Below are 57,671 nucleotides of genomic sequence, written 5' to 3' on the forward strand. Positions count from 1 at the left end.
ATTTTCTACCACAACGATACGATCGGCATTGCGGATCGTGGCAAGTCGGTGGGCGATAACCAGCGTGGTGCGTCCCTGCGCAAGTTCGGCCAGAGATAGCTGGATTTCCCGCTCTGTCTTGGTGTCCAGAGCCGATGTCGCTTCGTCCAAAATCAGAATTGGCGGGTTTTTCAGGAACATTCGCGCAATGGCAAGCCTCTGTTTTTGCCCGCCGGAAAGCTTGACTCCGCGTTCGCCGACAATCGTTTCATAGCCAGCAGGAAGCAATGCAATCATCTCATCAAGCCGGGCACGCCGGGCAGCTTCAGCAATTTGTTCGTCTGTTGCGTTGAGACGGCCATAGGCAATGTTCTCCCGTATGGTCCCGCCGAACAGAAACACATCCTGCTGAACGACGCCGATCTGGCTACGCAGCGAGGCCAATGTCATGTCGCGAATATCGATGCCGTCAATCGTTATGCTGCCGGAGTTTACTTCATAAAAGCGCGGCAGCAGCGAGCAAAGCGTGGTTTTTCCGGCACCTGATGAGCCAACAAACGCGACCGTTTCACCGGCCTTGATGGTCAGGTCAATCTCATGCAGCGCATCGCGCTCCGGTGAATATCGGAACGTTACGTTTTTATAAGCGATATTGCCCTTCAGATTGGAAACGGTCAGGGCATTGACGCGGTCGGCTATGTCCGGCTCCGTATCGAGAAGCTCCGTGTAGCGGCGGAACCCTGCAATACCCTTGGGATAGGATTCAATGACCGAGTTTATCTTTTCGATCGGGCGCACAAAAACAGCAACCAGCAGGAGAAAGCTGACAAAACCACCATTTGTCATCTGCCCGGTGATGACAAGGTAGCTTCCGGCGATCATGACAATGACCTGTATCAGCCGCATGCTCATATAGTTCAGTGACGTGCTTGCAGCCATAATCCAATAAGCGGCAAGCTTGGTCTCGCGATAGCGTGCATTGTCGCGGGCGAAAAGAGAGCGTTCATGCTCTTCATTGGCGAATGCCTGAACGACGCGCATACCACCGACATTCTCTTCGATACGCACGTTGAAATCACCGACGCGGCTATAGAGATTTTGCCAGTTCCTGGTCATGCGGCCACCATATTGACCAGCGCCCCAAACAACGATCGGCACCACGATCAGTGTCAGAATTGCCAATAGAGGATTGACATAGACCATCAGCCAGAAGGCACCGATGAAGGTCATGATCGCAATGAAGAGGTCCTCAGGACCATGATGGGCGACCTCGCCGATTTCCTCTAGATCCTTCGTTACGCGCCCGACGAGATGACCGGTCTTATGGTTGTCGTAGAAGCGGAAGGACAGTTTTTGCAGGTGGTCAAAGCTTTTGCGGCGCATTTCGGTTTCAATATTGATGCCGAGCTTGTGCCCCCAATAAACGACGACCGCGTTCAGGCCCGTGTTAAACAGATAGACCGCCAGCAGACCGAAAGACGCCAGAAGGATAAGTGTCCAGTTCTGGCTGGGCAGCAAAACATCAATGAAGCTGCGCACGGCCATGGGAAAGCCGAGTTCCAGCAAGCCCGATATGATTGCGCAGGAAAAATCCAGCGCAAACAGTCCCTTGTAAGGGGCATAATAGGCAAAGAAACGTTTGATCATTTTATACGCGCGAGCACTGTGGGAGAAGCGATTGTGCCTGGAAAGGCACGGGCAGGAGTTAGCACATGTTTGCCTTTTGCCCAATAGAATCGACGAATACAGCGATAATAATGGTCGGCTTTTACAAGCGCTTGAACAGAACTGCCGCGACTTGAACGGAAATGGTGCGGATAGGCCGGAAAGTTTTGCTTAGACCACTAGTTCAAATTGCTGACACGACAGCGATATGCCGTCAGGCCTATAATTTAAGTGCAGCACCGCCCGGCCTTCCCAGTGCCACCAAAAGGCCGGACGGAGGGGGCTTGGGGAAACCGATGAACGTCCAACGATACGACATGCTTGATGGACTGAGAGGCGTTGCTGCCCTCCTTGTCGTTGGATTCCATCTGTCGCAATTCGGCATGATTCCGGCTATCGTACCGAGAGGCTATCTTGCCGTGGATTTCTTCTTTGTGCTCAGCGGGTTTGTTGTTGCCCACGCCTATGAAAGAGACCTCCGGACTCATTTGTCACTTGGGTCATTCATCATAAAACGCGTGATCAGACTCTATCCGCTGGCGCTGCTTGGTGCTGGCATGGGCCTGGTGGTCCTTTTGCTGAAATGGCTGTTTTTTCCCGGAAAAGTTGAATCTCTGGAGGTCCTGCTGGCGTCCGGAATGCTCAATCTTGCAATGGTTCCGTCTTTCCTCAGTGCAACAGCAACATCTCACGATCTTTTCCCCGGAAATGGTCCGCTCTGGTCGCTTTTTTTCGAGTTGCTTATCAATCTATTATGGGCGGTCTGTGGCATTTGGCTCCGTACCAGCACCCTGATCCTGATCATCGTAGTCAGTCTGGTTTTGCTTGCGGTTTTCGTGAACCGATATCACACGCTCAATATTGGATATGACACCGCAACCTTCTGGGGCGGTCTGGCCCGGGTATGTTTCGGCTTTCCCTTGGGTGTGGTCATATATCGTGAGCAGCACCGCCTGAGTGCAAATGCGCGGCATTGGAGCATGTTTACCCTTTCGGCCGCACTGGTTTTTGTGCTTGCAATTCCAGTTGCCGTATCAGAGCGAAATTTCCCTTGGCTGGACTTGGTTTTTATCAGCCTGTGTCTGCCTGCCATCGTCCTTGGAGGCACCGGGCAAACAAACACCATGCGTTTCGGCTCCCTGCTCGGCAGTTTGTCCTATCCAATTTATGTTTTGCATTTTCCTATTGTCTTGATGATGTCAGGTCTTAGCCAATCATTGCTTTCAGGCTGGAATACGCACATTATCGCCAGCATGAGCTTCGTCATGATCCTGGCTTTTTCCTGGATGGCCTTGCGTCTTTATGATGAACCCATGCGAAGAATGCTCACATCTTTGACGCGCAAGGGTGATGGCAAATTCTACAAACCCTTCCCGGCACCGGAACCTGTAAGCGGAGCAACTCAACCAGACGGAGGGCAGATCGATGTTCGGCTTTAACGTCAGAGATCCGGAGCGGGATCGCGAGAGTGATACAGCCCGATTCAAACGCATTATTACGACGCTGACGGCTGTCCGAAATGAATTGGAACTGGAGAAGCTCGGCCTCAACAAGCGTTTTGCCGAAGCATCTGCGGATGCGGCACTGACGCTTGAAGCAATGACAGATATTGCCGAACCGGAATCCTATGAGGGTCGCCTGGAAAATCTGACGAGCGTTATGAAAGCCTATGAAAAGCGGGTTGCGTTTCTTGAAAGCCAGTTGACTTTTGTTGAAGGCATTTTGGGAAAAACCTCATCTTTTCACGACGAATTATAGTAACGCAAATAACTATCTGCTTGGCAGAGAAGACACTAACTTTCAGGCACTTGTGTCTATGTAGCAATAGTTTGGCAGATTCTTTGACTTTTCTTTCAAAAATCCATCAACCCTCTTGCACAATGTCATTATTTTGCGGATAGTCGAGACTTAAAACGAATTTATCTTATGAAAAACGAACCCGGAACGGACATTCCGTACTGTCGGTCTCTTTGCAAGTATTTCAGAGGCAGTATTAATACAAATTTATTATAGTTTTACCTTTATATCTATCTATAGATATGGGGTGGACTTGGTTAAAATTGTGACTGATAGCCTATGCAGATCGTATATCGGGAAGAAAACAGTTAGATAAATCCGGGGCTTATTCGGAATGAAGATTGCAGTTTTTGGAGAGGCAACTGTAAGTCTGGGCGGACAACTTGTTCCCCGTGTCCCTGCCAATTTTCTTCGCATTATTGTTTACCTTCTGCTGGAAAACCCCAACCATTCCGTTTCTCGTGGCAAGCTGTCACAAGTTCTTTGGTCCGAGACGGACCAATCCCACGCTTCCATGAATCTGCGGCAAAGTCTGGCGCGTATCCGCAAATTTCAGGAGCAATATGGCTTAAGTCTTATACAGGGCGATGCTACTTATGTTTACCTGAACCTGTCGCAGGTGAGGGCCGATCTTCTGCGGATCGATCTTCTTGAGTATATGGAGCTAATGCAGAAGGGCGATATTGAGTCCTTGCTGCCGATGATCGAGCTTTATGCCGGCGATCTTCTGGCGCAGAACGAGCCGCAAGCTTCTGATTTTGATGAATGGCTGGACGTCAAGCGCGTAAAGATTCGCGATGATCTGACCGCGATGCTGCTTTTGATGATTGATCAGCCCATAGGCGTAAGTATCGATGAAAAGCGGCAATGCGCCCGTAAGCTGATCGAAATTGACCCCTATCAGGAGGTTGGTTATCGCGCATTGATGCAAACAGCATCGCAGCTTGGGCTGATTGCCAAGGTGGAGCGGACATTCCGGGAATGCACGAAAAAGCTCCGCGATGATCTTGATGTCGAGCCGGAAGAGCAAACGATTGAGCTCTATCAGCAATTGCTGCCGAAACTTTCCCCGGCAACAACAAGAGGGCTCATTATCACGCAGTCAGCACAACCTGTTGCAATCCGGACCGAAATACAGACACCGCACGCGATCCGCGCCGTATCTCAGCTGCAACAGGCCAAACAAGCGGGCCTGCCGCGGGTTATGGTTCTCTATTTGCCGCATAATGCATCCGACCCGATGGAGCAGCTTGCCGCATCGCTGGTAGATGATATCACGATCGGCCTATGCCGTTTGCGCACGCTTTCAGTTGTCGCGCCCTATACGTCCAAGCGCGTGGTAACAGAATCCCCGATTGACAGTTTTGACGGTCTCAAGACGCAATTCGGTGTCAGCTATGCCGTCGACAGCAAGATTGTGCGCCGCGACGGGTTTTGCTTCCTTTCAGTGAAACTCATTGACACCGAAACGCAGGAGATCGTCTGGGCGGAGAAAACAAAGTTTGATTATGTCCTGCCGGAACAGCAATACCGCCAGCTTTCCATCCGCATCATTCTTTCTGTCGTCTCTGTAATCGAGAAGTCGGAACTTGACCGCTACAACAAGCTCGATCAGGATCCAAATGCCTATTATTGGTACCTCATGGCCAAGCGCGACATCGATAAATTCGACCTGTCCACGCTGCGCCATGCTCGGCAATCTTTCAAGAATGCCCTGATAGCGTCGCCTGACTTTGTTCCTGCGCTTAGCGGGATAGCAAGAACCATGCAAAAGGAATGGCTGATGCTGGCGCGCAGTGAAAAAGATATTTTGCTTGAAGGGGAGAAAATTGCCAAGCGGGCGACTCCCAATGATCCAGACGATGAACGGCCATTACGCGAACTTGGTACGATCAGCATGTATTTGGGTAAATTCGAGGAAAGTTTGGAGTATTTTGATCAAGGCGAGTCCATCAATCCCCAACATGCTGACTTGTTGGCTGATTATGCGGACGCTTTGACCCATTATGGTTGGCTCGATCAGGCATTGGAGAAAATCCAGCAGGCAATCGCCCATAATCCCCTCGCGCCTGATTATTATTATTGGGTAGGGGGTGGGGCACTCCACAATATGGGGCGCCATTCGGAGGCTGTAGATACTCTCGAGCAGATGCAGAACCCGCGAGCTGCGGCCAGATTGCTGGCAGCTTGCTATGCAATGCAGGGCGAAAAAGAAAAAGCCGGCGAATATAAAAAGCAAGCGATGGAAGATAATCCAACATTTCGGATAGATGATTGGATTAAAGGCCTTGGAGTGCGCTTGCCGGAACAGCGTCAAAGATATGAAAATGCGCTGCGCGAGGCAGGTTTTCAATAGTTAGACAAACAATGCAAACGGGGTAAATGTTGATGGCGAAATACTTCATTATTGGGGAAACGGATGCCAAGGAGCTTTGGTTGGTTGATTTGGACAACCGTTCGGTGGAGCCACTGACAGATATCACTCTTGCCAAGTCACAAGCGGCTGATGCGGGTTTTGTTGAAATCCTTGATAAGGCAAGGGCGAGCGGCATTACTACTTTAAAAGGGATAAGTATCGCGATCGCGACGAACAGTCGATCTGAAGCTATTTCTCAATCATTCATTGTTGATCCGACGTCTCATGAAAAGTAAGTAGACGGGTATTAAGCAAATCTTCTTCTTGATCTATTAAAGAATCGTCATACGCTTGCCATGTGGGCTCTCCTTCATAGAAAGGCTAATCGCATGGCAAGGTTTTACATTGTAGATCAACCGGAAGTTGATAAATTATGGCTTGTAAACGCTGACACACACAGCGTTGAATGTCTTGATCGGGATATTCTTCGATCACTCGGATCCGCTGGGCATGAATTTCTTTCGAGTATCAGCGACATGGCGGGCAATGAGAATGTGTCTCTCGAAACTCGAAGTGATCCGTCAGACAGAGCTTTTTCGTTCGACGGGAGAAGTAATCCATCTGATCGAGCATTCTCGTTTGACGGGAGAGGTGATCCATCGGATCGTGCCTTCTCGTTTGATGGGAGAAGCGATCCGTCTGATCGTGCTTTCTCGTTTGATAGTAGAAGCGATTTGTCAGATCGAGCATTTTCTTTTGGTCCAGAGAAAAGCACGGCCGTACCAGTCTGATAAAATAGTCGCCGATCTGCCCGTGATTATCAGAAGGAGTTTCTTATGAAGTCACGGGCCGGGATTTCGGTTTATGAAAGGCTTGCGGCGGATGAAGCCAAGCTTCGCTCCGCCGCAAGCAATAATGATCCGTCTTCCACCAGATTGCATGATGCGGATGTGACCGTGAGCCGGCTGCGTCCACATTTCTCGCAGCTGGGCATTGTTCGAATGGCGGAAGTGACCGGCCTCGACCGCATCGGTATTCCGGTGTGGATGGCGGTACGCCCAAATAGCCGTACATTGGCGGTCAGCCAAGGCAAAGGTATCACGGCACCACATGCGCGTGCTTCCGCTGTTATGGAAGCCGCAGAAATCGCTATTGCCGAAGACATTCCCGCCACGTCAATCACAGCAACGAAAGCTGCCCTGCAAGACAGCGGACATATTGTTTTTGACGGGCGCATGCTTCTCATGCGCGGTGCTGATGAGCCCGGAAATGACGAGCCGATCGAATGGTTGGAAGGCTTTGATCTCCTCAAGCAACTCCCGGTCTACGTGCCGCGCGAGGTCGTCTCGCTTGACTTCACGTCGCAGCGGCAGAACTGGCACTATAGCCAATCCACCGATGGGCTGGCGTCCGGAAACTGCCTGCTGGAAGCGGTTATCCATGGACTTTGCGAACGGGTGGAGCGTGATGCAACGGAGCTATGGCGGTTTCAGCGTGACGCTGGTGTCCAGGCGCGATGCGTCGATCCGCGCGTGTTCTCCGACAGCAATATTGATTGGCTCGCCGAACGCATTGCCAGTGCAGGTTTTGTGCTGAGGCTCTTCGATACGAGCTCGGATATTGCGCTGCCGGTTTTCATGGCGACCATCAGTCCGGCAACACAGCACGGCACCTATCTGCATTTCGATCTCGCAGCGGGATATGGCTGCCATCTTTCTCCGCGCGTAGCCGCCATGCGCGCGATCACCGAGGCGGCGCAGACCCGTATCACCAATATTTCGGGTGCCCGGGACGATTTCGATCCATCGGAATATGCGCAGCGGCTTGCGCCGGACCTTGCCGTCTATATCCACGCGCAACCTGGAAGTGATTTCCATTTCGAAGACCCATCGCCGGTCGCGCGGGCAAGTCTGGAAACCTATCTCAACCCACTTCGCCAGCGCGGCATTAGAAGCGTGGTTGCTGTTCCGCTTGGCGGAGAAGAATATGGATTTTCCGTCTGCCGGGTGCTGGTCAATGAGTTGGAAAGCCCGGCAGGTATTCGCAAACATCGCTTCGGCGGGAGGGCTCTCAATGCAATGCTCCGCCAGTAAAGCAACGCCATGAAGATTCTTTTTGCAGGCCCGAGTCTTTCGGGAACCAAGTTCGTGCCGTTGCGCAGCGGAGAGGATGTGCTGCTGCCGGATCATGAATTGACTTGCCGTGGGCCGGCCAAATGCGGTGACATTACCCATGCCGTGGATCAGGGATTTCGCACGATCGGGCTTGTCGATGGACGCTTTGAGGACGTTGCAGCCGTCTGGCACAAGGAAATTCTCTATGCCTTGTCAAAAGGCGCAGTGATTTACGGCGCTGCCAGCATGGGCGCTTTGCGTGCCGCCGAATGCTATCCATTCGGCATGATCGGCATTGGGGAAGTGTTCGAGCGTTATGCTTTTGGCGGGCTGGAAGACGATGCGGCTGTTGCGCAGGTTCATGCGCCAGCCGAGTTTGGCTATATCGCATTCAGCGAGGCAATGGTCACTATTGATGCCACTTTGGAAAGGGCCAAAGCCGCCGGAGCCATCAATCCGGATGAAATGTATTATATTCGCTCAGCAGCGAATGCGATATTCTTCAAGGAGCGCAGCTGGCGACGGGTTTTTGACAAGATTTCAACCGAAATTGCCGATGGTGAAGCCCGCATAAGACCGCATATCTGCAACATCAAGCGACTTGACGCCACATTGTTGCTGGAAACCATGCTGGAGCAACGCCAGCCGAAGGAAATGGGCGCGCCTGACGATCATTTTCAAGATTGGACCTTCAATGAAACCAGCCAATGGCTCAAACTGAAGGTCTAGTTTCCTCTACTCCTTAAGTTTCGAGCCTAACCGAATTCAGTACAATCTTATTGGTTAGCGCAGATTTTGTAAAAATTTCCGGAAAAAGCCCTTTGAGTCACGCTTGCGTAACGGGCAGAGATTTAGCTTCATATGTGTGGTCGCAAGTTTTAAACGCATGAAAAACAAGATCAAAAAAATCAAGCGTGTGTGGGAGCAAGCGGGCAGTCAGTGGGGGACCTACGCCGGAATTCTAAAGTGAATTGAATGTAGAATTTCGGCGTAGCACTGTTCTTATCCGTCCTGAAGAATCCAACCCAATAATCAAGATCCGGGCATGACGCGCGCGCTCTCGTGCGCGTACGCCATGTCATGGACGAGGGGCAGTATTGTGAAAGTAGCTATCGTTCATTATTGGCTTTTATCGATGCGCGGTGGCGAAAAAGTCCTCGAAGCACTGAGTGAGCTTTACCCCGAGGCAGATATTTTCACGCTGGTCTATGATCCCGACGCGATCAAGGGCCGGTTGAAAAACCACAAAATCACAACGTCCTTCCTGCAAAAAATACCGGGTTCAAAGAAACATTATCAGATGTTGCTGCCTCTAATGCCGCTGGCGTTGGAAAGCATGGATCTGACCAGCTATGATTTGATCATCTCAAGCGAATCCGGGCCGGCAAAGGGGATTATCCCCAAGCCCGATGCGCTGCATATTTGCTATTGCCACTCGCCGATGCGCTACATCTGGGATCATTATTTTTTCTACCGTGCCAGCGCGGGCTTCGTGAAACGATTGTTCATGCCGGTAATAGCATCCTGGCTGCGGCAGTGGGATGTTTCGACCAGTGCACGCGTTGATTGCTTTGTCGCAAATTCGCGCCACATAGCCAATCGCGTGCAGAGATATTACCGGCGGGACGCGGTTGTTATACATCCGCCTGTCTCAGTGAGTGAATTTGCAATATCCGAAACGGTGGATGACTTCTACCTTTGTGCCGGGCAATTGGTAGGCTACAAGCGCGTTGATCTTGCGGTTGAAGCATTCACCAGAATGAACAAGAAGCTTGTCGTGATTGGGACAGGCGAAGAGATGGCCAGCCTCAAGAGCAAGGCGGGGCCAACGGTGACATTCCTGAATCACCAGCCATTCGCATCATTGAAGAGCCATATGGCACGGTGCAAGGCTCTGATTTTTCCTGGCGAAGAAGATTTTGGTATCGTGCCGGTTGAAGTAATGGCAAGCGGCCGCCCGGTTCTCGCCTATGGCAAAGGCGGGGCGGTTGACACCGTGGTCAATGGCCTGTCAGGCATGCTGTTTTCAGAACAATCCGTGGAAGCATTGATTGATTGTGTCGAGCAGTTCGAGCTGGTGGAAAAGAGCTTCGTGCCTGCCCGAATTCGCGCGCATTCGCTGCGTTTCAGCAAGGAAACATTCAAGGATAAAATGAGCCAGCTCATTCGCAAGGAATTTGAGCACCGGAATGCGCAACAAACCATGGACATGATTTCGCAGACACAAGGAACATCCGACGCGAGAGGGCGCTCGGGCGCTCTTGTCCTTGCCCTGAAGGCTCCGGCACAGACCAGCACAAATTCGCTGCGGCCAAGCTGAAGGATATCGCAGCTATGTTGGAACGCGTCGTGATCATCAATGATGAAGCTGTGGCCAGCGGCGGCGCGGCGGCTTTGGCTCTGCTGTCAGCACGCCTGCTGCATGAGGCCGGAATACCCGTTACTTTCCTGACAGGCGATACTGGCGCCGGCTTTCCATTGCAGGGCAATCATAATGTGGAAATTGACGGGTTGGGAAGCCAGCCGCTGCTGAAATTGCCGGTTCACAGGCGGATCATGGATGGCGCCTATAACAAGGCCGCTTATGAGGCGATCACGCGTTACATTGCGCAAAAGGACACGCCTGGCACGGTCTATCATGTCCATGCATGGGCCCAGATACTCTCACCCTCGATATTTTCAGCGCTTAAACCGGTCTATAGCCGCCTGATAATATCGGCGCACGATTTTACTTTGGTGTGTCCCAACGGGAGCTATGCTAATTTCAAGACAAATAGCGTGTGTTCCCTAACACCGCTAAGCGGACAATGTCTGGCTTCAAACTGCGACAAGCGACGCTATGCCGACAAGCTGTGGCGTTTTGCGCGGTCGTGGTTGCGCACACGGCTTCTGGACATGTCCAAATCCAATTGCACGATTGCGTCCATTCATCCAATGATGAATCCATGGCTCGAAAGAGGCGGAATTCCCTCATCGCGCATCAGAACGGTGCTTAATCCGGTCAAGCCATTTGCAAAAAAGCGCATCCCTGCCGAAGAGAATAGTGACATATTCTTTATAGGGCGGCTCGAGTTTGAAAAGGGCGTCGATATTGCTGCTGAAGCCGCGCGGACGGTAGGACGGCGGCTGCGCGTCATTGGAGATGGAGCTTTTCGCGAGGAGTTGCTCCAGCGCTATCCGGAGGTAATCTGCGAGGGCTGGAAAACTCATGACGAGATCAGTGCCCTTTTACAGGAAGCGCGGTTTGTGGTTATGCCGAGCAGACTTCCCGAACCCTTTGGCCTGGTTGCTCATGAAAGCCTTCAAAGCGGAATTCCAATCGTCGCCTTCAAGTCTGCATTCATCGCCAATGAAGCGCAGGAGCTCGGATGCGGCATAGTTGCCGAAGCGTCTGACGCTGAAAGCCTGGCAGCAGCCTTTGCAGAACTCGACAGCGATGACCGGGTTCAGCACATGAGCAAGACCGCATTTGCTCTTTCTCCAGGCTTGGCCAATACGCCGCAAAGTTGGTGTAATGAACTGATCGCCCTTTATGGCGAATGTCTGGCCGGTGAAAAATTGCCGGATACTGCACCGGCGCTTGATTCCTCCGCCGGAATGCACCCTTCTTACCAAGCGATCTGATCATCAAGCCTTTAAGGACGCCTACTTCGATTGTTCGGGGTTAGGCGCGCTATCCATTTATTCATACTTTTTGGTTAAAGTTGTAATTGATTTAGGAGAGGTCTAAATCTGCCGGGCTATCTTTGGTCCAAATTCAAGGTTAGAATTGACCTCAGTGTAAAAATGCATCGTTAAGAGATAGATGAAAAATACTTCTGAAAATCTTGAGACCACAACCCAACGACCCTCGAAGTCATTCTTTGACCTCGTTGAGGAGAAGTATCTTATTCGTTGGGCTGCATTCTTTCTTTGCGTGGTTTTCTGGCTCGTCATTTGGCGGATGACTTAAAGCGATTTATCGCTCGTTTAACTCATCATCACCTGCCGCAAGCCACTCCCGCAAAATAGCTACAGACATTGGTCCGAGATTGGGAATGAGATTCAATTCCAGCGTGGATGCCCATTGTCTGTCCGGCTCCCAATCAGGAGGCATGTCCCATGGTGCTCCGCCATACTCGACCCACAATGCGTTAGCGATCCGCGTATGGACCGTTTTGGAAGGACAAAACGTTTGAAGAAGATGGGGCATGAGTAACCCAGATAAGAGTTGCATCCGTATCACACCGATCACTATGTTCGTCAGAGCCGTTTGAAGTGCATTGCCCTAACTCTCTGTTGCTACGCAATTCCCGATGGAAAGCCCGTTTCAGCTTTTCCTGGAGCAAGTTTCAATATTCAGCAGCTGCCTTTCGCAAATAGCACCACCGACGCCGTGCGGACCATGATTTTCAGATCTACCCAGATAGAGCGCGACTTGAAGTAGTCTGTGTCCAGCTTTACCCGCGTATCATACCCGGTATCACTGCGGCCGCTGACCTGCCACAGACCCGTTATGCCCGGCTTCATCGCGATGTAATACCGATAGGAATCGCCGTAGCGGCCGATCTCATCCATGACGATGGGACGTGGCCCGACAATACTCATTTCCCCACGCAGTACATTTATGAGTTGGGGAAGTTCGTCCAAGCTTGAAATCCGCAAAATGCGACCGACCCGATGGATTCTCGGATCAGTTTTGAGCTTTTGTGTTTCCGTCCATTCACGCAAGGATTCCGGACAGTGCGCCAGAAGCGTAACCAGACGCGCATCGGCATCTTTCGCCATGGAGCGGAACTTGAAACAAGTGAACTCTTTGCCGTTCAGGCCGATTCTGCGTTGCCTATATACGATAGGAAAGCCGTCAGTTGCTGCCAAAGTACCTATGATGCAGACTAAGACCGGAAAGAGAAATATTAGCGCGGCGGTGGCCAGTATAACGTCAAGAGTTCTCTTGATTACAATGTAGGACATCCGGTTCTTTGCCGGCATTTTTTCGGTCCGCTGTTCTATCAGCGGTTCTGTTATGTAGGACATAATCCTGACCCCAACCATTCCCATAGTTTCGGCTGCCCAGACGCGTAGCGCTGGAAATCCTCTTGAATCGCGGCAAAATCATTGCGTCCTAAAAAACCGCCCAAGCAAAGCAGTATTTTTAGTTACGAAATTTGCATTCTATACGCTGTGAGCACAGTATTGCATGTCTGGTTGCATGGTTTTATTTGTTTTATGATTCCCTGCATACAATTAAACTATAGTATAAATGTTTTGCGTCAATAATTAATAGTACTTAAAGAAATATGTTATGCCCTTAGTAATAATCATTAAAATTAGAGCTAAACGTCGTTATGGCCTAACCGGGCAGCGAGAAATATGTTGCAATGTCAAGAGGATGGTAGCACCAGACCTTGAAGCAAAGGTTATTTTGTTTTGCACAGATCTATAACAAACCGGGTTCCGAGCGTATCCAGATGGTGGCAGCCAACAATACCAGTCATGAAATCGGGTCTAACGGATTTTATGGTTTCTTCGACATAGTCTTCGGAATCGAGTCTGGTAATTTCCTGAATATTCAAACCGTAGCCGTAAATCCCATGAGAGTTACACTGCGACGGGCGTAAAACCCGATCACCTATGATATGAACGCGGCCCCCATTCCTTGCGATATCACTCCCAATAATCACGGGGTTGCGTTTGTGGGGGACAACTCTTTTCAGGTCAGGTCCATCAACGGCGAATGCATAAAGTTCGCTGGAGTGATCCATGAAAGTGTGATGATCCGAAAGGGAGGTCAGCAACCACCATTGCCCTTTGACCTTGAACATAGTCGTGTCGGCAGGGCTTTTGCCTTCAAGCGCTGTTGAATGAAGCTCCCATCTCAGGGGAAATTGTGTGCAGCGCCATATCTCCACCCGGTCTGTCTGGTGCGTTTCCGGAATCATGTAAATGTCCGGGCCGTCATTGAAGACGAATGGATAGGAAAGATGGTAACTCGTACGCAGGCAAGTTCCGAGAAATTCGACTTCTGATCCGGACAGCCGTGCGACAGATATCCAGGCGTTCATACTGTTATCCGGGAAACATTCGAAAAAGACATAGTCCTGGTTTTGCCATCGAAACAGGAAGGGATCAGCGGCCCACATTCTGTCGGCGAGCTTTAGAGGGGTAGCCTTATCGGGGGTAAAGTTTTCGATACTCCCATCCCCCATATAAACGCCCCAGCTCCTTGAGTTGAGCCCAAGAATTGATCTTGCTCGCACTGCAAGTTTTCCAATGATGTTACGGCCAAGCTGTCCCAGATAAAGGATAGAATCGCTAAGTTGAGGTGCGGCTCGCATATCTACGGAGAGCGTGGCGGGGCTTGTGGAAAACTTCCTCGTCTCTGCCAATCTGCGTAACTCACGCAGCAGCAGCAGGACAGACTTCTCCTTGATAAAGGCCCCATTGAGCGCCGCGCTATATTTGGTGTTGTAGCCGGCACTGGAAATGACGAGCGGCTCAGGCTCCGAGCCAAGGCGAGCTGACAATTGAACCACAGTCAGTGCCTTGCGATCTTTCACTTCCCAAAACCCGGTCCAGTCATGGCCGCTGGCCACTTTATCGACGAAATCGAGAGACCATTCGCCAAACTCGATCTGGTCGAGACATTGCTGCGGAAGCGGTTTTGCCGTCAATCGCACTGCCACATCAATATTTACGCCCAGCAGACCGTCGCGGCCTACACGTATGGATTCGGGTAATTTGTATTGCTGATTTCCGAAAGGTTGAGCGGGATAGCGCCGTTGTTTAACAAATACCTGCTTCTCTACCCGATCAATCAATTTTCCAACAAACGACGTGTCATGCGCCGGCACTGGACCAGTTTCGATAACAGCCTTCAAATTGAACTCAGGACAATCAAGAACACCCTTTAAAAACTTGATCTCCCAATTCTGTAATCGATCCATGGAATCAGTGATGATTCCAATACGAAGTCTCGTAGACATTCTGCCCCCTAAACCTGGTCTCATCGATCCTCGGATTGCGTTCAAATGCGCGAATTTCTCAGGATGAGCACGGCTTAGCATTGAATGTTCCACTTTCATGAGCATCCGTCCAGAATGCCTAATCCAATTGATTAGAGGGGTAATTCCTGAAACAAAACGGGCCATCTGGTATGGATGAAGCGATCGTTTTGAGCAGTCAGGTTGGTGTTCAAAGCATGTGCCGGAGGCATCACGCTGAAACAGGGTTCTCAGATAATAGCCGAGAGGCTCACGCCCAGGAAAGCTGCCGTCATGGCGTTTATGGCGATGGCTTCGCGTATCTGCGCCCAACTTGCGCAAGTGCTGGTATTCATTCTGGCAGCGCGAATGCTGTCGGCGGCTGAATTTGGTGTTTATACCCTGATCCTTGCCATAGCCATACTGCTGACCCGTGTCGCCGAAGCGGGCTCGCGGGAGTTTATAATGAGCTGCCGCGAGGATATCTCGCTGTTCAATCAGATTGCTACAATGGCTCTCGCCAGCGGTGCGGCGGCGATGGCTATCGGCCTTGCCGTTTCCGGCGTACTGGACCGTTTTTTCGAAATGAGGCTGGCGGCTGAAATTCTCGTCATCTTTTCAGTCTGGGTGGTATTTGCAACCTTTAGCGCAGTTTATGCTGGCATATTGGTTCGTCAAAGCAGATCCGAAATGCACTCGATTCTGCTCATGGTCGGCGAAGGCGTTGGGCTGGCGATCACCTTGGCTGGATTGCTTGCAGGATGGGGAATATTTGCCTTGGCCGTGGGCAAGCTCTTCATGCAAATCACCTATCTTTGCAGCGCGATGCTCATAACGCGGTGGGTTCCGCGTCTGCGGCTTCACTGGGCCATCGTAAAAGAACTCGCAGCATTCTCCCGCTATATATTGGCGACCCGTATGGTCGCCTATTTCCATACTTATGCGGTGACTTTCGCAATCGGAATATTCTTTGGCACGGCGAGCGTGGGTTACTACCGGGTGGCAGATCGTCTGGGATCGTCGTTCGCCGATATGATGGATGAACCAAGCCGGTTGATAGCCTGGGTTAGCCTGAGGCGTTCTATCCGGGAAAATCAGACCCTTCAGGAACTCAAGCGAGGTGTGGGGCGGGAAGCGACCGTGCTTTTGCCCTTCCTGCTGGCTCTGGCTGCCCCTATTTTCATTGGCCTTGCGCTTGTGTCGGAGACGCTGGTCGTTCTTCTGCTTGGCGATCAGTGGCATCCGGCGGCTCCACTGACTGCTCTCCTTGCCCTGATGTACATGCTGTATAGTCCAGGCGTATTAACCGAGCCGCTTTTGTCGCTAACGGGGCAGGTGCGACGGCTACCGCTCGTCTCGCTATGCAACATGGTCGTCGCCGTTATCTTCCTGCTTGGAGCCGTGCCCTTCGGTATAATGGGTGTCGCTATCGGCCAGGTAATGGCAGCCGCGATCACGGCAGGCGTAACGATATGGCTGCAAAGCCATTACGGCGGCGTTAGCTGGAAGCGTGTCGGGGCCAGCAGCATTATCATCGTGCCGAGCCTGATCGCGATGGTCGCGTGCATAATCTGGGTATCGCAACTCTCTCTATCGCCCGCACTAGACCTCGGACTAAAAATTCTGACGGGGGCTTTGGTCTATGTTTGCGTACTCGTCGTGCTCTACATTTCCTTTTTCAAAGTGAGCAACACTTTTACCTGGAAAAAGGTGAAAGTGCCACCAAACCCAACGTCTGAAGTCGAGGAGAGTTACTGATGCAGCCGATGACGAAAGACACGGATAATATGCCGGCCACTCGCCCGGAAATGAGCCGTCATAGCTTTCTTGGCATAGAACTCGAAATTGCTGGCGGCGTTCTGATCCCCCGGGAAGAGACCGAACTCCTGGGCCGCACGGCAATCGGCATTGTGGCAAACAGCACCTCGCCGCTGGTTATCGATATGTGCTGTGGCTCGGGCAATCTTGGGCTTGCTATCGCCAGTGCAGTTACATCAGCAAAAGTCATGAGTGCGGACCTAACCGACGAGACCGTCAATGCTGCCCGGCACAATACACAACGGTTGGGCCTATCGGATCGTGTTGAAGTCTATCAGGGCGACTTGTTTGCAGCATTTGGCGATAAATCTCCAGCCGGAAAAGTGGATCTGGTTGTGTGTAATCCTCCCTACATTTCTGCAAAGCGACTACACGAAACACTTGCGCATCTCTTGGAGGAGGAGCCACGCGAGGCCTTTGACGGTGGACCTTTCGGCATCTCTATCCTTCAAAGGCTGGTACGCGACTCTGCCGATATGTTGAGACCCGGGGGCTCTTTGGCTTTCGAGTTCGGAGAAGGGCAACATCATCAGGTCGCTCATTTGTTATCGCGCTCGGGCGCTTATGAAGAGATATCGTTTGTCGACAATGAATTAGGGATCGCCCGGGTGGCGATTGCCAGAAAAAAATAGCAGTCGGTAGGAGCCTTCTATGGACGGCGTCGCATTCAGCGAGGTTCGGAACTTGGCGCCCCAGGATATCCCTGCGGTAGCGGCGATGTTTTGGCGAATGTTCAAGCCAGCCAACACAAAAATTCCAGCATCATTAGCGGACTATCTATCGGAGCTTTATCTCGATCCCGGAAACAGCACGGGGATCATCTCACAAGTCCATATCCGGGGCGATGGCGTGCTGACGGGGTTCATTGGCGCGCTTCCATTGAAAATGGCTTTTGGAAACGCTCCCCTGCAGGCGGCAATTTGCGGCCCCTTGATGGTCGAGGATCATATTGAGGATCCGCTTGCCGGAGCACGGTTGCTTCGCGCTTTTCTCACCGGACCCCAAGACCTTTCATTAAGCGAAACAGCCAACGAAACATCGCGAATTATGTGGAGCAAGCTGCGTGGCAGGGTTTTGCCCGGATATAGCCTGGAATGGCTGCGCATTCTTCGTCCCACTGCCTTTGCTGCTGAAGCGGCGTCGCGTCGTTTCAAGTTCTTGCGGCACGGCAAGCTGCTATCGGGGCCATTCGATCTCTTCGCTCATGCAATTATGAAAACCTCCATACCGGAGAAACCCCAAGGCGTGAATGATTGCAGCATTGAGCTGGATATGTTGCCCCCGCTCATTGCGTCCTGGCTGAAAGACTACGAATTACGCCCGGATTGGGATCTGTCGACCTTGAGCGATGTTCTGGCGACGGCCAGCACGAAATCAACCTACGGCACCATGCACAGCAGAGTGGTGAAGAGCCGGACAGGCAAGCCTTTGGGTGCTTATCTGTTTCACGGCGATCGCGGGGAGACTGTCCGTGTCCTTCAAATCATTGCCGCGAAAGGGCAGGAAAGCACCGTATTGGATAGCCTCCTTTACTATGCCAATTCCATAGGTGCCGTTGCTGTACGGGCTCGTTCACAACCGCAATTGCTGGAAGCGATGATGATACGCCGCGGCCTGTTTTTTCAGCGTTCATCCACCGTGGTGCATACTGGCGACCCGCGCGTCCTGGAAGCTTTTTCAAAGGGGAATGCATTTTTCAACGGCCTTGCGGGCGAAGGCTGGAATCGACTGAATGGCGACGAGTTTGTTTGAGAATCGAGCGGAGAGAATTTCCACCGAAGTGATGTCAAATATTTATATTATTGACCTTCATGAAACCCCATATGGATTTGTTGACGTCGATTATTGAATCAATTGTTGCCTGTATTCGCAACATCTCTTCGTCATCGAGTGCTTCAACTTTTCCATATTTCAGGTTCTCGTCCATATCGACAATCCGCATCAGCTGAGTTGATGCGGTTCGGCCTGATTCATCGAACGAATATATGCAGTGGTTGTACTTGTTGCGCAGGCGTTGCTCACGCGTCATTCGGGCTGTGATCTTAAGGACTGCTGCCTTGGTTTCCGGCGTTGTAGAATGTATTTTTGCAAGGCGCTCGATGAGATCAATGCGCGCTCGTGTCGTATTCAGCGTCAAGAAAATGACAGTTGCCGCTTCCTTGTTCGTATCCAGCAGGTGGGCAATCAGGTAAATGAACAAACTCTCCGTGTTTGTCCAAGTATAGTTCAATTTGCCCACCAGCATGAGAATGTCGTCGAGCCGCGACATTGATACTACATAACCCGAGCCATTTCTGGCGAAGCTGCATAGTGGCTCATCGGCGCCTTGTACCCCCTAAAAGGGGGCTGAAAGGCCTCTTGATCCCTCGTATTGCGATATACGGCAGCGGCCTGCGTACGGTTATGCACACGCAATTTGCGGATGAGATTATGCACATGGACCTTAACAGTATGTTCTGACAGCGTCAGGCGGTCGGCAATGATCTTGTTTTGCAGACCTTCCGACAACAGCTCCAAAATTTGCTGTTCACGGATGGTCAATGTCTTGATCGGCCGGATTACGCCGTCGGATTGCTGATGAGAAGTGCCCATTGAGCGTGCGCTATTGTCATCCCGTGCTCTATCCGAAGAGCGACTGATGTGAGGCGGATAATATTCACCACCATTCAGCAGCAGCCAGATGACCGCAAGCCATATATCCAGCTTTAAATTGAAAGGTAACAAGCCTTGGATAACCTTGCCGTCGAACAGGCTGTCGAGTTCATCCAGTCCCGATACATTATCGTCAACCATCATGGTAATGGAGGCGTTGGGAAAGCGCTTCCTGCACCGCAATGCCGATTCACTGAAGCTGGAAACAAAGCCGGCGTGGATGAGGACGAGCTGAATATCGTCATCATAAGCTTCGGCCTCGGTAAATGAGCTGCACAGATGAATGTCTATATCGGTGAAATTGCGTTCCAACGACTGCACCAGTCCCTGAAAGACGACGCCCGCTTCAGCATAGATAAATATCGAACTTTTAAATCGCCCATTCCCTGGATCAGTCTTGATGTGATCCGAAAGTTTGCGTGGTATTGTTCCACTCATGATAGTCCCCTGCGCCCTTTAGTCGGAAAAGTATTTCTTCCGAGGTTTCTTTTCGATTGTTGGATTTTATCTGAATAGTTTTGTTTAAGATCGTTAATCAGGATGCCTGTAGCCCCCGCTACTTGCTCTGATTAACCAAGGATTAATAAACGTCGCGTGACGCGGTCGTGACGTGAATTGAAAAGGTGTTTCGTCTGCACGTCACTTGATTCGCGCAGGTATAAAGCAGCACCTGGGCCCCGTTTGAGGCATATGAATTCGATAATATTGTTTAGAACTTATCTGCTGGTTCAACTGATCTATTGTACTGCAAATCCATCAACGGCCTAAAACGGCGGGATTCATAAGGTTACGCCGCCCGTTTCGCGGTTCACCAATGAGCTAAATATAAGTGCTATCTTCCGGTCTGCCCGTTTGCGTCATACGGTTGTGAGGTCTTGAGTTTCCAGCGTAGCGTAAGTGAAACCAAGAAAATAAAACCAGTGTGCCAGTATTCTGAGTTGAATAGCCTGCGATATTCTATCGCGAGCTTGGGGATACTTTTGCTGTAACAACTTAACATCTGCCAGCGTGGACATCGTAGCCTCGTTAAAGAGCATAGAGGTTTTGTCTTCTCCGCAGATATTCCGGAGGAAATAATATGAATAATCGCAACAACAATCATCACCAGAATCCCGGTATAGACCCGTCAGCGTCGGCAAGTGCTGATGCTTCAGCATTCGCTGCCGCCTTGGCTCTTCAGATGCAAGGGCAGGGACAAGGTCAGGGCCAGGGGCAAGATCAGGGCCAAGGCCAGGATCAGGGACAAGGCCAGGGTCAAGGGCAGGGACAGGGGCAGGATCAAGGACAAGGTCAGGAGCAGTCATCTGTTTCGGAAAATCTCAATCTGAACGGCAATTTCAACGAGAGCTCCAGCGATAATTCCAATGCCAACAGCAACTCCAACAGTAATTCGTCGCACACGGATGTAAAAGTAAATGTTGGTGTCGATTTAGACGGCTATCTGCCGACTGATGACGACTTTGCCGATCTCGATTTGCATCACAATAGTTTTGACAACATCTTCCTCACCGAATCCGGCAACATCAACTTTGATCCCGGTAATGATGTGAACTTCTCTAACGTTCTCAATGGCGCATTTAGCGGCGGCGGCAGCGATACGGGATTTGCGCTCAGTCAAGTTGTTGATCTTGTCGATAATGACACCCTCTCCGGTGTAACCCAGACCAACAGTGGCATTGTCACCTTGACCGCGACCGGCGGTACTGCAAGCGCAGGTGATGGCATTGGTACCGATGATGGTGGCTGGGGCGGCATGGACCACAGCTTCTTCGGCGGTGGCCATGGCGGTTCGGGTGGTTCCGGCGATATTGGTGCAAGCGACGACGTATCGGGTTCAAGTGCGGCGAGCGCAGCAGCCAATCTTACATCCACGGCGTTCACCCAGGAAATTGTACTTGGTGCAAACCTGCAGCAGAATGCCTTCGAAGCGACCGTTATCAACGGTTCGTACACGCATACATCGAACGGCGACACCGACGCGGTTTGATTCAGTTAGCTGGCAATTTGCCGCTCGGAAAATGGTCTGCGCACAATGTGCGCAGGCCAATTACCGGATGAAAATACGGACAGCATAATTGGCGGGAGCCATCAAAAATGCTCGGATTTGGCGATCATATTTCAGAATCCATTGCACACTTCATGGGATACTTCAGCACGTCGGTTGAAGCGGTAAAAATGCGCCTCGAATATCGTGAATTCAAAGACGCGCCGGATGTTCCGCAATCGCACGGTGAAATATTGGCGATACAGACAGATCCGCAGATGCAATTGGCACCTGGTACATTTGTTCCCGATGGAAACTATCTACCGATGCCTTGGACAGCGAGCAGCAATGATGTTTTGCCTGGGGTGAGTATCGATCCGATTGATGTGCAATTATATGGGCACAATCTCTATCATACGGCGGTTCCAATACATTCTTCCGGCAATGGCAATGGTCAATCACTCGAACAAGGGCCATTCATCGGGCCAGAGGTTCCTGAAACATCAATGGTGCTTCAGCAGACCAGCCACATGGAAGACAATGACATTGTCATTACGGGCAATCACTCTCCAGCAAACTTGCACTGGGGCGACAATGCCGATTTGGCAACATTGTCGGTTAGCGCCTTGCTTGTTTCAAACGCATTCTCCCACGATTTGCCGGATACCGCGTCGGGCATGGCGCAGTTTTTCAGCGACCAGAGCGACAGCATGGATGTTGCGGAAGGGCTGCTAACCGGCATATCGGGTATTACCGTGGTCGCATCTCCAACCGCTGGAATTTACGTCAACGGGACCACGGTCTCGGAGGCCCCGGTTCTGGATGATTACAAGCCCGCGCAATTGGCTACTCCCAATACGCCAGCGTCTGCCACAGGCCATCAGGCACTGGTTATCAATGGGAAAGACATAGAGGGCACGGTTTCACTAGAGGCGGGCTCCAACATTCTGGTCAACGAAATCGCCCTCACCAATACCGGAACATCGGGCGCTCATTTTGCCGTTGCCGGCAATTACTACAACATCAATGCCATCGTTCAAACAAATGCCTATAGTGACATAGACGGCTTCAGCAATGGATTTGTTGGCCAACAGCAGTCGTGCGGGCCATCCACCAACGCGATGAACATCGCAGATTTTATCTCTTCCACCGGGCATGTGCAGGTTCCAGCCGCAACAGGCGAGGCTCCTGTTTTTCCGCATAACTGGCAGGTCACCGTTATGAATGGCGACCTTATGCAGATGAACTGGATATCACAATATAACTTCCTCTCAGACAATGACGCGCATGTACTCTCGTCGACAGGTTCTTACACGACGATTACGACCGGCTCCAATGGGATGCTGAACACTGCATCATTCGCCAATCTGTGTAATTCATATGATCTGGTCATCATTGGCGGGCATCTTTACAGCGGCAATCTGATCTTTCAGACGAATGTTCTTTTTGACGATGACACAATGACAACCGGAAACGGGACCGGTGCCTATGGTGGAACATTATCAACCAGTGACAATCTTTTGTGGAACTCGGCAAGCATTCAAAGCGCAGGTACAACGAACTGGGCCACTGGACTTCCAGATCATTACAAGGAAGCGATGAGTGGCCTGGCTGACGGCAACTATAAAATGCCGGATGGTTTTCGTTCCGATGCTGCACTCCAAGGCATGGCCGGTCTCAAGATGTTGTACATCTCAGGCAATGTTTACGACCTCAACTATATCAGTCAGACCAATATTCTCGGCGATTCCGATTTTGTGGCTCGTTACGAAGACGCATTGCGCGCCACTTCCCATGATACGGTTTGGGACATAAGCACAGGCTCAAATGCATTGATCAATGTCGCGACGATTGTCGATGGCGGACATGGCAATGGAACCTCTTATGCGGGTGGTGGCGTGTACTCGGACTCGATCCTGATTCAAGCAGAGATCATTGCCCAGCAACCTGGGCATGGAAGCGGTCAAGGCCAGCCACTTGCCAACGAAATTATCGCTTTTCTGGATGACGATGCATCGCCGTCACCGGATGCCGATCATACACCAATTCATCTGCCGGATACGACTCATTCGGTGGATGTGATGCAAACAGCTCTCGCCTAAAAACAAAAAGAATGCGTGGGGGGACGCGGGATAATGAAATATGATGAACAGACTGACTTGCGGGTTATCTCGCAACAGTCACGGCAAGCGATGACTGCACGCGAGCAGGATCGAATCGAGTTTGATGCATTGCTTGCGGAAATGGAGAAGTCCATTTCACAAGTTGCTGTAGCGAGGATCTTTACTGATAGGGGGGTGCGGGAGACCCAACCGCCGGCAAGTATCGGCCTTGGCGAAAAAACGACGCCTAAACCCGATCTGGGAAAGCCAACTGAACCATCCAGCCGCAATGACACCAGCCCCAAGCCCGTCATACTCGATCCTGGCCTCGGTAAGGTCATAGAGGGGGATCGCGGCGTCCCGGCGCGGAAAGAAGTCGGCCCCGGCGGTAATGCCCCCAGCAATAATAATGCAGCTGGCAATGGCGGAACTTTTCACAAGCGCGTAGCGGCGGCGAGTTTTGCCGATAGTTTCAAGAACGGTGTAAATGCCGTTCGCCGAAACCTGATCATCGCCATGGGATTCACGGTCTTCCTGAATGTGCTTGTCCTGGCTATTCCAATCTATCTGTTCCAGATATCAGACCGGGTTCTTACCAGCCGCTCAACCGACACGCTTGTCATGCTTACGGTGGTGATCATCGGTGCCGTGCTTGTGCAGGTCGTTCTTGATGCTATCCGGCGGTTCATTCTTATGCGCACAGCGGTCGAAGTTGCCGTGCAGCTTGGAGCGCCCATCTTGAGCGCCGCCGCGCGCGCATCCCTGCATGGAAATGGCAAGGATTATCAAGTGCTTGGTGATCTCCAGCAATTGCGGTCATTTCTGACGTCGGGTACTTTGCTGTCATTCTTCGATGCACCCATTTCCCCTATATTCCTGCTTGCTGTATTCCTGATACATCCGCATCTCGGCTATATCGTTATTGTCTCCTCCCTGCTGCTGATCGTCATTGCCTTCATCAATCAGCGCGCTACTGCAGCCTCGTTCGCTGAGGCGACAAGCTTCCAAAGCCGGGCAATGCTTCATCTCGACTCCATGTCGCGCAACTCGCAAATCATTAATGCCCTCGCAATGATCCCGGAGGCCGTGCGCATATGGGGCCGCGATATGGCGGGTTCCTTGAAATCGCAGGTTCGCGCGCAGGACCGGAACATCATTTTCGCAACGATTTCCAAATGTTCCCGATTGCTGACACAGGTTGCCATGTTGGGATGGGGAGCACATTTGGCCATTGACGGACAATTGACTGGCGGCATGGCGATTGCCGCCTCGATCATTGCCGGACGCGCTCTGGCACCCATCGAAGGAGCGATCGAAGGCTGGAACAGCTTCATCCAATTCCGCTCGGCCTTTGGCCGCATCCGAAACCTTCTCCAGAACTCGCCGCTGAATCTGGAACGTTTGCGATTGCCGGACCCGCAAGGCCGGCTTGATGTGGAGCGAATTCTCTATGTTCCGCCGCCCAACAAGAAAGTTATCCTGAACGGGATTTCTTTCACATTGTTGCCCGGCGAATCCATGGCTGTCATTGGCAATTCGGGCGCTGGAAAAACGACACTGGGCAAGATGCTCGTTGGGTCGATCCTGCCGACTTCGGGGAGCGTTCGTCTGGACCTTATGGATCTGCGCAATTGGGATCAGCGTCAATTCGGCGAGAATATCGGTTATTTGCCGCAAGATGTTCAGCTTTTCCCGGGCACCATCAAGGCAAATATCGCTCGAATGCGCGAAGATGTCAGTGACCAGGCCATTTTCGACGCGGCCGTGCTGGCGGATGTGCATGAACTCATCGCGACCTTTCCACAAGGCTATGAGACCGTTGTTGCGGCGGATGGCGCACCTCTTTCGGGAGGCCAAAAACAGCGCATTGCTCTGGCACGCGCATTCTTCGGCAATCCCAAGCTTGTGGTACTCGATGAACCAAATTCCAATTTGGATCAGCAGGGTGACGTCGCACTGACCAAGGCTTTGTTTCACGCAAAAAAACATAAAATAACCGTGGTCACCATTACGCAGCGTCCCGCGCTCTTGAGCTGTGTCGATAAGATCATGGTTCTGAATAATGGCACTGTTACAATGTTCGGTACGCGGGAAACCGTGATGGAAGCACTCTCCAAAAAGAGCAAACCCAAAGGACCTGTTCAGACAATTCAGGCCGGGGAAATAAAAGTGGGAGCAATGACATGACGACCGCCAATATTATGAACAGTCTCGAATGGTATGACGGTGTTCCGCGATCGATCAAACCATATAGCAAGTTTGGAATTGCCCTGGTTTTCGTTTGCTTTGGTGGCTTTGGAACATGGGCTGCAACAGCACCCTTGGCCGCCGCCGTCATCGCGCCCGGCAGTTTCGTTGCGACGGGAAAAAACAAGATCGTACAGCATTTGGAAGGCGGCATAATCAAGGAACTTTTGGTGCGTGAAGGAGATCACGTCCACGAAAACGATGACCTTGTCCGCCTTGACGAGACCTCTGCCAAGACCAACTCCCAGCAGCTGTTTTTACGCCAGGCCCGCCTGGAAGCTATCCTGGCGCGGCTGCATGCCGTCGTCAAAGGCGCCGAAAGGTATCAACCGCCCAAGATCATTCTCGATAATATGGGCAACCCGGAAATACGGGCCGTAAACGAAAGCCAAAGCGATAATTTCGATGCGGCCCATGCCAAATATGCCAATGAATTACAGATGATGGAGCGCAATATTTCCGCTCTTGAGTTCAGGCGTATCGGCCGGACGGCTCAAATCGAGGCGACACAGACTCAGGTAAGCCTGCTGAAAACCGAGTATGTATCAAAATACTCCCTTTTCAAGAAAGGTTTGATGGCGCGGTCCGAGGTCAGTGTGCTTGAGCGGGCTGTTGCCGATGGCGAAGGCAATATTGCTCGTCTGAACGCGGAAATCATGGAAGTGAACGCCCAGATCGAGAAATTCCAGAAAGAAATCATCCAGACCAAAGACACTGAGAAACAGGCAGCTCTGGATGAAATTCAAAGCGCGGAGGCCGAGCTTGACACAGTTCGCGAACAGACCCGCCAGGCCGAAAGCGTTCTTAACCGGACCCTGATCAAGGCACCGGTTTCAGGAACGATTATCCGGCTATATTACCATACGGCGGGCGGCGTTATTGAAAGCGGCAAGCCTATCGTCGAAATACTGCCAACGGGTGTTCCGCTCATCATCGAGGCGCAGATACCGCGCATGCAGATCGATGAAGTGAAAGAGGGACAGGAGGCTCATATTCGCCTCAGTGGCCTCAATCAGCGCACGACACCTATTATCAATGGGCGAGTGGATTATGTATCTGCGGATTCTATGGCCGACACCACGCCCGGCCAGAAGCAGGACATCTATATAGCCAGGGTTAGCATACCTGCTGATGAATTAAAGCGTATCCATGGATTTACCCCGACGCCGGGCATGCCGGCAGATATTCTCATTCAAACTCATGAGCGCACATTCTTTGAATATCTGGCCAAGCCGGTTATCGATAGTATGTCGCGGGCTTTCAGGGAATCCTGATCAGGAGCTGGGGATCATTTGCTTGGCACGTTGCGACTCCGATCGCGTGACTTCCTTATCGACATTTGTTTGCACCCGCCGTTTTGCCACCGGAAAGACGGCAACGGCTGCCGCGCCTGAAAGCACATAAAAGAGCATTCCCAGATCATAGACGGTGCTTACCAGAAAAGCGGCGATCAAGCTTGCCCCGAGACCCGAGCGTATGGCCCGCACGACGTGGCGTTCGACGGTGCCATTGCGGAAGACCGACCGGCGAAATAACGTCGAAAGAGTGAACACTGCGAAACACAAAAACCCAGGCAAACCGACATTGGAAAGCAGTACAAACAGATAGCTGGAAGCTCGCGCTCCACCGACCCCGACGCCCAAACCATAACTGTCGATGAAGTTTGACCAGGCCACCTCATTCCAGTGGCCACGCTCTCTGCCTGAAGCGCTATCCAGTTTGCCAAGAAGACTCTCATCCAGAAATGAGCCTATGGCTTCAACGAGGGTGGGGGACAATACGGCCACAAGCAGGATTACGGCGAGGGCGCTCAAGCCGCCCGCATATAATAGCAGAGGCTTGCGCATCTTCCCGCCCCATAATGTGGGGAGAACCGATTGGAGCGTGAGCATGAAAAGAACAAAGATCAGTCCGACATAAGCAGTGCCCGATGTTGAAAGAGCGAGCAAAATCAGAAATGCCACGGCATATAAGCCGGATGCAAACGGCCGGACATGATCGAGATAAAGACTTGCAGATATGGCAAACAGAATGAGCGTGAAGCTAGCAAAACTGGATGATTCCGGAAAGCTGGCCGAGATGCGCTTTAATCCACCCATCTCGACATTGGTCATCAATGAGTAATTGGCCGTATGGATGAAATTGAGGAAATCGATTGGTCCAGTGGCAAATGTGATGAGATCCGCCATGGCAAACAACACATTCAAGCCGCAGAGTATAAAGAATGCCGTGAGAAAATGCTGGTAAGCATCGCGCGTACGGAAATAGGCAAACGAGGCTGCAAAACATGCAATGCCGCCCAGCGCATAGACAGTTTGCGTGATGTGGGTACTGGAAAAGCTGAGCGGGTTGAGCGCAATCCGGCTAAGGCCAGCGGGCAATCTTTGCACCACCATCGTTTCGGTAATTCCCGCCATCAGTCTTGGAAAAAACAGCGTGGCGATAAGGCCATAGATGATCAGCAGTAGAAGCCAGAAGCCGGTGCTGGGATAAAGCAGGCTGCTGATTGCCGGATTTAACCCGGTGACGCGCGTGATCCGCAAAGCGAAGAATACCATGAAGGCATTGGCGACTAGAATGGAAGCTCCGCCTAATGCAGGCAGCGTCACGGCAGCGGCCGCACCAAACAATGTAAGAATAACCATGCCGTACAAGGCATAGCGATGGTGCATGAACTGTACCAGAACGCCAAACAGAATGACGCAAACACCGAAAAAATTGGTTGCCATGCTTATCCTTCGCCCGCCACGGTCACTGGCTCTGGGTTCCTGTTAGTCGGTCCTGCCCGATAATATCTTGAACGACTTTAAAGGCGGCTTTCGGCTCTCCGGCGCGCCAGCCATTCTTTTCGTCGCCGTCCAGACGAACAAGGCCCATATAGGCTTCAAAGTCCGGCGCCCAGTATGTTTCGTCCATCAATTCATAAACATGAGCCGCTTCAATCGGGTAGAGCTTACGGAGGCGCTGGAGCATTTCCATCATCGTCTTCAAACCAGCGGCCTGGGCAGCCTCGCTTTCAATGCTGCCTTTGGGATGATTGAACTCTGTTACCCAGATAGGCTTCCCATATTCGGCCAATGCCTTGAATGCCCATTCCGGATCTTGACCATAAAGATGCCAGACCGAGATATCCCAGTTGATTCCGCTCTGCTTCATACGTTGAAAGGCGCCGATATGGCCCCAACCGGCGGTGCCCATGGCGGTACGATATTTTCCACCAGCCTGCTTCATGCCAGCGTCAAGGCCATGCATGACGGCGGCGACTTTTTCCCAGCGTGGCCCGTAATAATCGAGCGGGTAGAGTCCTCCCGCAGGTCCCCAGTTGCAAGGATATTGCGTGCCGTCATCTCGCATTTCGCAAGGCTGGATGATTGCGAAATTTTCAAGTTCATTGCCCAGTTCCCATACTTTGATCTTTGCCCCCAGCATGGTCGCCGTTTCATAAGCAAGTGTTTTGGAGGTTGAATGGATTTCTTCGATTGTTGCAGCATTCAAATCTATCTTGGGGGTGAATACAGGAAGGATCTCCACATTGTTCGCTTCAGCGAGATCAACCAAGGCTTTCAACTTCGGAAGCTGTTCGGTGCTTTGGACATCGACGCGATAGGAGCGCGCCCCCAAGTTCACAAGTGATGCCACCTGTTCCTCCAATGTAACGCCATGATAAGACGCAAGCGGATGACCGTTCACACCCCAGATGAAGGCTTGCTCATCTGCTCTTGTGACCAGTGCCGTCCAGGCAAAAAATGCCGACACAACAACCACCATTGCGAGAAAAATTTTCTGCATCATGATGGTCCTTTCCGGGCTAGCCGCCTTGGAGTTCTGCTATGGGCATCACGAGTTGCGGTCCGAGGTGCAGATAGCGTGTCGCTTTGCGTTTTGCGCGAATATCACGCCAGACGCGAAGTACTTGATCCTCGCTCAGATGGGCGGATGCGGCGATGACCGCAGCGGGCAATGATTCATTCAAACCGTAAAGGCACTGGTCCATCTGGTGATAAGGTAATGCAAAATAGAATTCTTCCTGGGTCTGCGCCAATTGGTAGGTATCCGTCGTTGGCGGCCGCGACGTGATCTCCTCCGGAACGCCGAGATAGGCTGCCAGCTGGTAAACCTGTGACTTGTAGAGATGGGCGATCGGCTTTAGATCAGCAGCACCATCGCCATTTTTAACAAAGAAACCTTGATCATATTCCAACAGGTTTGGCGTGCCGATGACGGCATAGTTCATGCGATCCGCATGGTAATATTCGATCTGTTTGCGGGTCCGCTGTTTCATATTGGTTGCCGCGACAATCCCAAGATAGACGGAGCTTGGCATGCGCAGCTTTTCGGTTGTGCCGTCCGGGCGCCGCAACACAAGTGAGGAAATATTATAGCCTTCATTCGCCAATGCATTGGCAATGACGATCTTCGACGCCCATCCGGGGCCAAATTCCGGCTCGATTTGCGTGATGAAAGCGTCGCGCCGTTCGTAGCAACCCATTGCTTCAAGCGATGGGCCGATATCCTCAACGATGCTAGCCAGACCAAATGTTTCCGCCACCAATCGGCCCAGCGTCAGACTTTCAGGATCGGAGTCATTTTCAGGCATGAAAATGCATAGGACATTTTGTGCGCCAACGGCTCTTGCGGCAAGCGCAGCGCATACACTGGAATCCACACCTCCTGACAGACCTAGAACAAATCCGCGGCGGCGCAACGTGTGGCGGAGCTGATCGCGCATGGTGGCAACGATCCGCTCTGTCTCAGCCGCAGGATCAATGGTCAGCGATATGGGTGAAACAGCACTGATTTCAGGGTTTATATTGTTCATGTCAGCTCTCCTGAGGCTCGGCGGCCAATCTACGGCTCACCTTGCCAGTGTCCGTTTTGGGAAGACTCGGACGAAACTCAACGGATTTCGGAACCATGAAATCTTCAAGGTTTTTTGCGCAAAAACGGATGATTTCGCGATCGGTCAGAGCCGGGTCGCTCAGGACGACGATTGCCCGTATGGCCTGTCCCAAAACAGGGTCATCCACGCCAATCACAACGGCCTCGGCAATGCCGGGGCAAGAGTGCAGCACGGCTTCGACTTCTTTGGGAGCAACTTTTTCGCCCCGCGTCTTGATGATGTCGTCCTTACGGCCGACAAAGTAGAGATAGCCGTCGCGATCCTTCGAAAAGAGATCGCCAGTATAAAGCACTTTTTCCCACGGATTGGGGCCGGGCCGCAGCATGCGGGCGGTTGCTTCCGCATTTTCCCAGTAGCCTTGCATGACGTGAGGACCGCGAATGACAAGCTCGCCCACAACGCCCGGTTCAACGATCGTGCCGCTGTCGTCGACGATAAATGCTTCAGTGTTAGGAATTGCAATACCCACGGAGCCGGGTCGTTGGTCCAGCTGTTCCGGTGGAAGATAGGTACAGCGCTTGCATTCCGTGAGGCCATACATGGAGTACAGTCGTGCGCCCGGGAAGAGTTCGCGCAAACGCGCAATATGCGCGGGCGGCAGGGCAGCGGCGGTGTTGGTGATATAGCGCAGATCCGGCAGAAATCCGGGCTCTATGTCCCGCATCTGCAGGATCAGCGCTGCCATGGTTGGCACCAATGGAAAGCCAGTTACATGTTCACGCCGCATGACATCAAAAATTGCCTGCGGAAAGCCAAAGGACGCTTCCAGCACGAGCGTGGCTCCACTGCGTATTGTCATGAACAGCTGATAAAGCCCGTAGTCGAAAGCGAGGGGCAATACATTGAGAATTATGTCGTCTTCGCTGTTTTGCACATAGGTCGTGATCGAGGTGGCCGCCGCTTCGATATTGCGATGATTCATCATCACGCCCTTGGGACGTCCCGTCGATCCGGACGTATAGATCAGCATCGCCAGGTCGACATCAATGCCGCCATGAAGAACCGGATGCCGGGCCACTTGCAACATCTGCGTGAAGGAATGTCTTCCCGGTTGAGCAGCTTCTTCGCCGCGGCTGGCCACGATCAGCTCGCAGCCCGTATTTGACCCGATCGCTTCAACAGCAATGGGTGCCAGTTTTTCCTGTGCAATGACCATTCTGGCGCGACAGTTTTCGATAATGTAAGCCAGCTTGTCCGCTTTTGTGGAGGCGTTAATCGGACTGAAAACAGCGCCAGCCTTCAGGATCGCATAGATGGCAATCGTTGCTTCCCAGCAATTGCTCATAAATACCAGAACACGATCACCACGCATCACGCCCTGCGACCAGAGCGAAGCCGCCAGGCGATCCGACAGGTCGTCAAGTTCAGCATAACTCAGTCGCTTGTCGCCTGCGATGAGAACAGTCTTGTTGTCCAATCTTTTCGCCGTTTGACGAAGAATGTCCTCGATCCGCATGATTGGCTGCTCCTCGTTTGCTTAAGCAACCGACCGTTGAAGAATAGTCTTGCTTGCTACGTAGCTGGCTATGCTGGCGATTGAATCGAGGTTTGCCGGGACAATTTCCGAGTCATGCACACTGATCTGAAACGTGTCTTCCAGATATGTCACCAGTTCGAGGACACCGGTTGAATCGATAATATCGGTTTCAATGAGCGATGTTTTGTCATCAAGTGGATGGCTTGTGTCGCCGAAGAGATAATTTTCGACAATGAAGGCTCTGATCTGTGTTGCGAATCCCGATGTCATTTTTCTTCCCTTTCATTCTGCGGCGACAGCGTGCCGCTGTATTTGTGTTGTGAATATCTGGTGCCATAGCTGTGTTGAAAGGATTCCAACGAAGGCCGAGTTGTCGCGATATCCCACGGGATTATCGCGCGCGCATTTCCCAACCAGTTTTTCGACAGCTACCGGGTTAAACAGGCCCGTATCGGATATGGCTGCCGCACTCATGGAATCCCGAACGTAATCCGGCATTCCACCCGCCGTAAACGAACGGCTGTCAGGTGCGCGATAGGGCTGTTTCAGTCTTGCAGTGATCGTTTGCGGCACGAGGTCGCGAACGGCTCGTTTCAGAATGTGTTTTTCAGCAAGGCCCTTTAGCTTCATCCCAACTGGGATGCGTGAGGCAAACTCGACGAGGCGATGATCCAGAAATGGGAAGCGCCCCTCAAGGCCATGCGCCATGGCCATGCGATCACTCTGACAGTTCAGGATATATCCAGGCAATAGCAGCGATGTTTCCAGATACTGCGCTTGATGCAAGGGGTGCCAGCGCGTGAAATCTTTTGGAAGCCCGGAAACGAGATCGGCGGTTGCGTCATAGCCGTTCAGCGCGGTTTGCAGGTCCTGGGAGAAAAACATCTTCGTTGCCGCAGTACCCCTAAAACGTGGGCGATGCGAATATAAGGGATCACGGATATCGTCGGCACCGGCGCCAAAAAATGCCGACAGATATTCTGGAGACTGCTGCTTCAGTCCACTGAGATAGGGGTATAGTTTTCGAAACAGTTGTGGGCGGATCCGCGACGTCGGCTGTGCGGCACAGAAGCGGCGCACTTTCGCTTCGCGAAACAGATCATATCCAGCAAAGACCTCATCAGCCCCTTCGCCGGTCAAGACGACTTTGTACCCTTCACTGCTGGCAAGACGCGATAGAAGATAGAGTGGCGCTGGAGCTGTACGAAGAACAGGCCGCTCCGTATGCGCAATCACCGAGGGGAAGATGTTTGCGATGTCGTTTGTATTACAGGTTAATGCGGAGTGATCGGTGCCAAGTGCTTCGACCATCTGCATCTGGAATGCAGTCTCGTCATGTTCCGCAGATTCAAAACCGATTGAGAATGTTCGCAGGCGGTCCGGCACAATTTTGGCTGCAATTGCTGACACGGCGGAGGAATCCAATCCGCCTGAAAGATAGGATCCCACAGGCACATCAGCCCTTAGACGAATGCGCGTGGCATCGGTCAGGAGATGCAGTAATTCTTCGGCAACGTGATCTTCAGACCGTGGAGAGGCCGCACTATTGCGATCGGGGTATTGCAGTTGCCAATATGGCGCTGTCTTGAATGTCTCACCCTCAAGCAGCAGGAAATGCGCCGGCTGCAATTCAAAGATGTTCCTGAAGATCGTACGAGGCGCAATGGGTGCCCACAGCGTGAATATCTGGTCCAAAGCATATATATCGACTTCAGCTTCGATACCGGGAACGGTTAAAAGTGATTTGGCTTCCGAGGCAAAGAACATAGTGCCCTTGTGCCAAGTATAGAATAATGGCCGCACACCCATGCGATCCCGCGCAAGCATCATGCGGCGGCGCCTTTGGTCCCATATCGCAAAGGCAAAATCACCATTGAGTTTCTTGACGCAATCCGGGCCCAGCTCATCGTAAAGATGCAGGATGACTTCGGTGTCGCTTGATGTCTGGAAAACATGCCCCTGCGCAATCAAATCATCGCGCAACTCAACATAATTGAACACTTCGCCATTATAGCTGATGACGACATCACCACGAGCATTCTTCATAGGCTGCTGGCCGTCTTCCAGCCCGACGATGGAGAGCCTCATGTGCCCCAAGCCAGCTTTCTGATCGACGTAGATGCCGTTTTCGTCAGGTCCGCGATGTGCAATTGCACCAATCATCGAGCTCAACACAGACTGACCGTCCTGAAGTGAGCCTTTTGAGGCGAAGTAGCCTGCAATTCCACACATAGTTGCCCCCAAATCACTGCAACTGCGGAGTATATTCCCCGCTTGGATACAGCTATTGAAGCCTATAATATGGCCCTCAGGGGTCAATAAATAATTGGATTTAAAGGGCAGGGCAATACTAGTTACGTGTGTATCTAGGAGGGTATATTATGTTTTCCTGTGACGGGAATATTGGTAACAATGTATAATTTACAGATATGCTTATCTATCCCGCAAGCATGACTTTAAATTGTGGAAAAGTACCGTGGATACACCGAATTTATTACAATAAATCCATGATTGATTAATTGCCACCTACCCGCAGCTCCACGATAATAGTGCAAAATAATAAATTGTGGGATAGCAAATGGGCGTGAAATTTCCGTGGGCAATCAAGAGGTTTGTGCGCACAATAGCAGCAACGGCCATGGCGTTTTCATGTCTCGCTTTGCCCTTTTCCGCTTACGCCAATGGCGATTACAAGCTCGCTCCCTACACCCGGTTAAGATTGACTGTTCTTGAGTGGATTGCCTCGCGCGGAGAATATAGAGAGTGGACCGCGCTGAACGGCGAGTATGTTGTGTCAGATAGTGGAACTGTGCTTCTTCCACTCATTGGCACAATGGAGATAGCAGCCCTTGATGCCTCATCGGCGGCGACCGAAATTTCAAAGCGCATCCAGAAGGCGACGGGCTTGGTTACCATGCCGAATGTCGCCGTGCAGGTCGTGGAGTATCCTGCAATTTTCCTCGTTGGAAATGTTGAGCGGCCTGGTGAATACAGGTTCAGACCCGGCCTTACAGTTTTGCAGGCCGTTGCCTTGGCTGGCGGCAGATATCGCCCGCGAGAAGAAGCAAGGACGGTTGAACAGATTCAATATCTTGGAGAGCTGCAATCTGTCCACGGCGAAATGGTGCGGACGCTTGCTCGTGTGGCGCGCCTGAAGGCAGAGGTTGCCGGGACAACGGAGATTCAATTTCCGGACGATCTTTCTGAGTTGGCCGACGGCACGAGCATTCAATCCATCACTGCTGAAGAGCGGGCAATCTTCGATACGCAGTCGAATGGTTTGAAGCGCCAGCTTGCAAACCTTGATGAATTGCGTGCGCTTTTCGCTTCCGAAATCGAAGTTTTGCAGGAAAAAGTAGCTGGCCAGGAAAAACAGATCAAGCTGATGGATGCGGAGCTTGAGACGGTCAAGCCGCTGGTGGAGCGCGGCATCGCCACAACATCCCGCCAATCAGATTTACAGCGGATTATCACAACCTTGCAGGCTGATCGGCTTGATCAGGTTACCGCCATCATGCGTGCCCGGCAAAATATCAGCCAGGCGAGCCGCGATGCCCAAAATTTGATTAATCTCCGTCAAACCACCGCTACGACAGAGCTTCAAACAGCGCAGGCTGCGTTGGATCAGCTCAAGATAAGGCAGGACACAGCTGAAAGGCTGCTCGTTGCTGCGGGATCAATTTTGTCGGGCAAGGCAAAGCCCGGAGAAAAACAGGAGCCTGATCTCGTATTCACTATCACCAGGGCAACGACCGCCGAGCCAATCGAGATTGCAGCAAACGAGGATACCGTCCTGGTGCCTGGCGATGTTGTGCGGGCGGCACTCAACGTGCGGTTTTCCAAGAAGACAGCCGGTAACAGCCCGACAGAAATACCTGCTGAACCGGGCACGCCTGCGTCGCTACCCGTTCCGCTCAACGCCGCTGCCGCGCAAGTCAAAACGACCCAATAAGAACATTGTGGATAATAAAGATGGTCAGACATAAACATCACTCGACACGGACTGATGAACTTCATGCCGATGCCCATTTGATCGGTATGGCCGATATTGTCGGTTTCTTGCGGCGCAACTGGCGCTTTGTTGGCGCTTCCATTCTTGGATCAGTACTAATTGCCGTGGCCTATCTCCTGGTAGCGGAGCCGATTTTCACGGCCACGGCCCGAATAGTCATTGATCCCGAACAGGCCAGAATTGCCTCGCAGGATGCGGTTTCGGGGACGATCGTGATCGAAACCGGTGAGGTTGAAAGCCAGGTTGAAATCATCCGCTCTGAAGCCATCGCCAAAAGCGTCATCGAGCAGCTTTCGCTCACGGAGGATCCCGAGCTTCAAGGCGGCGATAGCCTCTTGTCCAGCCTTGCTTTCTGGCGTTCGGACAAAGGCAAGGTGGCTGAACCTGAATTGATCATGCGCAAGACAGTTGCGGGCTTTCTGGAGCGATTGCGCGTCTGGCGTGTCGGGCAATCCTATGTGCTCGACGTCGCATATAATTCCACGGACCCGGCCAAGGCTGCAACGGTGGCAAATGCCACGGCGTTGGCCTACATCAAAGCGGGTCTTGATGCAAAATCATCGGCGGCAAAAAGCGGCGCCGGTTGGCTGGAAAGCAGACTTGCGGAGATTAGCGGGCAAGCGAATGCATCCGCTCGTGCCGTGGAGGATTTCCGTAACCAGAACCAGATATCGCAAGCTGGTGCAACTTCGCTGGATGAACAGCAACTCACCGAGGCGAATATCCAGCTTTCCAGAGCAAAAGCTGATACTTCGGCGGAGAAGGCAAAGCTTGCGATGATCAACAAGTTTCTCCAATCGGAGACTTATGTCGACGGATATGTTGACGAAGCACTTCGCAATCCGCAGATAACAGCGCTTCGTGAACGGCTGAATACGGCTTCCACCCAGCTTGATGAGTTGAAGGGGCGCTATGGCGAAAATGGAGCGGCGGTGCAAGCTGCCCAGCAGGAGATCGCACGCCTGAAGGGTGAGGTACGCCAGGAAATCGTTCGTATCGGGCAGGTTTATAAATCGAATGTCGAAGCGGCCGAGCGCCGCGAGCAATATGTCAATGACCAGCTGCAAGCGACGATTCAATCCGGTCTCAGCAAGGGCATGGCCCGCGTTCAGCTGGGCGAGCTTGAAAGCCGCGCAAATACCTATCGGCAAATGTATCAAAGTTTGATGCAGCAATTAATCAGTGCCTTGCAGCAGGAATCTTTCCCTGTAGGAGATTCCCGTCTGGTCTCCGCTGCTGCGATCCCGCTTGGCAAGACCTGGCCCAAGGGGTCGCTGGTAATCGCGCTTGCGAGCGTGCTTGGCGGACTGGCGGGGCTTGCCTATTCTGCCGTTCGAGAAGTTAGTGATCGTCGCATCAAAACAGAGAGCCGTTTGCGACGCGAACTTGGGTTGAACAGCCTTGGCACATTGCCATTTGTTTCGGCCAGAGCGATTTCAAAGGGCAATCCGCAAGAGCAGTATCAATTGCTGAATTTCGTACTGGATCATCCCAATCATCTCTTTTCAGACGCTGTTCGCAATACCAAGGCCTCGCTGGATCTGATAATGCGTCGGCAAGGTGCAAAAGTCGTGGGTATTACATCGGCGCTGCCGGGCGAGGGCAAGACAACAGTCGCCAGCAATTTGGCACAGCTTTATGCAGCGACGGGTTCAAGAACGATGCTGATCGATACCTGTGCCGCCAACCCGACGCTTACCCGGCTGTTCACGACAATGACCAAGCCCCATCAGGCTATCTCAACCGATGTTGTAGAAAACCACAGGAAAATTGAAGCAACCGAGGGCTCAAGCCGCCGCGACGCACGAACTATTCGGAAGGTCGATGAAATTCGGGCGGAGGAACCCTATGCTTCCGTATCCGTAATAACGCCGCCAGCTCTCATGAGCGTAGACGAGATAACCCATAGTTCGAGCCAGGCATATCGCTATCTCAATCTTCAGGCTCTGGAGAGCCACCTCGACAGATTGCGCGATCAGCACGATATCATCATCCTCGATCTGCCGGATTTGACGACCAGTGCAGATGCTCGAATAGTCAGTGTGATTGTCGACTGCGTTATTCTCACCGTAGGTGACCGGCAGAATGTAACGCTCGATGTCCTTGGCGCGGCGATTGCAAATTGCAGTGGCATCAACTCGGATGCGGTGGGCGTTGTTTTCAATACACCTCTACATCCCCGCACAGCCGCGCCGCTCGCTTTCCCGCCATCAAGCCTTCGGGCAGAAAGTTACAGCCGCTCACTTCAAAGGCGTTTCTCCAAATTTGCAGGTTCATTGGCAAGTTTCCGGTGGAGCAGGTTATGACGCGCGAACCAAAACAACGGCTCAAGATTGCAGTCGGCATACCGTCAACCGGCAGACCGAAAATACTGGCCGCCACGGTTCCCTTGATTGAACAGCAGAACCGGCTGCCCGATCAGATTGTTATCTGCACACTCAAGCCAAGCGATACTCCGGAAAATCTGGAGGCAGGGATGAGCGTTCCGCTGCTATCGCTGCAATCGACTTCCGGGCTGGCCAAGCAACGCAACGACATCATTCGAGCATTGCCGGATTTCGATATATTATTGTTTCTCGACGACGATTTTCTGATGGCTCCGAACTATATAGCCGAGGTCGAAAAGCTGTTCCTCGAACATGATGATATCGTCATATCAACGGGTAACGTTCTTGTAGATGGCATAGGAACAGCCGGAATACAGGTGAAAGAAGGTGCAAGTCTGTTGCAGGCCCTTCTGGATGATCCGTCTTCGCGCCCCGACCTGTTGAAGGATGTCTATAACGGGTATGGCTGCAATATGACTTTGCGACTTGACGTGATGAGACGCAACGATATCTGGTTTGATGAAAACCTTCCACTTTACTGCTGGCTTGAGGACGTTGATCTGAGCCGGTCGCTTGCCAAACATGGCCGTATCGTCAAATCAAACAAGCAGCGCGGTATTCATCTTGGCGTGAAGAGTGGTCGGACCTCCGGGATAAAGCTCGGCTATTCCCAGATTGCCAATCCATATTATCTGGCCAGGAAAGGCACCATGGCTTTTTCCAAGGCTATCGCCATGGCATCCAAGAATTTGATTGCCAATATTTTTGGAAGTATTTCGCCGGAGGCGTGGATAGACCGGAAAGGACGATTAAAGGGAAATGGATTGGCTCTCTTCGATCTTCTCCGCGGAAGGATTTCGCCGTCGGGCGTATTGGATGTTGAAAAGGCTGATTGATTACCCGGCGTCGCATCATGCCCTTGCCTGGGTGCTATTGCTATTAATCATGGTGATGACAGTGGGGCCGATTACATTGCGTCCTGCAACCTGGATCGGGCCAAATGTCGAGCGGTTTTCCGCATTTCTGCTGCTTGGCATCACATTCAGCCTGACCTATCCGAAACGGCTGATTTTTGTGGCGATTATTATAATAGTGTCATGCGGACTCTTTGAATATGCGCAGCATTTCATGCAGAACAGACATGCGGATATTGCGAATTTTTTGGTAAAAATTGCGGGCGCCGCAATGGGTATGGCTGGCGTAAAACTGCTTCGTTAAAGTCAGTGTCTGCCGGATTGAAACATGGGCCCGCCGCGCCATGCGGGATAGCTATAGCCATTGATGAGCACCAGATCGATGTCGGAAGCGCGCATGGCTATGCCTTCATTCATCAGCTTGTCACCCTCGGCAACAAGCCCGCCAATGATGTTCGTCATGATTTCATCCTGCCCGAACGAGCGACGGGTAATTCCCTTTTCATCCGAGATGGTTGCGATCAGGTCTGCAACGGCAGGGTCCACCGATTTTTTGCCGCCCTCATACGCATAGTAGCCTTTGCCCGCCTTTTGGCCGAAGCGCCCTGCTTCACACAAACGATCAGCAATGGTGACATACCGTGCTGCAGGGTCGCGCTTGCCCGCATCACGCTTGCGGCGAGCCCAGGAAATGTCCAGCCCCGCCAGATCGGTTACAGCATAGGGGCCCATGGGAAAACCATATGCCTCGACGGCCGCATCAATTTCATGGGGCAATGCGCCATCTTCAAGCATGATGTCGCATTGATGCCGATAGGCCGTAAACAAACGATTGCCGATAAATCCTTCACAGACGCCGCTGACAATACCAAGCTTGCCAAGGCGCTTTGTGACGGCCAATCCCGCAGCCAGAACATCTGGCGCGATGTCTTTTGTTCGTACGACCTCAACAAGCCGCATGATGTTCGCTGGTGAGAAGAAATGCAGCCCAATGAAACGGCTGGGGTTCATGATCACAGAAGCAATGGCATCCGGATTCAGATAGCTCGTATTGGTTGCCAGAATGGCATCTGCCCGCACAATGGAAGAGAGCGATGCAAAGAGTTCCTGTTTCACACCCAGATCATCAAAGACTGCTTCAAGAACAAGATCGCATTGGGAAAAAGCAGCGCGATCAATATGAAAGCCAATACGGGAAAGCCGTTGTTCCTTGAGAGCAATATCAATCCGACCGGACTTCACCATGCGATCGTAAATGGCTTCGATCCGCTTGCGGCCCAAATCCATAGACGGCTCATCACGTTCTACGATTGTGATATCATACCCAGCATCAGCAAAGGCGACGGCGATGCCAGCGCCCATGAGTCCGGCACCGGCAATGCCTACATTCTGTATAAAGCGAGGACTTATTCCCTCAAGATCAGCGACTTTAGCGGCGAGACGTTCTGCAGCAAAAACATAACGAAGCGCAATTGCCTGTTCGGAATCGACCAGTTCGAGGAACTTTTCCCGCTCACGTTTCAAGCCTTGCTCGATTGGCAAACTGGCCGCAGAAAATGCGCTCCGCGCAGCTGCGCTCGGCGATATTTGCCCGCGTGCCTTGCGTTCTATCGCGGTGATCTGCGCGTCTACCGCCAGTCCAACGAATTCGCGCACAGGCAATGTCCCGGTTCGACGCGGCTCACGACCAGCAAGTATTTGTGCAAATGCAATTGCATCCTGGATCAGATCATTATCGGAGATGCGGTCAATCATTCCAAGATCAAGGGCCTGCGCTGCTGAAACCCGCTTACCGCTTGCAACCATATCGATTGCCTCTGGCATGCCAATCAACCGGGGTAGCCTCTGTGTTCCACCGGCGCCCGGGATAATTCCGAGCTTTACTTCCGGCAAACCAAGTTGGGTCTGTAGAGCCGCAATACGGCCGTGCGCTGCAAGCGCGATCTCCAAACCACCGCCCAAGACTGTTCCATGGAGCGCGGCAATAACAGGCTTTGCGGAATCTTCTATCAACTGCACCAGATCATTGAGGAAGGGCGCGCGCGGAGGCGTGCCGAACTCTTTCACGTCTGCACCCGCAACAAAGGTTTTGCCTTTGCATGCTATAATGATGGCTTGGATCGCCACATCCGCATTTGCTTCGGCCAGAGCAATAGCCAAACCCTCACGCACCGCATGGGACGTTGCATTCACAGGCGGATTATCGATCCAGATCAGACCGATATTGTCTTGGCGATTCCAGCTGACAGCCATGTTCAGTCCGGCACAACAGCGGTTGCCTGAATCTCGACAAGCGCCTCATCTTCGATCAGGCCCGACACTTGAACGACCGCCATTGCCGGGAAGTGCCGGCCCATGGTGGCTTTGTAGGCAGCGCCGATTTCCTTCAATGCTGCCGAATATTGCTTCCGGTCCAAAACATACCAGGTCATGGTGGTGACATGCTCGGGGCCAGCGCCGCCCTCACGCAATATGGCGAGGATATTCTCGAGAGTCTGCCGCACCTGCCCTGGCAGGTCCTTTGCTTCAAATTTACATTGAGCGTTCCAGCCGATCTGTCCGCCGACAAAGACTGTTCGCCCGCGTGCTTCCATTCCATTGGAGTAGCCAATTGGTCGCGCCCAACCCTCTGGCTGCAAAACACGATTTGGGGTGCTCACGCTGATCTGTTCAACAGTTTTGGTCATGCTGCTTCCGGTCAATTGGAGAATGCCGCAATGCCGGTAATGGCGCGGCCTAAAATTAGGGCGTGGATATCATGCGTGCCTTCATAGGTATTGACGACCTCAAGATTGACGAGGTGGCGCGCTACCGGGAACTCATCGGAAATGCCATTGCCTCCCAGCATATCGCGGGCATTGCGGGCAATTTCCAAGGCCTTCCCACAGGAATTGCGTTTCAGGATTGATGTAAGCTCAACAGGGGGCGAGCCCTCATCCTTCATGCGACCAAGACGCAGGCAGCCTTGCAGTCCAAGAGCTATCTCGGTTGCCATATCGGCGAGCTTCTTCTGGATCAGCTGATTTGCCGCAAGTGGGCGACCAAACTGTTTGCGGTCAATTACGTAACTGCGCGCAGTCTCGTAGCAGGACTCCGCAGCACCCAGTGCACCCCATGCAATTCCAAACCGCGCTGAGTTCAGGCAGGTGAACGGTCCTTTGAGCCCTGTCACATGCGGGAGCATGTTTTCCTCCGGCACAAACACATCGTCCATCACGATCTGGCCGGTGATGGAAGCGCGCAGGCCAACCTTGCCGTGAATGGCAGGCGCAGAAAGCCCTTTCCAACCCTTTTCAAGAATGAAGCCGCGGATCAACCCATCTTCCGTTTTTGCCCAGACCACAAACACATCGGCAATCGGTGAATTGGAAATCCAGGTTTTGGAACCATTCAACAGATAGCCGCCATCCACCTTACGAGCACGACTTGCCATGGAGCCGGGATCAGAACCGTGGTCCGGTTCGGTTAGTCCGAAGCAGCCGATTTTTGTGCCTGCAATCAGACCCGGAAGATATTTCTGCTTCTGATCCTCGCTGCCGAAAGTATGAATCGGAACGATGACCAGTGAAGATTGCACGCTCATCATGGAGCGATAGCCGCTATCGATCCGTTCAATTTCCCGTGCGATCAAGCCATAGGAAACATAGTTTAGCCCCGCCCCGCCATACGCCTCCGGCACTGTCGGTCCAAGCAGTCCAAGCGCGCCCATTTCAGCGAATATGGACGGATCAGTCTTTTCATGGCGGAAGGCTTCCTGCACGCGGGGCAGCAATTTGTCTTCACCGTAGGCCCGTGCGGTATCACGCACCATCCGCTCTTCCTCGCTCAATTGTGCGTCGAGATTAAACGGGTCCTGCCAGTCGTAATATGCTTTTGATCCATGCATGGGAATTATCCTGCCTTTTTGCCAGCGCTCTTCATCAGCTCGCGGCCGATGATGAGTTTTTGAACTTCGGTTGCGCCCTCATAGATACGTAGGGCACGAATCTCGCGGTAAAGACGCTCGGTAATTTCGCCAACCCTTACCCCGCGCCCGCCAAAGAGTTGCAGCGCCTGATCGATGACCCATTGGGCATTTTCAGTGGCCGTCAGCTTTGCCATTGCGGCTTCGCTTGTTGTTGGGAGTTTCTGCACGTCCCGCCGCCATGCGGTGCGGAATGTCAGCAGCGCGGCAGCGTCGATCGCCGTTGCCATTTCACCCAGTGTGCTTTGTGCTGTAGGCAGATCAGACAGGGTTGCACCAAACATCTTGCGGCTTCTGGCATGTGCTACGGCCTCATCAAGTGCCCGCCGGGCAAAGCCTATGGCGGCGGCAGCCACAGATGGGCGGAAAATATCAAGTGTTCGCATTGCGATCTTGAAGCCTTCGCCTGCCATTCCTAAAAGCTGGGAAGCCGGTATGCGGCAATTGTCGAAGCGAATGCGGGCCAGCGGATGGGGTGCAATGGTTTCAATGCGTTCGACAATGGAAAAACCGGGGGTATCAGCATAGACAATAAAGGCCGAAATACCGCGTGTCCCCGGCGCTTCACCGGTACGGGCAAAGACCGTATAGACATCGGCTATCCCGCCATTGGAAATCCAGATTTTTTCGCCATCCAGAATGAAATCTTCGCCATCGCGGCGGGCGGAACAACTGAGCGCTGCAACATCTGAACCGGCATCCGGCTCTGATAATGCAAAGGCGGATATCAACTCTCCTCGCGCAATCTTGGGCAGGATTTGCTGCTTCAGCTCCTGAGAACCGGCAAGGCTTATCGCGCCAGTGCCAAGCCCTTGCATGGCAAAGGCGAAATCCGCTAGGCCATCCGTATAGGCCAATGTTTCCCTGATGACGCAAAGTGAGCGACTGTCGATTTCTTCGCAGACGCCGCCAAATTCCTTCGGCACGCAATGGCGCAATATTCCGGCTGCGCCTAGCTTAGCGACCAGTTTTTTGCATGCGGAGTCGGCATCTGCATGATCGATTTCGCCCAACCCGCCGCCGGAGATGAAGCTATCGAGTTCGCTTGCCAGTGTGCGTGCATCCTCGCCGAAAAACGGCCATTGCAAATGTTCGCGGCTCAGCATTCCTGCGGGTTTGGCAACCATCCGCTAGTTCCCTTCGAACTGAGGTTTGGTCTTGGCCGCAAAGGCTTCGAAGGCCCGGCGAAAATCGCCTGTCGCCATGCAAATGGCTTGGGCTTGCGCCTCCGATTCAATGAGCTGATCAATGCCCATGGACCATTCCTGATCCAGCATCTTTTTGGTCATGGCATGGGCAAACCAGGGTCCATCCGCAACTGTGCGGGCAAAGCGCTGCGCTTCACCAAGCAAGTTGGGCCGCTCATGCAGGGCATTATAAAAGCCCCAGGCATGGCCTTCATTTGCCGTCATCGCACGGCCTGTAAAGAGCAGTTCGCTAGCGCGGCCTTGCCCGATAATGCGCGGAAGAATGCCGCAAGCCCCCATATCGGCACCAGCAAGTCCAACACGGGTAAACAGGAAAGCGGTTCGCGTTTCAGGCGTTGCAATCCGGAAGTCAGCAGCCATGGCGAGAATGGCTCCCGCTCCAGCGCAAATTCCATCCACCGCAGCGATGATTGGCTGCGGACAGGCCCTGATCTGGCGCACCAGATCCCCGGTCATGCGTGTAAAATCCAGAAGGTCAGGCATTGCCATGCGCGTCAGCGGTTCGATAATGTCGAAGACATCGCCGCCGGAAGAAAAGTTATTATCCGCTCCCGTCAGCACCACCGCGCGCACATCACTTGCGCGGGCAAGCGAGCGAAACAGCTCGGTCAGTTCCTCATAGCTCTCGAAGGTGAGGGGGTTCTTCTTTTCCGGGCGATTGAGCGTAATCGTGGCAACGCGGCCGTCATCATCCGTCTCAAACAGAAAATGCTTGGCCTTGTGATCCTTGAAGGGACGCTTTTTATCCTGCATTGGATTGCTCATTCTGTTTTAGCCTCCCATCACTTCGCCGCCGGCAACAGGGATTGCCTGGCCAGTTATTGCGCTTGCTTTTTCAGATGCCAGCCAAAGCACCGTATCGGCGACTTCCTGAGGTGTGACGAGCCTGCCTTGCGGGTTGGAACGGGCAAGACTGGCGCGGGCATCATCAATTGAACGACCGGTTTTGCCGCTGATCATTTCGACCGCATTGTCGAGCAGGGGCGTATCGGTAAAGCCGGGGCAGACGGCATTGACCGTGATATCGGTTCGCGCCAGTTCCAGCGCAAGCGATCGTGTCAGGCCAATCACGCCATGTTTGGCTGCACAATAGGCCGAAACATAAGGATAGCCGGTTAGCCCTGCCGTGCTGGCAATATTGATGATCCGGCCATTGCCGGAAAGGCGCAGTGAGGAAAGTGCCGCCTGTGTTACGATAAATGTGCCTGTCAGATTTACGCCGAGAACCCTGTTCCAAAGATCAAGGTCTGTCTTGTCAAAAGGTGCTGAGGGCGCTTCACCGGCGCAGTTAACAAGCACGCCGATTTCACCCGCAAAAGAAATGGATTTTGCGATATTCTGCTCGACTGAGGCAGCGTCCGTCACATCGAAACCGTCAAGAACCAAGGCTTCACCGCCCTTATCGACGATCAGGTTTTTGACCTCTGTAAGCGGCGTATGCCGCCGCCCGGCGAGCGTTACACGCATACCTTCCGCAGCCAAGGTCAGAGCTATGGACCGGCCGATGCCAGTGCCAGCGCCTGTGATGAATGCGTGCTTCTTTGCTTGGCTCATGGCTTGGCTGCTCGGGCCAGATTATTCACATATTGCGCCTTGGCCGAATAATATTGCTTGGGCCAAGGCTGATCGGCATAGCCGATCTTTGCAGCCTCATGCATGACGAAGGATGGATCAGCCAGATGCGGACGAGCCACAGCGCATAGGTCCGCACGTCCTGCGGCGATAATCGAATTGGCGTGATCGGCTTCGGAAATTGCGCCAACCGCAATTGTAGGAATTTGAATCTCATTGCGGATTTTGTCTGAGAACGGTGTCTGGAAAAGGCGGCCATAGACCGGCTGTTCTTCCTTGACCACCTGACCGGATGAGCAGTCAATCATATCTGCTCCGGCCTTCTTGAACATCTGCGCAAAGATTGCGGCATCTTCAGGCGTATTACCGCCTTCGAACCAGTCATTGGTCGAAAGACGCACTGATATTGGCTTGTCTTCAGGCCAAACCTGCCGGATGGCGTGAAATATTTCTAACGGGAAACGTGCGCGACCTGCGTGGTCGCCGCCATACTCATCTTCACGATGATTGGTGAGGGGTGAAAGAAAGCTCGACAGGAGATAGCCATGGGCTGCATGCAGTTCGAGCATATCGAAACCAAGATTGCACGCTCGTTGCGTTGCTTGCACAAAATCTGCCTTAACGCGATCCATATCATCCCTTGTCATGGCGCGAGGCGTATCGGAATTTTGCAGATAGGGCAGGGCTGACGCAGAGATAAGAGGCCAGCCGCCCTCGGCGACAGGCTGGTCAATGCCTTCCCATGCAACTTTGGTGGAACCCTTGCGGCCCGCATGGCCAAGCTGAATGCCGATCTTTGCAGGTGTCTGCTGATGCACGAAGTCAACAACCCGCTTCCAGGCGGTTTCCTGCTCGTCGTTCCAAAGGCCGAGACAACCGGGAGTGATACGCGCATCGGCGGAAACGCAAGTCATTTCCGGGAAAATCAGCGCTGCTCCGCCCATGGCGCGCGCGCCAAGATGCACCAGATGGAAATCATTGGGCAGGCCATCAGTGGCTGAGTACATTGCCATGGGCGAAACCATGATGCGATTATGCAAGGTCAGGCCGCGAATTTTGAACGGCGTGAACATGGGCGGGGGCACGGAACCGTTCGACGAGGGATTGACCCCCGCACGTTCGGCAAACCAGCGTTCAAAACCTTCCAGCCAGTCCTTGTCCCGCAGCCGCAGATTTTCATGGCTGATGCGCTGCGAGCGGGTCAGCATGGAATACATGAATTGTTCTGGTTCAAGAGTATCCGCATAGCGTGTGCCGACCACCTCGAACCATTCCATCGCATTGCGCGCTGCGTTCTGAATACGCGCAACATCAACACGGCGCACATCCTCATAGGCGGCTAGAACCGCAGGAATATTGGCTTTGTCATGGCCCGCAATATCAAACTGCCGGGTAAGCTCGATAGCGTCATCAATGGCAAGTTTGGTTCCAGAGCCAATGGCGAAATGGGCCGTATGGGCGCTGTCACCCATGAGAACCACATGGCTTTTGCCGTTAAAATGGCTCCATTTCTCGCAGATCAGGCGGCCAAAATTAAGCCAGGCGGAACCGCGCAGATGGCGCGCATTGGTCATTAATTTGTGACCATCAAGCGTTTCGGCAAACAGCTTTTCGCAAAAGGCAATGGATGCGTCCTGATCCATCTTGTCGAGGCCATGGGCCTTGAATACTTCATCTGTCGTTTCAACGATGAAGGTGGATGTGTTCTCGTCGAACCGATAGATATGCGCCTGAAACCACCCATGTTCGGTTTTCTGGAAATCGAAGGTGAAGGCGTCAAAACGCTTATCCGTTCCCAGCCAGACAAAGCGATTGGGCCGAACCACCATATCGGGGCGGAAGATGTCGGTATATTTTGTGCGAATGCGCGAATTCACCCCATCAGAGGCGATGATCAGATCGGCGTCAGGAAATTCTTCGTCGCCATTCACGTCTTTTTCGAAGAGGAGTTCCACACCAAGTTCAAGGCAGCGATCCTGCAGGATGTTCAGCATTTTCTTGCGGCCGATACCGACAAAACCGTGACCGCTGGTGCGAATCTTCCGGCCCTTGAACACCAGTTCAATATCATCCCAGTGGTTGAATGCTACTTCAATTGTCTCGGCTGTCTGCGGGTCCCATTGGCGCATTGACTGCATGGTTGCATCGGAGAAAACGACCCCCCAGCCGAATGTATCAAACGCACGGTTACGCTCCACGACAGTGATGTGGTGTTCGGGATGCTGGCGCTTCATGAGAAGAGCGAAATAGAGGCCGGCAGGGCCGCCGCCAATACAGACAATCCGCATGCTTGTTCCTCCAAAAGACTGGCGATGCTTTCCCGCTTATGCGTTTGCGCTTCTCGTCAGCCGTTAAAACTCAAAATGAACCGGTTACAAATAAATTTCAAGCTTAAAATATATTTGTATGAGATGACATTCGTGGTCGCGATTTCACGCGCCAGTCAAACGCCCAAATATCGATCTTGAAGCGCGGGAGTGAGTTGCTCGGGCGTGCCGGCAAAGACGGTTGTGCCTTTTTCCAAGACAAAGCAACGATCGGCCACGGGCAGCAACTCCGCCAGCGTTTTATCGACAACAAGGATCGACTGTCCCGCAGCCTTCAGCTTTCTAATGGCTGCCCATATGTCCTGCCGGATGACCGGAGCCAGACCCTCTGTGGCCTCGTCGAGCACAAGCAGGCGCGGATTTGTCATAAGCGCCCGACCGATGGCGAGCATCTGTTGCTCGCCGCCCGACAATGTATTGGCGAACTGGTCGCGGCGCTCATTCAGGCGCGGAAATAATTCGCCAACTTTCTGTACAGTCCACTCATTGCCTCTTGCGGCAGCCAAAAGGTTTTCAAGCACTGTCAGATTGGGAAAGCAGCGCCTGCCTTCCGGCACCAGTCCCAGCCCGAGCCGGGCTATCTTGTGCGGTCGCAGACTGGTTACCTGTTTGCTAGCAAAGCTGATAGCGCCGGAGCGCGCACGGACAAGACCGAAGATCGAATTGATGGTTGTCGTTTTACCCATGCCATTGCGGCCCATCAGCGCGACGACTTCGCCTTCTTCCACATCCAGATCAACACCGAACAATGCCTGCGAAGCGCCATAGAAAGTCTCAAGACCTTTGATGCTGAGAAGTGTCATGCGGCTTCTCCGAGATAGGCCCGGCGCACTTCGGGATCGTTGCGAATATCATCAACTGTTCCCGACGCGATAATGCGCCCGTAAACCAGAACAGATATGCGGTCGGCAAGGGCAAATACGGCGTCCATATCATGTTCGACGAGCAGGATCGGTGCCTCATGGCGCAGGCCATCGAGAAATTCGGTCAAGGCCTTGGAGCCTTCCGGACCCATGCCCGCCATAGGTTCGTCGAAAAGGAATGCCTTTGATCCGAGTGCCAGCGCAATGGCAATTTCAAGCTGGCGGCGTTCACCGTGGGATAGTTCAGCCGCAGGCAGGTTTGCACGCTTGGCCAAGCCAACGCGCTCCAGCATTGCCATAGCAGGCTCCGTCAAACTCTTGTCAGTCATCACGGGGCGAAAGAAACGAAGGCTTGAGCTCTGCCGCGCCTGCACGGCCAGCATAACATTGCGTAAAGCGGAAAATTCCGGAGCAAGCGACGATATCTGGAAACTGCGACCAAGGCCGCGACGGGCGCGCTCGGGCATGCCGAGCCCTACCATATTCTCACCGAGAAAGCGGATCGTGCCGCTATCCTGCCGGATGGAGCCGGATATCTGGTGGATGAGTGTGCTCTTGCCAGCGCCATTGGGTCCAATCAGGGCATGGATTTCGCCGGGGCGCAGATCAAGGCTCACACCATCGGTCGCTTTCAAGGCACCGAAGCTCTTGCGCAACTCACGAATTTCCAGAATGGGCTCAACCATGACGCGCCTTTCCTGCAAGAAGCCCAAGCAATCCGCCGCGCGCGAAAAGCACTACGCCGAGAAGAATGAGTCCGAGAAAGAATTGCCATCTCTCTGTAATGCCGCCGAGCGTATATTCGAATAGGACATACAGCATGGCACCGGCAAGAGGGCCAAAGAGCCTCCCTTTACCGCCCAAGATAATAAGCACGATCAACTCGCCGGACATGTGCCATGACAGCATTGAAGGGCTGGCAAACCGGTTCAGATCGGCAAAGAGTGCGCCTGCCAGACCGGTCACCATGGCCGAGATGATAAAGGCTATGAGCCTGATATTGAAAGGTGCAATGCCAACCGCAGCAAGCCGCGTATCATTCTGCCTTGCTGTTTGCAGCGCTGCACCGAAACGCGAACCGCGGATGAGCGCAAACAGGCCCATCGCCAGAAGCAGCAATGCGTAACAGATGAGAAAAAAGGGCAGGGGCTTTGCCGTATTGATCAGCGGAAATGAGTTGCGAACGGATAGGGATAAACCATCCTCGCCGCCATAGGCGGGCCATGAGATAGCGAAGTAATAGATCATTTGCGCGAAGGCGAGAGTGATCATGATGAAATAAACGCCTGAAGTACGCAGACTGATCGCGCCGATAGGCAGTGCCACCAGTCCACAGACAGTGAGCGCGATCAGCCATATCCATGGCATTGAAGTGGTGCCCTCAAAGCCAAAGAGCATGGGTTCCGCGTTGAAGGCGTGGGTGGCCAGAATACCGGCCGCATAGCCGCCTATCCCAAAGAAGGCTGCATGTCCGAAGGATACCAGCCCACCAAGTCCAAGCGCTATATTCAATCCGACAGCGGCAAGGGCCAGAATGGCAACACGGGTCGATAGTGTGACGTAGAATGGTTCGCCGACAGCAATGGCGATCAGCGGGACAGCCAGCAATATCACTGCCAGAACTAAATTAATGATGGTTTCGCGTGCGATCATGAGCTTGTGATCCTTACGCGGCAAACAGGCCGCGCGGCCGGAATGCGAGGATCAGGGCCATGACAATATAGATCAGCATGGAAGCGAGTGCGCCACCGACCATTCCGGCCTGTGCGGCGGGAAGGATCAGTGCGAGAGTCTTGGGCAAGAGAAAGCGCCCCATTGTATCAATGAGGCCGACAAGAACAGCGCCAATCAGTGCGCCCTTTATGGAGCCGATACCACCGATGACGATGACCACGAAAGCGAGGATGAGAACGGGCTCCCCCATGCCGACCTGAACTGACTGCAAAGCACCGACCAATGCGCCTGCCAGTCCGGCCAATGCCGCTCCAAGCGCAAAGACGATGGTATAGAGCGTCTGGATATCAATTCCGAGCGCTGCGATCATCTCGCGGTCAGACTCGCCCGCTCTTATGCGCATACCAAGCCTGGTGCGCGAAATGAGGAGATAAAGTCCAAGCGCGACAGCAATGCCCACCGCGATGATGGCAAGGCGGTAAAGCTGATATTGCCCGCCTCCGGGCAGAGAAACAGCTCCCTGCAGAAGGAGCGGAATATCCAGATAAAGCGGAAAGGATCCAAAAATCCAACGCGATCCTTCCGAGAAGATCAGGATCAGCGCAAAAGTCGCCAGGACCTGATCGAGATGGTCACGGTCGTATAGTCGCCTGATGACCACCACTTCCATAATAGCGCCCGCCGCTGCTGCCGCGGTAAGACTGGCAATGAGCCCCAGCCAAAACGAACCTGTGGCCGAGGCTACAACCGCGCAAGCGAAAGCTCCGATCATATAAAGCGAGCCGTGGGCGAGATTTATCAGCCCCATCACGCCGAAAATCAGCGTCAGGCCAGCCGCCATGAGGAACAGCATCACTCCGAGCTGTAGCCCGTTGAGAAGTTGCTCGATGAGAAGTGCAGTGGACAAGGCAGCGTTCCCGGATTCAGCGCAGGGTTAAACAGGACACCCGCCGCAGCGCGGCGGGCTCAATGTGGCAGATGCGGATTACATCTTGCACTTGTCTGCGTAAGCATCCTTGTGGTCTTCAAAGGCAGTCGCCACGATCTTATTGGTCAAAACGCCATCCTCCTTCACCACTTCGCGCACATAGACGTTCTGAATCGGATGGTTGTTATTATTGAACACAAATTTTCCGCGCACCGACTTGAAGTCCGCCGCTTTGAGCGCTGCCTTGAACGCGTCCTTATCCTTTACGCTGGCTTTCGACAGGGCTGCAAGAATGAGGTTTGCCGTATCCCAGCTTTGTGCCGCATAGATCGAAGGCAAGCGCTTATATTCGGTCTTGAAGGCTTCGACGAACTTCTTATTGGCGTCATTGTCGAGATCTTTCGACCATGTCGCCGAATTCTTCACACCGAGCGCTGCATCGCCAATGGCACCCAGCACATCCTGATCGAATGAGAAGCCTGGTCCCATAACAGGCGTCTTGACGCCGGATTGCGCGTACTGCTTCATGAAGGAAATTCCCATGCCGCCGGGCAAGAAAAAGAATACGGAATCGGCACCTGAATCACGGATCTGTGCGATTTCAGCCGCATAATCTGTCTGGCCGACCTGGGTATAGACCTCGCCGGCAAGTTCACCCTTATAGAAGCGTTTGAAACCAGTTAGTGCATCCTTGCCTGCAGGATAGTTGGGCGCAAGAATGAAGGTCTTTTTGTAGTCCTTGTTGGCGTACTGGCCCATGGCTTCATGAAAATTGTCATTCTGATAGGCGACGTTGAAATAGTTTGCGTTGCAGTTCGCACCTGCCAATGCAGACGGACCGGCATTTGGCGAAAGATAGATAATATCCTGCGCCACAGTATTGGGCACAACAGCCATGGCAAGATTGGACCAGATGATGCCTGTGAGAAGGTCCACCTTGTCGCTCTGGATCATTTTTTCCGCCAGCTGCACGGCAATTTCCGGCTTTTGCGCATCGTCCTCGATAACAAGCTCGATATCCTTGTTGCCGGATTGCTTCATGGCCAGAGTGAAGGCATCGCGCATGTCGATACCAAGACCGGCTCCACCACCGGAAAGCGTGGTTATAACGCCGATTTTTACCGGTTCCGCATAGGCAGCACTGGCCAATGCAAGGCTTAACATACTGGTTGCCAGAATTTTCTTCATATCATTCCCCTTTATAGGTGTTCCCATTATTTGTTGTTGTTTGGCCGTGGAGCGGTGAGCGAACTTTCCAGAATTCCAGACAGAGTTCAACCTCTGATAAGAGTCCTTACGGTGCCTCTCCTGCTCGCAGCCTGAATCGTTGTACTTTGCCGGTCTGGGTCTTTGGTAGACTGTCAATAAACTTCACGGAACGCGGATATTTATAGGGCGCAATCAGCGTCTTCACGTAATCCTGCAAACGCTTGATAGTGGCATCATCCCGCGTCGTTCCCTCGATCAGAACGACGAATGCCTCGACGATCTGCCCACGCTCATTGTCCGGTTGGCCAACGACCGCGCATTCGAGAACTTCAGGGTGCGATAGCAGGGCCGCTTCCACCTCGGGACCGGCTACATTATAGCCGGCTGTCAGGATGATATCGTCCGAGCGCGCCGCGAAGTGGAAGAATCCGTCCTCATCCTGATAAAAGGCGTCGCCGGTCAGGTTCCAGCCGTCGCGGACATATTCGGTCTGACGGTCGTCGGCCATATAGCGGCATCCCGTCGGTCCGCGCACTGCAAGTTTGCCGACTGTGCCCCGAGGCACCTCGCGCATGTCCTTGTCCACGATCCGGGCGGTATAGCCGCTCACCGGCTTTCCGGTGGAAGAGGGCATCAGGTCGGCAAACCGATTGGAAATGAAAATGTGCAACATTTCCGTAGCGCCAATGCCATCGAGAATCGGCCTGCCAGTCTTTTTCGTCCATTCTTCAAAGACAGGGCCGGGAAGAGTTTCGCCCGCCGAAACAGCCACTCGCAGGGAGGAAAGATCCGCTCCCTCATCCATAGCTTTCAGCATGGCCCGATAAGCCGTTGGAGCGGTAAAGCTTATTGTTGCCTTATAAGTTTCAATGATTTCGATCATATTGGGTGGAGTGGCATTCTCCAGCAAAGTTGCGGCTGCTCCGAACCGCAGCGGGAAGATTGCAAGACCGCCGAGACCGAAGGTGAAGGCCAAAGGTGGCGAACCGACGAATACATCGTCCGGTGTGACACCCAGCACTTCCTTTGCATAGGCATCGGCGATGATAAGAAGATCGCGATGGAAATGCATGGTGGCCTTGGGCACACCGGTGGTGCCCGAAGTAAACCCGAGCAATGCAACGTCGTCTCGGCCGGTCTGCACAGCAGAAAATTCGTGAGGTTTGCCCAAGGCGGCGCGATCAAGCTCTGCGTCATGGCTGGCGGTGCCGTCAAAGCCGATCACTTGCTTGAGAAATACGCTGTCCTTGGCGCAGGCAATCAACTCATCCATCAGGCGCGTGTCGCAAAGTGCCAGCGATATTTCTGCCTTATCGATGATTTTAGTCAGTTCTCCGGAACGGAGCATGGGCATCGTATTGACGACAACGGCACCGGCTTTGGTGGCCGCAAGCCAGCAAGCCACCATCGCAGGATTGTTGGCAGAGCGGATCAACACCCGGTTGCCCGGCTTTATACCATAATTGGCAACGAGCGCATGAGCCAACTGGCTGGTCCACTCGGAAAGCTCCCGATAGCTACGCCTGCGGCCATTGCCGATCAGGGCAGTGCGGTCACCAAAGCCTTTTTCCACCATGCGGTCGGTCAGCTCGACCGCGGCATTGAGATAGTCGGGATAGTCAAATCCATCGAGACAGAATTCCGGCCACAGTTCTGGTGGCGGAAGATTATCCCGCGTAAATGTATCGGTATGAGCTGTCGGTCCTAGCATTCTGCGGCTTCCCCTGCCTGCTTTCGGTCATGTCCCGGCTTCTTTGTCCGGTCATGTTGCCTGGTTCATGTTTCCCAATTGCTGCGAAATGATTTGAGCATGACAGCAAGATGGCGCGCGTCTTCATCGCCAATGCCGCCAAGCAGTTCACCCACCCATTTTTCGTGTTCCGTTGCGATCTGCCGAAAGAGGGTCAAACCTGAATCGGTCAATCTGACAATCGATGTGCGGCGATCACCCTCGCGGCTGGATCGAACCACAAGTCCGTCCGTTACCAACCTGTCGACGATCACCGTGACGTTGCCGTTCGAGACCAGCAGAAAGCGCGAAAGGTCGCTCATCAGCAGGCCTTCAGGCTCGCGATTAAGCGCGGCCATCACGTCAAAGCGGGGCAGCGTCATGTCAAATGCAGATTTCAGCCGCAGGCGTAATTCGTTTTCAATTGTTCTCGATGCGCGCAGCAAGCGGATCCACAAACGGAGCCGATCCTTGTTGCCGAGGCCCGTATGTTGTGCGGTTTTCGAAGCGCCAGTATCGTTCATCGGTCACCACTGTTGGAGGCGAAGTTAATTCCAGACGTGCCATGCTTTGCTTTGACCACTGTGACTTCTCCAAGCTGACTTTATGCAGCATGACACAGCTCAAAATTATTTCAAGTATGAAGTTTTAAGGTTGAAATAATTTCAGCCGATTGAGACGGAAAATATAACGAATGAAGCAAGCCCGTTTGGAGCAATTCGTATATAATATGACTTGAACGCTCATATTATATACGCTAGTCAACCCGCTCATAAACGATTGTTTCCCTCTGAGGTCGGGCAGGATTTATAATGCAGAATACCCGTTTGACAGCAACCGCGCGGGTCAATCTCCCCACGCCGCTACACTATCTCAATCAATTGGCAGATCACTTTGCTGAGCATGGCGATGTTGTGCGGACGGAACGCACGGGCCAGATAGAGTTAAGCTACGGCACAGCAACAATCGAAGCCGACGAAGAATCCTTGTTGCTTCGCGCGGAAAGCGTCGATGAAACCGGCCTTGCATATATGAAGTATGCCATCGCCGACCATGTTATCGAATTTGCGCGTAAGGAAGACCCCAAAATCATATGGGCTGGTCATGGTGCAGCAGGAAGTCAGTTGCCATATTTTCGCGAGATGCGTGTTCTATCGGCAAAGAGCATTTCCCCGAATATGAGGCGGGTGCGCTTGTGCGGCAAGGATATGCAGAGGTTTGCCTATGGCGGCATGCATGTCCGCATTCTTATTCCACCGGCGGACATAGAGGTTCCGCAATGGCCTGTAACCGGTGAGGATGGCCGCCCGGTCTGGCCGGAAGGCGATCACAAGTTGATTTCCCGCGTTTATACCATTCGCGATATCAACCCCGAAAGCGGTGAGGTTGATATTGATGTGGTGATACATGACGGCACGCCGGGGTCCGAATGGGCGCTGGGTGCGGCTGAAGGCGATGTCGTCGGTATGACGGGCCCAGGTGGCGGCGATGCTGATGACGCGGATTGGTATTTGCTGGCAGGCGATGAAACGGCTTTACCTGCCATTGGCCGGATCATTGAGCGGTTGCCCCGGAACGTGAAAGTTGTTGCGCGCATCGAGGTGGATAGTTCTGCGGACGAGCAAATTTTCAATTCTCAATGCAGCCTTGATCTGCAATGGCTGCATCGCAACGGTGCTGCAGCCGGAACGATGACATTGCTTCAGGATGCCGTAAAAGCCGTCGCGCTACCTTCAAATGGCGAGCGGATATTTGTATGGTCAGGTTGTGAATTTAATGGCTTCAAAGCTATTCGCAATTATGTGCGCAAAGATCTGAAGCTTGCAAGAACGCAACATTTGGTCGTTTCCTACTGGCGACGCGGCGTTGCCGACGAATAGTTCGCTGTTTGATACAGCGAGCTAAACCTTTGTAATTACGCAATTCCAGATGCAAAACCGCTTCACACTTTTGCTGGAATTGCTCTAGGGGCCGGAATGACATTCCATCCACGCATGACAAGCCGGGTAGAAGGTATTTCGCTGGTTGAGGAACTCAAGTGGCGTTCTTGGACTGGCGTGATCGCCGATGTCTGGTCTGTCAGGTGTGATCCCGACGCCAATGGTGAATATGTCTCCGAAGACCCACGCCTGTTTGTCATCCTCGACAAGTCCGGTCCCGGCAATTTCAACCTGTCTCTTAACCCGGCAATCCGGTGGGTCAGCCAAGCATGTACACCGCATTCCATGAGTTACATTCCAGCAGGATTGCCCATTTGGGGGCACCTTGAGAATGTACAATATTTGCGGCACCTGGATCTGCATCTTGACGTAGGTACTTTGCGGCGGCGTTTTGCCGATGAATTCATCGGCGACAGGCTCTCCATCCCCCGCATCATGTTCTCCAATGATAAAATAGCATCTCTTTCCCGGCTGATAGCTGACGAATGTGTCAGCGAGCGACCGCTCCACGCTCTCTATGGCGATGGTTTGACGATGGCTCTTTTTGTCGAACTTTTTCAAATAGGCGAGATAAAGAAACGTCAACGCAGTCAATTATCGCCGCGGCAACTGCGCGCCGTCACAACTTATATCGAGGAACATTGCCTGCGAAATATCCGCTTGCAGGAACTTGCTGATCTGGCCGGTCTTTCCCAATCCTATTTCAGCCACGCGTTCAAAGCGTCCACGGGCGTTGCACCGCATCAATGGCAAATGAGTGCGCGCATCAGGAAAGTACAATTGCTGTTGAGCAAATCAAATGCCTCTTTGACGAATGTTGCCTCAGCTACCGGTTTTTCTGATCAGGCGCATCTGACGCGCGTGTTCAAGCGCTTGGTCGGCGTGACACCAGCCGTATGGCAGCGAGAGCGTAGCTGATACCACCACGCTGAATAACGGACCAAAAACATT

At 52.7% G+C, this 57,671-nt stretch carries 48 protein-coding genes; 22 read left to right on the forward strand and 26 right to left on the reverse strand.

Going from position 1 to position 57,671, the window contains the following annotated elements; all coding sequences use genetic code 11:
• The coding region (locus tag AC6CHM_RS17780) for an ABC transporter ATP-binding protein (protein WP_498173906.1) at positions 1-1,626 on the reverse strand (1,626 nt) is incomplete at its 3' end.
• Positions 1,627-1,940: 314 nt separating this feature from the next.
• On the opposite strand from AC6CHM_RS17780, the gene AC6CHM_RS17785 reads away from it, so the two are divergent.
• The 9 genes from AC6CHM_RS17785 (at position 1,941) to AC6CHM_RS17825 (ending at position 11,535) form a co-directional block, all read left to right on the forward strand.
• Positions 1,941-3,083, forward strand: coding sequence for an acyltransferase family protein (locus tag AC6CHM_RS17785; protein ID WP_498173907.1), 1,143 nt, complete (start codon positions 1,941-1,943; stop codon positions 3,081-3,083).
• Positions 3,070-3,402 carry a hypothetical protein gene (locus AC6CHM_RS17790; RefSeq protein WP_337354870.1) on the forward strand — a complete coding sequence of 111 codons (333 nt, stop codon included), beginning with the start codon at positions 3,070-3,072 and terminating at the stop codon, positions 3,400-3,402. The genes AC6CHM_RS17785 and AC6CHM_RS17790 overlap by 14 nt, the downstream gene beginning before the upstream one ends.
• Before the next feature lie 373 nt (positions 3,403-3,775).
• The gene (locus tag AC6CHM_RS17795) at positions 3,776-5,797 is read left to right on the forward strand and encodes a BTAD domain-containing putative transcriptional regulator (RefSeq protein ID WP_498173908.1); all 2,022 of its coding nucleotides are present in this window, start codon (positions 3,776-3,778) and stop codon (positions 5,795-5,797) included.
• Positions 5,798-5,829: 32 nt separating this feature from the next.
• Positions 5,830-6,093: a hypothetical protein gene (locus AC6CHM_RS17800; RefSeq protein WP_336442124.1), complete on the forward strand. Its 264-nt coding sequence runs from the start codon at positions 5,830-5,832 to the stop codon at positions 6,091-6,093.
• A gap of 277 nt (positions 6,094-6,370) precedes the next feature.
• Positions 6,371-6,637 carry a hypothetical protein gene (locus AC6CHM_RS17805; protein ID WP_498173909.1) on the forward strand — a complete coding sequence of 89 codons (267 nt, stop codon included), beginning with the start codon at positions 6,371-6,373 and terminating at the stop codon, positions 6,635-6,637.
• Positions 6,634-7,890, forward strand: a complete 1,257-nt coding sequence (locus tag AC6CHM_RS17810) for a YcaO-like family protein (RefSeq protein WP_336442126.1) — start codon at positions 6,634-6,636, stop codon at positions 7,888-7,890. Before AC6CHM_RS17805 ends, AC6CHM_RS17810 begins: the two co-directional genes overlap by 4 nt.
• A 9-nt stretch (positions 7,891-7,899) precedes the next feature.
• Complete coding sequence (locus tag AC6CHM_RS17815; RefSeq protein ID WP_336442127.1) at positions 7,900-8,640, forward strand: TfuA-like protein; 741 nt, start codon at positions 7,900-7,902, stop codon at positions 8,638-8,640.
• A 370-nt stretch (positions 8,641-9,010) separates the two neighbouring features.
• Entirely contained in the window at positions 9,011-10,231 is a 1,221-nt protein-coding gene (locus AC6CHM_RS17820) for a glycosyltransferase (RefSeq protein WP_498173910.1), read from the forward strand.
• Between the two features lie 14 nt (positions 10,232-10,245).
• The gene (locus AC6CHM_RS17825; protein ID WP_498173911.1) at positions 10,246-11,535 is read left to right on the forward strand and encodes a glycosyltransferase family 4 protein; all 1,290 of its coding nucleotides are present in this window, start codon (positions 10,246-10,248) and stop codon (positions 11,533-11,535) included.
• Between the two features lie 334 nt (positions 11,536-11,869).
• On the opposite strand, the gene AC6CHM_RS17830 is transcribed toward AC6CHM_RS17825, so the two are convergent.
• The 3 genes from AC6CHM_RS17830 to AC6CHM_RS17840 form a co-directional block, all read right to left on the reverse strand.
• Entirely contained in the window at positions 11,870-12,103 is a 234-nt protein-coding gene (locus tag AC6CHM_RS17830) for a hypothetical protein (RefSeq protein WP_162802518.1), read from the reverse strand.
• 146 nt (positions 12,104-12,249) lie between these two features.
• Positions 12,250-12,927 (reverse strand): sugar transferase, encoded by a 678-nt coding sequence (locus tag AC6CHM_RS17835; RefSeq protein WP_307275650.1) that lies wholly within the window; start codon positions 12,925-12,927, stop codon positions 12,250-12,252.
• A 383-nt stretch (positions 12,928-13,310) separates the two neighbouring features.
• Positions 13,311-14,876: a glucosamine inositolphosphorylceramide transferase family protein gene (locus tag AC6CHM_RS17840; protein ID WP_162802519.1), complete on the reverse strand. Its 1,566-nt coding sequence runs from the start codon at positions 14,874-14,876 to the stop codon at positions 13,311-13,313.
• A 291-nt stretch (positions 14,877-15,167) separates the two neighbouring features.
• On the opposite strand from AC6CHM_RS17840, the gene AC6CHM_RS17845 reads away from it, so the two are divergent.
• The 3 genes from AC6CHM_RS17845 to AC6CHM_RS17855 are packed head-to-tail and all read left to right on the forward strand — an operon-like array spanning position 15,168 to position 18,443.
• Complete coding sequence (locus tag AC6CHM_RS17845; protein ID WP_115053339.1) at positions 15,168-16,631, forward strand: oligosaccharide flippase family protein; 1,464 nt, start codon at positions 15,168-15,170, stop codon at positions 16,629-16,631.
• Positions 16,631-17,323, forward strand: a complete 693-nt coding sequence (locus tag AC6CHM_RS17850) for a N5-glutamine methyltransferase family protein (RefSeq protein ID WP_498173912.1) — start codon at positions 16,631-16,633, stop codon at positions 17,321-17,323. The genes AC6CHM_RS17845 and AC6CHM_RS17850 overlap by 1 nt, the downstream gene beginning before the upstream one ends.
• A 19-nt stretch (positions 17,324-17,342) precedes the next feature.
• Entirely contained in the window at positions 17,343-18,443 is a 1,101-nt protein-coding gene (locus AC6CHM_RS17855; RefSeq protein ID WP_498173913.1) for a hypothetical protein, read from the forward strand.
• A gap of 34 nt (positions 18,444-18,477) precedes the next feature.
• Here the strand turns inward: AC6CHM_RS17855 and AC6CHM_RS17860 are convergent, their stop codons facing one another.
• Both AC6CHM_RS17860 and AC6CHM_RS17865 read right to left on the reverse strand, forming a co-directional pair.
• On the reverse strand, positions 18,478-18,960 hold the full coding sequence (locus AC6CHM_RS17860) for a hypothetical protein (RefSeq protein ID WP_115053341.1): 483 nt from the start codon (positions 18,958-18,960) through the stop codon (positions 18,478-18,480).
• A 5-nt stretch (positions 18,961-18,965) separates the two neighbouring features.
• Complete coding sequence (locus AC6CHM_RS17865; RefSeq protein ID WP_498173914.1) at positions 18,966-19,781, reverse strand: response regulator transcription factor; 816 nt, start codon at positions 19,779-19,781, stop codon at positions 18,966-18,968.
• A gap of 640 nt (positions 19,782-20,421) precedes the next feature.
• On the opposite strand from AC6CHM_RS17865, the gene AC6CHM_RS17870 reads away from it, so the two are divergent.
• The 4 genes from AC6CHM_RS17870 (at position 20,422) to AC6CHM_RS17885 (ending at position 26,950) form a co-directional block, all read left to right on the forward strand.
• Positions 20,422-21,330, forward strand: a complete 909-nt coding sequence (locus AC6CHM_RS17870) for a hypothetical protein (RefSeq protein WP_307275637.1) — start codon at positions 20,422-20,424, stop codon at positions 21,328-21,330.
• Between the two features lie 107 nt (positions 21,331-21,437).
• On the forward strand, positions 21,438-23,429 hold the full coding sequence (locus AC6CHM_RS17875) for a hypothetical protein (protein WP_498173915.1): 1,992 nt from the start codon (positions 21,438-21,440) through the stop codon (positions 23,427-23,429).
• 33 nt (positions 23,430-23,462) lie between these two features.
• Complete coding sequence (locus tag AC6CHM_RS17880) at positions 23,463-25,616, forward strand: type I secretion system permease/ATPase (protein WP_336442135.1); 2,154 nt, start codon at positions 23,463-23,465, stop codon at positions 25,614-25,616.
• Positions 25,613-26,950 (forward strand): HlyD family type I secretion periplasmic adaptor subunit, encoded by a 1,338-nt coding sequence (locus AC6CHM_RS17885; RefSeq protein WP_115053347.1) that lies wholly within the window; start codon positions 25,613-25,615, stop codon positions 26,948-26,950. Before AC6CHM_RS17880 ends, AC6CHM_RS17885 begins: the two co-directional genes overlap by 4 nt.
• On the opposite strand, the gene AC6CHM_RS17890 is transcribed toward AC6CHM_RS17885, so the two are convergent.
• Genes AC6CHM_RS17890 through asnB form a run of 6 tightly spaced genes read right to left on the reverse strand, consistent with a single transcriptional unit; the run spans position 26,951 to position 34,285 of the window.
• Positions 26,951-28,405, reverse strand: coding sequence for an O-antigen ligase family protein (locus tag AC6CHM_RS17890; RefSeq protein ID WP_498173916.1), 1,455 nt, complete (start codon positions 28,403-28,405; stop codon positions 26,951-26,953).
• Between the two features lie 22 nt (positions 28,406-28,427).
• Complete coding sequence (locus AC6CHM_RS17895; protein WP_498173917.1) at positions 28,428-29,468, reverse strand: glycosyl hydrolase; 1,041 nt, start codon at positions 29,466-29,468, stop codon at positions 28,428-28,430.
• Between the two features lie 16 nt (positions 29,469-29,484).
• Positions 29,485-30,495, reverse strand: coding sequence for an NAD(+) synthase (nadE, locus tag AC6CHM_RS17900; protein WP_498173918.1), 1,011 nt, complete (start codon positions 30,493-30,495; stop codon positions 29,485-29,487).
• 1 nt (position 30,496) lies between these two features.
• Positions 30,497-32,032 carry a class I adenylate-forming enzyme family protein gene (locus AC6CHM_RS17905; protein WP_498173919.1) on the reverse strand — a complete coding sequence of 512 codons (1,536 nt, stop codon included), beginning with the start codon at positions 32,030-32,032 and terminating at the stop codon, positions 30,497-30,499.
• 21 nt (positions 32,033-32,053) lie between these two features.
• Complete coding sequence (locus tag AC6CHM_RS17910) at positions 32,054-32,323, reverse strand: acyl carrier protein (protein ID WP_307275613.1); 270 nt, start codon at positions 32,321-32,323, stop codon at positions 32,054-32,056.
• Positions 32,324-32,335: 12 nt separating this feature from the next.
• Entirely contained in the window at positions 32,336-34,285 is a 1,950-nt protein-coding gene (asnB, locus tag AC6CHM_RS17915; RefSeq protein WP_498173920.1) for an asparagine synthase (glutamine-hydrolyzing), read from the reverse strand.
• 346 nt (positions 34,286-34,631) lie between these two features.
• Here asnB and AC6CHM_RS17920 point away from each other — a divergent pair, with 346 nt between their 5' ends.
• The 4 genes from AC6CHM_RS17920 to AC6CHM_RS17935 are packed head-to-tail and all read left to right on the forward strand — an operon-like array spanning position 34,632 to position 39,610.
• Complete coding sequence (locus AC6CHM_RS17920; protein WP_498173921.1) at positions 34,632-36,005, forward strand: polysaccharide biosynthesis/export family protein; 1,374 nt, start codon at positions 34,632-34,634, stop codon at positions 36,003-36,005.
• A 20-nt stretch (positions 36,006-36,025) separates the two neighbouring features.
• Positions 36,026-38,371: a GumC family protein gene (locus AC6CHM_RS17925; RefSeq protein ID WP_498173922.1), complete on the forward strand. Its 2,346-nt coding sequence runs from the start codon at positions 36,026-36,028 to the stop codon at positions 38,369-38,371.
• Entirely contained in the window at positions 38,368-39,288 is a 921-nt protein-coding gene (locus tag AC6CHM_RS17930) for a glycosyltransferase family 2 protein (RefSeq protein ID WP_336442145.1), read from the forward strand. Before AC6CHM_RS17925 ends, AC6CHM_RS17930 begins: the two co-directional genes overlap by 4 nt.
• Positions 39,269-39,610, forward strand: a complete 342-nt coding sequence (locus AC6CHM_RS17935; protein ID WP_162802520.1) for a VanZ family protein — start codon at positions 39,269-39,271, stop codon at positions 39,608-39,610. The genes AC6CHM_RS17930 and AC6CHM_RS17935 overlap by 20 nt, the downstream gene beginning before the upstream one ends.
• Positions 39,611-39,612: 2 nt before the next feature.
• Here AC6CHM_RS17935 and AC6CHM_RS17940 read toward each other — a convergent pair whose 3' ends face one another.
• From AC6CHM_RS17940 to AC6CHM_RS18005, 14 genes are all read right to left on the reverse strand, one after another.
• Positions 39,613-41,559, reverse strand: coding sequence for a 3-hydroxyacyl-CoA dehydrogenase NAD-binding domain-containing protein (locus tag AC6CHM_RS17940; protein WP_498173923.1), 1,947 nt, complete (start codon positions 41,557-41,559; stop codon positions 39,613-39,615).
• Between the two features lie 2 nt (positions 41,560-41,561).
• Complete coding sequence (locus AC6CHM_RS17945; RefSeq protein ID WP_115053359.1) at positions 41,562-41,993, reverse strand: RidA family protein; 432 nt, start codon at positions 41,991-41,993, stop codon at positions 41,562-41,564.
• 11 nt (positions 41,994-42,004) lie between these two features.
• A complete protein-coding gene (locus AC6CHM_RS17950; protein WP_498173924.1) occupies positions 42,005-43,192 on the reverse strand; it encodes an acyl-CoA dehydrogenase in 1,188 nt (395 codons plus the stop codon).
• A 5-nt stretch (positions 43,193-43,197) separates the two neighbouring features.
• Complete coding sequence (locus AC6CHM_RS17955; RefSeq protein WP_498173925.1) at positions 43,198-44,397, reverse strand: acyl-CoA dehydrogenase family protein; 1,200 nt, start codon at positions 44,395-44,397, stop codon at positions 43,198-43,200.
• 3 nt (positions 44,398-44,400) lie between these two features.
• The gene (locus tag AC6CHM_RS17960; RefSeq protein WP_498173926.1) at positions 44,401-45,243 is read right to left on the reverse strand and encodes an enoyl-CoA hydratase family protein; all 843 of its coding nucleotides are present in this window, start codon (positions 45,241-45,243) and stop codon (positions 44,401-44,403) included.
• 6 nt (positions 45,244-45,249) lie between these two features.
• A complete protein-coding gene (locus tag AC6CHM_RS17965) occupies positions 45,250-46,032 on the reverse strand; it encodes an SDR family NAD(P)-dependent oxidoreductase (RefSeq protein ID WP_307275583.1) in 783 nt (260 codons plus the stop codon).
• A complete protein-coding gene (locus tag AC6CHM_RS17970; protein WP_337354893.1) occupies positions 46,029-48,338 on the reverse strand; it encodes a bifunctional salicylyl-CoA 5-hydroxylase/oxidoreductase in 2,310 nt (769 codons plus the stop codon). The genes AC6CHM_RS17965 and AC6CHM_RS17970 overlap by 4 nt, the downstream gene beginning before the upstream one ends.
• A gap of 155 nt (positions 48,339-48,493) precedes the next feature.
• Entirely contained in the window at positions 48,494-49,180 is a 687-nt protein-coding gene (locus AC6CHM_RS17975; protein WP_498173927.1) for an ABC transporter ATP-binding protein, read from the reverse strand.
• The gene (locus tag AC6CHM_RS17980) at positions 49,177-49,926 is read right to left on the reverse strand and encodes an ABC transporter ATP-binding protein (RefSeq protein WP_498173928.1); all 750 of its coding nucleotides are present in this window, start codon (positions 49,924-49,926) and stop codon (positions 49,177-49,179) included. Before AC6CHM_RS17980 ends, AC6CHM_RS17975 begins: the two co-directional genes overlap by 4 nt.
• Positions 49,919-50,893, reverse strand: a complete 975-nt coding sequence (locus tag AC6CHM_RS17985; protein ID WP_307275574.1) for a branched-chain amino acid ABC transporter permease — start codon at positions 50,891-50,893, stop codon at positions 49,919-49,921. The genes AC6CHM_RS17980 and AC6CHM_RS17985 overlap by 8 nt, the downstream gene beginning before the upstream one ends.
• Before the next feature lie 13 nt (positions 50,894-50,906).
• Positions 50,907-51,821, reverse strand: a complete 915-nt coding sequence (locus AC6CHM_RS17990; RefSeq protein ID WP_498173929.1) for a branched-chain amino acid ABC transporter permease — start codon at positions 51,819-51,821, stop codon at positions 50,907-50,909.
• A gap of 78 nt (positions 51,822-51,899) precedes the next feature.
• Positions 51,900-53,030 carry an ABC transporter substrate-binding protein gene (locus AC6CHM_RS17995; protein ID WP_307275568.1) on the reverse strand — a complete coding sequence of 377 codons (1,131 nt, stop codon included), beginning with the start codon at positions 53,028-53,030 and terminating at the stop codon, positions 51,900-51,902.
• Positions 53,031-53,136: 106 nt separating this feature from the next.
• Positions 53,137-54,762 carry an AMP-binding protein gene (locus AC6CHM_RS18000; RefSeq protein WP_498173930.1) on the reverse strand — a complete coding sequence of 542 codons (1,626 nt, stop codon included), beginning with the start codon at positions 54,760-54,762 and terminating at the stop codon, positions 53,137-53,139.
• A 65-nt stretch (positions 54,763-54,827) separates the two neighbouring features.
• The gene (locus tag AC6CHM_RS18005; protein WP_307275560.1) at positions 54,828-55,304 is read right to left on the reverse strand and encodes a MarR family winged helix-turn-helix transcriptional regulator; all 477 of its coding nucleotides are present in this window, start codon (positions 55,302-55,304) and stop codon (positions 54,828-54,830) included.
• 288 nt (positions 55,305-55,592) lie between these two features.
• Between AC6CHM_RS18005 and AC6CHM_RS18010 the strand changes: the two genes are divergently transcribed.
• Both AC6CHM_RS18010 and AC6CHM_RS18015 read left to right on the forward strand, forming a co-directional pair.
• Positions 55,593-56,660: a siderophore-interacting protein gene (locus AC6CHM_RS18010; RefSeq protein WP_115053372.1), complete on the forward strand. Its 1,068-nt coding sequence runs from the start codon at positions 55,593-55,595 to the stop codon at positions 56,658-56,660.
• 96 nt (positions 56,661-56,756) lie between these two features.
• A complete protein-coding gene (locus tag AC6CHM_RS18015; protein WP_498173931.1) occupies positions 56,757-57,638 on the forward strand; it encodes a helix-turn-helix domain-containing protein in 882 nt (293 codons plus the stop codon).
• The last annotated feature ends 33 nt before the right edge of the window (positions 57,639-57,671 follow it).

The sequence above is a fragment of the Phyllobacterium sp. GQ127 genome, from assembly GCF_059758635.1.

Bases quoted from the DNA above. Each gene is read 5' to 3' on its own strand.
- AC6CHM_RS17980 (WP_498173928.1), bottom strand. From the start codon at position 49,926: ATGGTTGAGCCCATTCTGGAAATTCGTGAGTTGCGCAAGAGCTTCGGT.
- AC6CHM_RS17930 (WP_336442145.1), top strand. From the start codon at position 38,368: ATGACGCGCGAACCAAAACAACGGCTCAAGATTGCAGTCGGCATACCG.
- AC6CHM_RS18010 (WP_115053372.1), top strand. From the start codon at position 55,593: ATGCAGAATACCCGTTTGACAGCAACCGCGCGGGTCAATCTCCCCACG.
- AC6CHM_RS17960 (WP_498173926.1), bottom strand. From the start codon at position 45,243: ATGAGCAATCCAATGCAGGATAAAAAGCGTCCCTTCAAGGATCACAAG.
- AC6CHM_RS18005 (WP_307275560.1), bottom strand. From the start codon at position 55,304: ATGAACGATACTGGCGCTTCGAAAACCGCACAACATACGGGCCTCGGC.
- AC6CHM_RS17885 (WP_115053347.1), top strand. From the start codon at position 25,613: ATGACGACCGCCAATATTATGAACAGTCTCGAATGGTATGACGGTGTT.
- asnB (WP_498173920.1), bottom strand. From the start codon at position 34,285: ATGTGTGGAATTGCAGGCTACTTCGCCTCAAAAGGCTCACTTCAGGAC.
- AC6CHM_RS17835 (WP_307275650.1), bottom strand. From the start codon at position 12,927: ATGTCCTACATAACAGAACCGCTGATAGAACAGCGGACCGAAAAAATG.
- nadE (WP_498173918.1), bottom strand. From the start codon at position 30,495: ATGAACAATATAAACCCTGAAATCAGTGCTGTTTCACCCATATCGCTG.
- AC6CHM_RS17845 (WP_115053339.1), top strand. From the start codon at position 15,168: ATGGCGTTTATGGCGATGGCTTCGCGTATCTGCGCCCAACTTGCGCAA.
- AC6CHM_RS17810 (WP_336442126.1), top strand. From the start codon at position 6,634: ATGAAGTCACGGGCCGGGATTTCGGTTTATGAAAGGCTTGCGGCGGAT.
- AC6CHM_RS17825 (WP_498173911.1), top strand. From the start codon at position 10,246: ATGTTGGAACGCGTCGTGATCATCAATGATGAAGCTGTGGCCAGCGGC.
- AC6CHM_RS17945 (WP_115053359.1), bottom strand. From the start codon at position 41,993: ATGACCAAAACTGTTGAACAGATCAGCGTGAGCACCCCAAATCGTGTT.
- AC6CHM_RS17880 (WP_336442135.1), top strand. From the start codon at position 23,463: ATGAAATATGATGAACAGACTGACTTGCGGGTTATCTCGCAACAGTCA.
- AC6CHM_RS17855 (WP_498173913.1), top strand. From the start codon at position 17,343: ATGGACGGCGTCGCATTCAGCGAGGTTCGGAACTTGGCGCCCCAGGAT.
- AC6CHM_RS17950 (WP_498173924.1), bottom strand. From the start codon at position 43,192: ATGCATGGATCAAAAGCATATTACGACTGGCAGGACCCGTTTAATCTC.
- AC6CHM_RS17790 (WP_337354870.1), top strand. From the start codon at position 3,070: ATGTTCGGCTTTAACGTCAGAGATCCGGAGCGGGATCGCGAGAGTGAT.
- AC6CHM_RS18015 (WP_498173931.1), top strand. From the start codon at position 56,757: ATGACATTCCATCCACGCATGACAAGCCGGGTAGAAGGTATTTCGCTG.
- AC6CHM_RS17830 (WP_162802518.1), bottom strand. From the start codon at position 12,103: ATGCCCCATCTTCTTCAAACGTTTTGTCCTTCCAAAACGGTCCATACG.
- AC6CHM_RS17875 (WP_498173915.1), top strand. From the start codon at position 21,438: ATGCTCGGATTTGGCGATCATATTTCAGAATCCATTGCACACTTCATG.
- AC6CHM_RS18000 (WP_498173930.1), bottom strand. From the start codon at position 54,762: ATGCTAGGACCGACAGCTCATACCGATACATTTACGCGGGATAATCTT.
- AC6CHM_RS17800 (WP_336442124.1), top strand. From the start codon at position 5,830: ATGGCGAAATACTTCATTATTGGGGAAACGGATGCCAAGGAGCTTTGG.
- AC6CHM_RS17870 (WP_307275637.1), top strand. From the start codon at position 20,422: ATGAATAATCGCAACAACAATCATCACCAGAATCCCGGTATAGACCCG.
- AC6CHM_RS17895 (WP_498173917.1), bottom strand. From the start codon at position 29,468: ATGATGCAGAAAATTTTTCTCGCAATGGTGGTTGTTGTGTCGGCATTT.
- AC6CHM_RS17975 (WP_498173927.1), bottom strand. From the start codon at position 49,180: ATGACACTTCTCAGCATCAAAGGTCTTGAGACTTTCTATGGCGCTTCG.
- AC6CHM_RS17920 (WP_498173921.1), top strand. From the start codon at position 34,632: ATGGGCGTGAAATTTCCGTGGGCAATCAAGAGGTTTGTGCGCACAATA.
- AC6CHM_RS17865 (WP_498173914.1), bottom strand. From the start codon at position 19,781: ATGAGTGGAACAATACCACGCAAACTTTCGGATCACATCAAGACTGAT.
- AC6CHM_RS17995 (WP_307275568.1), bottom strand. From the start codon at position 53,030: ATGAAGAAAATTCTGGCAACCAGTATGTTAAGCCTTGCATTGGCCAGT.
- AC6CHM_RS17940 (WP_498173923.1), bottom strand. From the start codon at position 41,559: ATGGCTGTCAGCTGGAATCGCCAAGACAATATCGGTCTGATCTGGATC.
- AC6CHM_RS17970 (WP_337354893.1), bottom strand. From the start codon at position 48,338: ATGCGGATTGTCTGTATTGGCGGCGGCCCTGCCGGCCTCTATTTCGCT.
- AC6CHM_RS17860 (WP_115053341.1), bottom strand. From the start codon at position 18,960: ATGTCGCGGCTCGACGACATTCTCATGCTGGTGGGCAAATTGAACTAT.
- AC6CHM_RS17955 (WP_498173925.1), bottom strand. From the start codon at position 44,397: ATGGTTGCCAAACCCGCAGGAATGCTGAGCCGCGAACATTTGCAATGG.
- AC6CHM_RS17905 (WP_498173919.1), bottom strand. From the start codon at position 32,032: ATGCGGATCGAGGACATTCTTCGTCAAACGGCGAAAAGATTGGACAAC.
- AC6CHM_RS17785 (WP_498173907.1), top strand. From the start codon at position 1,941: ATGAACGTCCAACGATACGACATGCTTGATGGACTGAGAGGCGTTGCT.
- AC6CHM_RS17935 (WP_162802520.1), top strand. From the start codon at position 39,269: ATGTTGAAAAGGCTGATTGATTACCCGGCGTCGCATCATGCCCTTGCC.
- AC6CHM_RS17840 (WP_162802519.1), bottom strand. From the start codon at position 14,876: ATGTCTACGAGACTTCGTATTGGAATCATCACTGATTCCATGGATCGA.
- AC6CHM_RS17850 (WP_498173912.1), top strand. From the start codon at position 16,631: ATGCAGCCGATGACGAAAGACACGGATAATATGCCGGCCACTCGCCCG.
- AC6CHM_RS17890 (WP_498173916.1), bottom strand. From the start codon at position 28,405: ATGGCAACCAATTTTTTCGGTGTTTGCGTCATTCTGTTTGGCGTTCTG.
- AC6CHM_RS17985 (WP_307275574.1), bottom strand. From the start codon at position 50,893: ATGATCGCACGCGAAACCATCATTAATTTAGTTCTGGCAGTGATATTG.
- AC6CHM_RS17815 (WP_336442127.1), top strand. From the start codon at position 7,900: ATGAAGATTCTTTTTGCAGGCCCGAGTCTTTCGGGAACCAAGTTCGTG.
- AC6CHM_RS17795 (WP_498173908.1), top strand. From the start codon at position 3,776: ATGAAGATTGCAGTTTTTGGAGAGGCAACTGTAAGTCTGGGCGGACAA.
- AC6CHM_RS17910 (WP_307275613.1), bottom strand. From the start codon at position 32,323: ATGACATCGGGATTCGCAACACAGATCAGAGCCTTCATTGTCGAAAAT.
- AC6CHM_RS17965 (WP_307275583.1), bottom strand. From the start codon at position 46,032: ATGAGCCAAGCAAAGAAGCACGCATTCATCACAGGCGCTGGCACTGGC.
- AC6CHM_RS17925 (WP_498173922.1), top strand. From the start codon at position 36,026: ATGGTCAGACATAAACATCACTCGACACGGACTGATGAACTTCATGCC.